Genomic DNA, 43621 nt, shown 5'->3' on the forward strand with positions numbered 1-43621 from the left:
CGCCGAACTCGTCACCGACGCCGACGGCTGGACACTCCGCAGCGCCACAGGCTGCCGCACGGCACACAGCGAGCACACGATCGCGATCACGGACGACGGCGCCGAAATCCTCACACTGACCAAGTAGGCGCTGCTGTGGGGCCGAAGCCCAGGAACGCTCGGCCAGCTCCCGGCGAAGAACCGGAGAGCTCGCCGCGCAGCTGGACGAGTCCTTCGCTCAGGGCGGCCACGTCGTTCTTGCCGGCGGCCTGGCCACCCTTGCGGCAGATGACCAGGAGCGTTCCGCTGGGCTGGAGTGTCCTCGGATGGCTCCGGGTCGCACAGGTGACGGGGCTGAGGTTGACACCGCTCCTCGGGCCGGGCAGAGCGGAGTGGAACCGCCTCGCCTCGATGCGACCTGCGGGGTCAGCTGGCGAGCAGAGTGTCGAGCCAGTCGAAGGTGCGCTGGGAGAACAGGAGCAGCGCGCCTCTGGCGCAGGCGCTCCACGCCGCAGTGACCGCACCGCGGCGGGCGGCGGCCCGCGTGACGCTGCAGGGCGGGATCGACCGCGGCGAACTCTCACCTGCGACGATGGTTACGTCAGCGCGGCATCCAGCACCGCATCGCGAGGAAGGGAGTCGAGTCCTCACAGCGACTGGGCCGCCACCGCTGGACCGTCGAACGCACCATGGCCTGGCTCGCCGACTGCCGTCGGCTCCACCGACGCTACGAGCGCAAAGCCGAGCACTTCCTCGCCTTCACGAGCATCGCCTGCACCCTCATTTGCTACCGCAGGCTCACCAATTGAGATGACTTCTTAAGCGCGAGATTACTCAATTCCACGTCGCATTGTTGGGAAACTCGTAGATCAGTGACGCTGGCGCTTGGGAGCGCGGCTAGAATTGCCAGACGTGCAAGCGCCGTGGCGAGATCGTCCTGCGCTAGTTCGTGACCATCCTCCTGCTGTAGTGACAGGAGCTGTAGAGATTCCCCCTCAATTTTCATGTCCGCGCGCGCAACGAATCTTTCCCCGATCAACAGCGGCATGGCATAATAACCGTACTTGCGCTTGGCTGCCGGTTTGTACGCCTCCAGTGAATGATCCATTGAAAAAAGGCGCCGTAGACGCGGTCGATACCAGATGAGATTGTCGAATGGGCCGATGAATTGCGGACCGGTAGGAGCACAAGGAGAGCTCGGCGCGTCCGGGTAGACCCACGCGGGCTCGCTCCACTCCTCAACCTCCACGGCCTCCAAAGGGGTATCCTGCAATGCCATCATGACGCGGGCTTTGCTGATGCGTAGGTAGTCGGCCAGGTCATCTGCAGTCGCGACTCCCAAGACCGCTCCCGCTTTCGTCAGCAGCTGAGCAACCCCGGCCTGGTCTTCAATGTCGTCAGTGAAGTGCTGAGCTGGCACTACCCTCTCTGCAAGATCGAAGCGCCGCTGCCAGCCCTGCCTTCGCACGCAGATGAGGTCGCCGGTCCATAGGAGGTATTCGATGGCGGTCTTGGTAGGGCTCCAGTCCCAACCTTGGCCTGCTTGCTCATTGCCGCGTAGCTCCCGCATGCTGAGTGGGCCGTGCTTCTCGATGGTGTTCAGCAGGCGCTCTTGCAGTGTCTTTTCAGGCCGCCATTCCAGGTTGGCAGATCGGGTGTGGCGACGACGGAAGGACCAAAGAGGCCAATCGGTGAGCGGCAGGAGTGAGGCGGCGTGGGCCATGTATTCGAATGCGATGGGGTTTTCCTGCCCCCAAAGCTCACTGTCGATGTCATTACGGTTCGCCACCGAGATGCGCGCTCCCAGAGTGAGCTGATGAGCCCGGCTGACCACGTTGATCGCGTCAAGCTGGACGACCGCGAGGCGCTCTAGTGTCTGTACGACGTCTCGATAGCCACAGCAGATGCCAGCGCCGTGGATAGCAATCTGCCGCGCCTCAGCCAGGGAAAGGTGCTGCGGCGGCCGCCCCGTCCGATGCGTCATAGGTTCTCCCGTGGTGGAACTGCTGCGAGTTCGAAGTGAGTCCAGGCGGGCATGTAACCAGCGGCGGTCCAGAAGCCGGCTGGCCCGTCTCCTCCATTGAGATGGTGAGTATAGAGAGATAAGGCAAGTCCTAACTGATGGTTTCAGAATGAGGTTCGGAGTCGTCTCAAGCAGATGACGCGGTACCCGGACGGGACGGCGGACGGGTCGAGGGTGCTGAGTCCGGCGGTGGTCAGGCGGGTGTTGCCCGCGATGCGGTCGAGCAGGTGGTCGACGCGCTGCCGCAGCTCCGACAGCTGCGGGGCGGTGTTCAGGGTGTCCATGCGGCCGGTCTCGGAGAGCTGCGTTGCCGAGATGCGCACCTGGGTTCTTCCCCACAGCCAGCTCGGCCGCTACGTCGACCGCACCCTCGCCGCCCTTGACCAGCCACAGCAGCCTGCACCCGAGGACCGGGCAAAGCTCCGCGAGCAGTACGGGCAAGTACTACGCCGCTGGGGCCTGCTCGACGAGGTGAACGACCCGCAGGCCGCCGAGCGGTTCGCCGTCACGGACCTGCTGGCCGTCCCGACCTGCCGCCCCGGACCGAGCAGCAGCCTGGCTCTTTACACGAGAACCGTGAATAAGGCCAGCGCGGTGACGCCTGGAGCTGACCATGCCACGGATTGTCAAACAGTTGGTCTCCCAGCGTCAAAGCCCGTCCTGTGCTGCGCTGCCATGGTCGGAATGTCGGGTCGTCAGGACCGGACACTGGAGTAACAGGAGGAACCATGTCAGCACTCCGCGCCCGTCGACTCGTAACGGGAGCAACAGGCCTGATCCTTGCCCTCGGTGGCGTCGTCGCCGCCACCGGCACCGCGCAGGCTGCGGCGAACGGAACACAATCGGGCGACGGCTGGGAAGAAATCACGTATTACGCGAGCGCGGGTGGTCGCTGCGAGGGAGTAATCGAGTACGCGAATAGTTACGCGTATGGTTTGTATACTAATGCCGGTGTCGCCGTCGGCTGCACTTTCTGGATTGAGCGCTCCGCCGACGGCGGTTACACATGGCCCAGCGTTTACTACTCTCACTCCGTTAGCTCTCACAACGTCTACTCAACCGGAAGCGTCCTGGACAGTTCGGCCTACGTGGCTCGGGTCTGTTTTCACTTCAATGTCAGTGGAGCAGCGCGCCATTGCAGCCTGTTGATCTGAACGGGTAGGGGAATTGGGCCTTCTCGGCAGTCCAGGCCAACATCTGTGGGCAAGGATGTCGGCCTGCCACCGGACGCTGGTGCCCGGTGGTGGCATCGGCTTCGAGGTGAGACCACCACCGGGCACGTCCAGCGTGCCACGGGGCGCTGACATCTCGGAGCCTTGCCGGACCAGCCGGTGAGGAGCCGCCCGTGCACGGCGAGACGATTGGCTCCTACCTGAACCGGCTCGCCGACGCCAACCACGTCACCATCGGGCAGCTCTCGACCCTGATCAGCCCCACGCGACAGCACCGCCGTGACGACAACCGAGTCGGCTACTGGACCCCTGCGGGACTGCGGCGGCTTGCCGCCCTGACCAGCCGGAGCCCGTCCTTCCTGATCCACGCAATGCCCCCGCCAGGCACGATCGGCGATCCCGTCCGGTGGCTGCCGCTGTCAGCCACCGAGGACGTCATCGAGCCGCGGCGCCGCCCAGCCTGCCCGTCTCTGCATGGCCCGCCGCCACATCCGCGGGCTCGTCATCCGCAGCACCCACACCATGAAGGCGTCTGCCCTTGGCGCCACCGCTTGCTCCTCGGGGACGAACAGCATGCCCTCACGCAGCTGCCCGAGGTGCTCCGCGCCAACCGCCAGCACCAGCGGATCGTCCGCCGCGGCATCCATCCCTCCACCGCGCCGGCCTACGCCGATGCGCGAGACCGCCTGCGCAAGTACTTCACCACCGAGGCCAGCGACCCGCCGCTTCGGCGGAGGTGGAGCCATCGGCTCGACATACTGGGCGAAGACCTCTTCGGCGATCCCCACCGTCCGTCCCACGCGCGGATCGAGACTGGCCACCTATCTCGAAGCTGTCGTTCTCACCGGCCCGTTCGCCTCGCCGCACTGGCGAGACCACCCCCAACTGCCCACCGAAGCGGCACGGCGACTCGGCATCGCATCGCACCAGCCACAGCACCCTGGAACAATGAAGGTCTTGCACTCGCCAACAGGGGGAATTTGTCTGTGAAGGTCGGACTGGCACGTTCCGCCGCAGCCCGTTGGGTCGCCCAGCATGCCCAATCTGATGCAGGGTATCGGGGCGCGTACTTCAGCGGCTCGACCGTCGGCCTGCCGGACGATGCCGAACTGCCACCATCCTCCGACGTCGACATCTTCGTCGTCACCGCCGCCGACAGCCCGCAGGCCAAGCCAGGGAAACTCCGCTACCAGGGCGCCCTGTTGGAAGTCAGCTACCTGCCCTGGGCCGAGCTCGCCTCCGCCGACGAGGTCCTCGCGTCCTACCACCTGGCCGGCAGCTTCCGCACCGACACGATCATCGATGACCCCACCGGCCATCTGCACAAGCTGCACGCAGACATCTCGCCCCGGTTCGCTGGCCTGCCCTGGGTTCGCCGCCGATGCCAGGATGCCCGCCACCGAGTCGAAGCCCGCCTCGCGGCGATCGACACCTCGGCACCGTTCCACGAGCAGGTGACCGCTTGGCTGTTCCCTACCGGCGTGACCTGCCACGTGCTTCTCGCCGCCGCCCTGCGCAACCCCGCCATCCGCTTGCGCTACCCGGCCGCACGCAAGGTCCTCACCGACTACGGACACCTCAGCCTCTACCCCGAACTCCTCCGTCTCCTCGGCTGTTCACACCTGACCGCACAACGCGTCCAGCACCATCTGCGCGAACTCGCCGCGACGTTCGACGCCACCACCCAGGTGGCGAAGACCCCGTTCTTCTTCAGCAGCGACATCACCCCCACCGCACGGCCGATCGCCATCGACGGAAGCCAGACCCTCATCGATGCCGGCGACTACCGCGAGGCGGTCTTCTGGATCATCGCGACCTTCGCCCGCTGCCACACCATCCTGGCCACCGACGCTCCCCAACTGCACAACTCCCACGCTCCGGCGTTCCAGGCAGCGGTCGCCGACCTCGGCATCAGCTCCAGCAGCGACCTCCTCCACCGCGCCGAAGAAGTCACCCGGTTCCTGCCCCGGCTCTGGCAGACCACCGAGGACATCCTGACCAGCAACCCCAAGATCACCGAATAGCGAACGAAGAACATCGCCTCTCCCGTGACCGACGCAACGCCAGCCCCTACCTGTACGGCCAGGAGGCTGCGGCAGTCGCCCAGGTCCTGGAGTCTGGCCAGTACGGGCACACCGGCGTCACCGAGGAGTTCGAGCGCGGGATCGCCGCGTTCCTCGGCGTCGACGACGCCGTGGCGGTCACCTCCGGCACCGCGGCTCTGCACACCGCGCTGCTCGCCGCCAAGGTCGGTCCCGGAGACGAGGTGATCGTCCTTTCGTCCCCTCGATGACGTTCTGCGCGACGGTCCAGGCGATCCTCGCCGTCGGCGCCTCCCCGCGGTTTATCGAGATCAACCCCGTCACCCTGTGCGTGGACCACCAGCTCGTCATGGAGGCGGTCACCGCAGCCACAGCCGCCGTCATCCCGGTCCTGTTCGGCGGCCGCGCCGTAGACCTCGGCCCCATCCACTGCGAACTGGACGAACGCGGGATCGCCGTCATCGAAGACGCAGCCCACGCTTCGGGTCCTACAACGGCACCCGCCATGTCGGCACCACCGGAGCCCTGACCTGCTTCTCGTTCGGGCCGATCAAAAACCTCACCTGCGGCCAGGGCGGCATGATCATCCCGCGTACCCCGGAGAAAGCCGACACGGCCCGCCGGCTCCGGCTCCTCGGCGTCACCCAGTCCCAGACCGAACGCGCGAACGCCACCAACTACCAGGTCGAGGGCTTCGGGCTGCGCTACCAGCTCTCCGGGATCAACGCAGCCATCGGCCTGGCCCAGCTCACCACTTCGACAAGACCGTGGAGACCCGGCGACGCCTGTGGTGCACCTACCGGGACGCCCTGGGCCCCCTGGAGGGCGTGACGCTCGTCGACGTCGGCCCACAGACGGCCGTACCGCACCTGTGCCAGGTCCCCGCGTTCCTCAACGTGACCAGGTGTTCCAGGAGATGCGATCCCGGGAGGTCGGCGTCGGCGTCCACTACCTGCTCAACCACCTGCAGCGCGCGTTCGTGCCCTGGCGGCGGGCACTGCCCGTCACTGAGCAGGCCGGGCAGGAAATCCTGAGCCTGCCCTTCCACCAGCACCTGACCGAAGACGACATCGCCTACGTGGTGGATGTCCTCGGCCAGGCCGTCGAGACCGCGAGGGCGCTTCACATCGGCCGCCTCGCGTATCGCCCCGCCCCGGTCAGCCGGAGGCGGCGGACAGGATCACGTCCACGAGCCTGTCCGCCGCGTCCGGCCGCCCGTGCGCCCGGGCCCTCTCCGCCATCGCAACCCGCCGATGGGGGTCTTTGAGGAGCGGGCCCACCGCGTCGCGCAGGCCGGCCCTGGTGACCTCGCCGATCAGAGCCACCGCGGCACCGGCACTCTCCAAGTGGCGGGCGTTGTGCACCTGCTCGTTCCCGGCCGAGGAGGCGAGCGGAATGAACACCGCGGGCTTGCCAAGGGCAGTGAGCTCGGCGAGCGTGCCCGCGCCACTGCGAGAGATCACGACATCGGCCAGGGCCAGGACGTCGGGGAGCTCCGGGCCGACGAACCCCGTGAGGTAGTACCGGCCGGCCAACTCCGGGGCCAGGTGCGCAGCGTGCTGCTGCAGAGCCTCGGTGTTCGCCGGTCCACACTGGTGGATCACGTTCGCGTGGTTCAGCAGCCAGGGCAGCGCGTCCCGTACGATGTCGTTGATCTGCTGGGCACCCTGCGCCCCACCCGTGACGTACACGGTCGGGAGACGCCGGTCGAAACCGTGCAACCCCAGCGCCTCAAGGGCCTTGTCCGCGTGGCCGCTCAGCACCTCCGGCCGGATCGGATTGCCCGTGACGACCGCAGCACCACGTACCGCGTCCGGCAGAAGCGGCAGCGACGACTCCGAAGACACCGCGATCCTCGTCGCCGAGCCCGCCAGCTTCCGATTCGCCAGCCCCAGGCGCACGGTCTGCTCGTGCAGGACCAGCGGACGTCGACACATGCGGGCAGCCAGGCCGGCAGGGACAGCCACATACCCACCCGTAGCCAGCACGACATCCGGCCGGAACTCAGCCACGATCTTTCGAGCCTGCGCCACCCCGAGCGGCACGCGCGCCATGTCCCGCACATTCGCAGGCGACACCATCTTGATCGGGTTACTGGACCGGCGGATCTTCCCGGTGGCGACCGTCTTGAACGCGATGCCCTCAGCCGGCGCAACGCGGGCTTCCAGGCCGTCAGCCGTCCCGATCCACAGGACATCGAGCATCCGGCCCTCGGCGGTCAAGCGCCTCTGCAGCGCACGAATCGCGGTCAAGGCCGGATACGTGTGGCCCCCGGTGCCTCCTCCCGTGACGATCAGGCGGAAGGTGCGAGGAAGAGCAGGAGCACTGTTCATCCGGCGCACGCTACCGCCAGGGATCAGGCCGCGTCCCGGATACGTGCACGGACATCCCGCCATTCCACCCTGCCGAGGTCATCGGCTAACGTCCCCGCCCGGGTGGGGCCTCACTCATGCCTCCATGCTCGGTGCGGATCTCATCCAGTCGCTGTGAGATGGCAGCGCGGACCGCCGTGTGCCGCTGCTTGCCCGCCCGAATGGATTGCGTCATCTGCCTGTACGCATATAGAGCAGGAACCACTGTGATGGCTCCGAAACCAATCAGAGTAGATATTGGGCAGAACCACGCTATACCAGGATTAGGGCCGCCATTGATGCCCAACCAGCACAACGACAACGCCTCAGCGCCTAGCAGCGTGCCGACGCAGATCGTCCAGAAGTACGCCAGCGGCAAAGGCGGAAAGGCTCGCAACTCCTCGTATCCCCTGTCCGTCTGAGCTGACATCTGGATACTTACGCTGGTCAGCACTTCGAGGGAGGGGTGGCCCCCAACCTCCGCCAGGAGTTGCTCACCAAGCCTCGATGCATCCTCAAGTTGGCGGGCGCTCGACGCCGCTATCTTCACGAACTGCTGGACTTTCACCGCCCCCACCAACCAAATCACTGGCACCACTGCCGCGATCGTTGCCGCGTATGACTCGCTCATCTGCATGCGCGCATTCTGCCGCCGCGCCCGCACGTTCGGATGTCGCAGATCCGTCACTCTGCCCTCACGGATTCTCCACAAATGGCAGGCTGCCCTCCATCCGTCACAGAGCCGAGGGGGACCAACATGTTCAAGCGTGACCCGGAGGAGGCTGCACAGCGTGAAGCGCAGCGCGCGGTGAGGCGTCAGGAGCGCGACGCAGCGAACGTGCGCCGCCAGGAAGAAAAGCAAGCCCTCAAGGACTGGCGCAGTTCCCACCCCGCGGAACCCACGCTCAATTCGGCCGCCATGCTCCGCATCTGGCCCTCGTCCAAGTTCGGAGAGACCTCCGCGGGCCCGATCCTTGGCGGGCATGCCGAGTTCGTTGACGCGGGGGCGCACAAGGCATGGACGGCCACTCGTCTCGTGGGCGGTGTCGCGACCGGCGGAGCGTCACTCCTGGCCGGCCGGAAGAACAAGGGCGCGTCGGTCATCAACGTGACGTTCGGGAATGGGGCAGCTCAGACGTACAGCGTCACCCCGGAGTCCACCACGCTCCGCATGGCCAACCAGTACGTGAACGCCTTCAACGCACTGGCGGCTCAGCTGGCGAGGGAGGCTGGGCAGTAGTAGGGCCGACACGCACCCGCGGGAGTCCGTGCACTCCGTCGCCCCTGGGGGCGGCGGGGAAGGTCAGGCCGCGTCCCACTGATGGGCGCGGCCTCCTCGCCACTCCACCCGCGACGGGTCATCGATCAGCAGGTCCGGATCTTGAAGCCCGGCCGCTCGAGGAAGACCACCAGGTCGAGGTCGGAGTGGGCAAGGCCGAGGATCTGGCCACGTGCGGTCACCCGCCGTCCGCCGGTCTGGGACAGCCGGTGCACGACAATCGGCGCCCCCGCCACGGGTTCAGCCTGCAACGGTTCGGCGGTCACAGCACGCCGAGCTCGGTGTCGGGCCGGCAGTTCTGGCATGCGAGGCGGCCGTCCTCGGCGAGCAGGGTCAGCGCCTGCTCGCGCGAGATGGTCTTGACCCGCGAGCCGGTCGGCCGGCAGAAGCCCTGATGCACGGCGACAGGGCGACGCCCGACACCGATGCCCTGCTCGACCACCCAGTCCGGGGGCGGGGGGAGGCTGGCGTGCGGCAATCTCGACCAGGCGCCGCTCTTCGGCCTGGCGCCAGCTGCGGGCGCGGGCCAGATCCTGCTCACGGACGCGCTCGAGAAAGCGGAGCTGCTCAAGCCTCGACACCGACGAATCGTCGGACATGTGTTCGAGTGTAGACCCCGTGGGGAGACCTCAACATGTGGCCAACCCCATGACAGCTAAGGCCTGCCCCCACAACGATCGTCTGGGGCCCGAGCACCGTCGACCCGGATGTCCGTTCGTCCGTCTACTCGGCGGGGACAAGGTTGTGCAGCCGGACGATGCCTCTCATGGCGTGGCGTGACCGTCGCCCGTCAAGCGGCGACCAGGCAGGATCCGGGACAACCTTTAGGCGCACCAGCCGGTCGGGGTGAGCGTCACACTGATGGGGCCGATGGTGGCCGACCACCTCTCACCGCGCGACGTCGCACTGTCTGCTTCGTCGAGCATCCGGGCGCGCATGAGCCGCGCGCTCTCGTTGAGCTGCTCGCACTGATATGCGGCCATGGGCCGTCGCTCCTGGATCCGCGTCACTGACCTGTCCAGCCACAGCACAGCTTCTTGTGCGTCGCGCACGGACTGCCCTGCCGACGCAAAAATGGGGGCGTCAACCGACCACTGCATGCGTAGCGCCATAACCCGACCCTAACGGCCGTCCGCATCTCCTGGCGTATCTGCGCGCGGCGTCGGATGCGGTGCATCGCAAGGCGGAGGGGCACCCCCGATACGCGGCGTATCTGACGACAGGAGCAATTCGGGGCCCGCCCGTATCGCTCGCCTATCAGCGTTGCGCGAAGCCCTCACCCACCGACCGTGAACGGGACCAGAGACGCCTAGAACGGCGGGAAGCCCTCTCCAGAGATCGGCACGACCGTGAACTCACTCTCGTGAGCATGACTGGCTGGCTCCAAGCGGACTCCACGCTCTTGGCCGTCCGGCATACACAGCCGGAGTTCGCCGCTGTCTAGCAGGTCAAAAATCCGGCTCGTCGGGACACCGCGCAGACTGCCGCGCCAAGCGTCAGATCCAGCCACCAGCTCGGCCTGAACGGGGATCTGCAGATGCCCAGCGACCAGCAACGCATCGCCTTGATACCGACTCGCCATACGCCCAACAGTCCCGCCACCGCTGCCGCACGGCAACCGGACACGCAGCGCAAAGCCCCCGCCACTGACAGCAGAACGGGGGCTCGGCGAGCCGACGCTACTCGGTGTCCGCATCCGTCTTCTTCGCCGGCCTCTTTGACCCCCGCAGCCCCTTCGCGATCTGCTGAGCACGGGTCGGGTGAACACCCCCGAGAGTGACCGCGATCTCGGCCCAGGTCTTGCCCCCGCTCCCCAAGCGGCCCGAGCCCGTGGCCGACACGCCAGCCACGGTTCAGGTCGCAACCCACCGCCGCTGACCGGCCACTCCCACACTTCGATCTGAACGTCGCGGGCATGGCAGCGCACCGTGATCTTGCCAGGACCATCGGGCCAGACTCATGGTGGTATCCCAGCGGCCACCTGCGCTGGGCGGATGATCCAGCAGCCCAGGCGAAGCTCCTGAAAACAGCCGCACTGCTGGCTAGCTGGGACTACCAAGTCGAGGTACGCACGGGAGCCGAGGTGCGCCGCCGCCTCGAACCTGCTCTCACCATGCCCGGCGACGTTCCAGTCGTGTTCTACCCCGACGAAGCGTGGGTGCACGGACGTCATCTCGTCGGCCGCTTGGTCAGCCAGGCCGTTACATCCGGCGCCGAGCACCGGTCCGGCACCACGGTCTGTGACATCGGCACCCGTGCCGACGGGAGCATCCGGACAGTTGCTCTATCCGATGGGAGCAGTCTCGACGTCAACACCGTCGTGAACGCAGCAGGCCCCAGCGCCTCCCGCGTCGCCAAGCTCATCGCACGGCACCTGCCGATGCGCCGGGAACCCGGCGTCGTCACCCGGATCGGCTGTGCTCAGGTCCCGGTTCACAGGGCCATGCACGCGCCTCACATCGAGACCCGTCCTGACGGAGACACCGGGAAGAAAGACGAGGTGCTCGCGGACTTCCGCCCGGAGCGGTTCTCCCCGTGACAGCCCGGGCAAGTGCCACCAGCACCGCGACCAGGCGGGTGCGTATCCGTGCGTCCGAAACAGGCCCGTAAAGCCGCGCTGCTGCGTCACGCGAGCCAGAAAGACCGGACGGTCCTCCACCTCTGACACTCCACCTCGCGCACGAGTTACCCGCGTCTCGGTGAGCACCACACCAAGAGACGTGTTGCAAACGGCACCAGCCGCTCCAGCCTTCGTTGAGCCAGAGCACATGTCCCGGGCACCTCGTGAACTGCGGAGGGCACTGTATTCATGGGCTTTCAACAAAAAGAGCCTGGAGGGAGGATCCGTCCGAGGAGTGGCAAGCAGCACTGGATTGGCCGCAGCGCCATTCATTGCCCGTGAGCGAGTTGGCGGAGCCCGATGTGCTGCGCCTGGGACTCGACGCTCTGTGCCGCAAGGTCGATGGGGCAGCCGCTGCAGCGAAGACCGTGAAGCACAAGAAAGCTGCTGTCAACGAGGTGTTCGGGGTCGCAGTGGAACGTGGGTACTTCACCGAGAACCCGCTGAGCGGCTTGCGGTGGTCTGCGCCGGAAGTTGCCGACGAAGTCGATCCCGACTGCGTGCCCAATCCGGCGCGGGTGGGCCGCCTGCTTGCTGCGGTCAGGGCGCTGCCCGGTCGAGGCCCGCACCTGTACGCCTTTTTCGGGTGTACGACACGAGAAGATTCTTCGTCTGCTGGTGGTACAGAGGCAGCGCATCGCTGACCAGCGCAAACAGCGCCCGTCGCGGCTTTGGCAGGATCGCTGGCCCGGGAATGGCCCGGATCTTGACCGATGCGGTCCCTCGGGCTGGGTGGTCGCCCGGCGCCACACAGCAGTCGGAGCCGAAAATACAGGGGGAGCCACCTGATCACCGTCCGCCTGATACTTCGCGAGGCCTCGAACGGGGCGGCAAGACCCCAATGATCGTGTTCGACTACGCGGACTTGGACACCGCAGTACCCGCCCTGGTGACGGCGCTGGTCGTATTCAACGGCCAGTTCTGTATGACCGGCAGCCGCGTTCTGGTCCAGCGCGGGATCGCCGACGAACTGCGACGCCGGCTTACCGACCGGCTCGAACACCTGCGGGTCGGGCCGGCCGCAGATCCCGCCAGTGAACTGGGACCGGTCATCGACCGACGCAGTGTCGAGCGAATCGACGCAATCGTGGAAGCGGCCATCGCCGCCGGCGCTACGCCGCTGGTGCGCGGCGGGCCGATTCGGCAGGGCCCGCTGGCCAACGGCGCCTTCTATCGGGCCACCGCTGACGAGTGGGCACGCCACTGCCCAGACTGTGGCACTCAGGCGCGGCGGTCGAAGGGCTAGCGGGTGACCCGGCCGCGTGACCTGCCGGTCGGTGGCTGCCCACCGCGGCTGGTGTGGGCCAAGCGCCGCTGGCGCTGCGACGAGCCGGTGTGCCGGCGTCGCTCGTTCACCGAGTCGGTTCCGGCAGTACCGCCGCGCAAGCGGCTAACCACACGGTTACGGGCTGCGGCCGGGGCGGCGGTGGCCGATCAGGGCCGCACGGTCGTCCAGGCCGGCTCGGGACCATGCGCTGTCCTGGCCGGTCGTCGCGGCGCCGTTCACCAGTCACGCTCAGGCGGTGCTGCCGGCCCAGCCCGAGCCGGTGCAGGTGCTCGGTATCGACGAGATCCGCCGAGGCCGGGCGAGATGGATCCCCGACGAGGTACTTGCCGGGCTGAACAACCCGGACCTCCTCCGTACCTGTGCACGGTTCGCTGACGACAGCAAGAACGACGAGGGCGAGGAGGAGACGGTGCTGCAGGCCACCCGCACCACCCTGCGCTTGTTGGCCCAAGGCCGCGAAGTTAAGGATCAGCTGGCGAGGGTGTAGATCGCCGGGCCGATCTTCTTGATCAGTCCGAGGTGCGACCACTGGGACATCTGGACTCGGAAGCTGTTGAGGTTCGTGATGCCGATCAGGCGGGCGATCTCGCGGGCATGCCAGGGAGTGTCGGGGTGGCTGTTTGAGTTGATGGCGCACCTTTGATGTCATGTGGATCTCAGGAGCAGTCGCTCTCGTCACGGGTGCCAATCGTGGTCTCGGTGCCAGTTTCACCCAGGCCTTGCTCGCTCGCGGCGCGGCAACCGTGTACGCGGCCGCGCGGGACGCGAGCATGGTTTCGGTCACCGATCCTCGGGTCAAGCCGATCGATCTCGACATCACCGACCGAGCTGCGGTCACGGCAGTCGCGCAACGGTGTGGCGATGTCGACCTGCTGGTCAACAACGCAGGCGCGATGCTGTTGGGTCCGCTGATCACCGCACCGGATACCGGGGCCGCCCGTACCGAGATGGAAGTCAACTACTTCGGCACCCTCGAGATGTGCCGGGCTTTCGCACCGGTGCTGGCCCGCAACGGCGGCGGTGCACTGGTCAACATGCTGTCGGTGGTCAGTTGGTACACGGTGCCGTTCAACGCCTCCTACTGCGCGTCGAAGTCCGCCGAATGGGCGCTGACCAACGCGGCCCGGGTGGAACTACACGGTCAGGGCACGCACGTGGTCGGCGTGCACGCGGGGTTCATCGACACGGAAATGGCCGCTGACGTGTCCGAAGCGAAGATCGCCCCCGAGGACGTTGTCGCGCAGGCGCTCGACGCCGTCGAGAACAACGTGACAGAGGTGATCACGGACGAGTGGACTCGACACGTGAAGTCCACCCTGCCGGTGGACCAGGAAGAGCTTTACCCGGACCTGCGCCGCGCCTGGGCAGCCGGAGCGTCCCCGTGGGGGCGGGACTGATCAGGAGAGCGCGTCCGCGGAGCTTCTTGCCCTGGAGCATGTCCCAAGGCCGCGAAGTTGGCTGATCATCGGAGGCGGTGAGACGGGTTTCTTCGCAGGTGGGGGCAGTGAAAGAGCGACGGGGCCCCTCGTGGACGATGGCGATCCGCCAAGATCAAGCCTGCCCACTGACGGGATCCCGTTGCGCCTCCAGTCTGCCATCACAACGATCACGCGTTCCCTCACGGTCGCCTTCGGACTGTTCGCCCCTGGGCGCATCGGTGAATTGACACCGTACGTCCCGTTTGAGTTGGTCGACTCCGTGCTGGAGGAGACCGGCCGCGTCCAGCGGCGGCTGCGGGCACTGCACGTCTTCGCGCTCGTGCTGTTCCCCGAACTCTCCTACGCCGCCGTCTGGCGCCAGCTCACCGCCTCCCTGGACCCCACGAAGCCACCGAGAGTCTCGGAGACAGCCCTGCGGCACCTGCGTCGTCGCCTGTCCCCGGCCCCGTTCAAGGTCCTGTTCCAGACCCTGGCGGTCCCCCTCGCCCCGCCGGCCACGCCCGGCGTGTCCTACCGACGCTGGCGCACGGTCGCCTTCGACGGCTGCTCCTCGATCAAGACACCCGACAGCGACCGCGCCCGAACCTGGTTGGGGAAGGTCCGCTACCGCCTGGCCTGGGCCGGCTAACCCACCATCATGCTGATGACGCTCATGGAGACCGGCACCCGCGGCCTGTTCGGAGCCTGCTTCGGCCCCACCACCGCGGGCGAGACCGCCTACGCCACCCGTCCGCTGCCCCTGCTGGACAAGCGGCGCCTGGTGCTCATTGACCGCGGCTTCGACGCCAATGCCTTCCTCGCCGACCTGGCTGCGACCGGCGCCCAGTTCCTGGTCAGGCTCAAGTCCACCCGCCGTCCCGCCCTCCTGCGCATCCTGACGGATGGCGCCTATCTCGCCCGCCTGGGCCGGCTCACCGTCCGCATCATCGAGGCCGACCTCGCCGTGCGCCTGGCAGACGGCACCACCGTGAGCGGCCGCTACCGCCTGGCCACCACCCTCCTCGACCCCGCGACCGACCCCGCCGAGCGCCTGACCAGGCTCTACGCGGAACGATGGGAGATCGAATCCGGCTATTTCGCGCTCCGCTCGACGCTCATGACAGGCCGCGTCCTGCGCTCGGGCAACCGCTTCGGCACCGAACAGGAGCTGTGGGCCGCCCTCACCGTCTACCAACTGCTGCGGATGGCCATGACCGACGCCGCCCACGCCGCCGGAGCCGACCCCGACCGCGCCTCCTTCACCCACGCCCTCGCAACGGCCCGCACCCAGGTCACCCTCGCCGAGGGCGTCACCGACACCGGCCCGGGCGCCATCGACGCCGCCGTACGCACCAACCTGCTGCCCGCCCGCCGTCCCCGCATCAGCACCCGCAAGGTCAAATCCCCGATCTCGCGCTACCACTCCTGGCACGGCCAGGCCCGCCCCACCACGCCCACTGCCATCGAACGCATCGAGATCACCCTGCACGAGCGCACCGATACCACCCCCGGGCCCACCAATCGGATCACGCTGGGACTCCTGGCATCCCGGGTTGGCCAGCTCTCTGAGCAGATCCGGGATGTGGATGCCCGCCTGGCCCGGCTCGTGGAATCCCATGCCCCGCAGCTGCTCGATGTGGTGGGGATCGGTCCGGACACGGCGGTCACTCTGTTGATCACAGTGGGGGACAACCCGGAACGGCTGGACAGCGAGGCTTCGTTCGCCGCTTTGTGTGGGGTCAGTCCTGTCGAGCGTTCCTCGGGGCGTCGGCAGGACCGTCGTCTCAACCGCGGCGGCGACCGGCAGGCCAACGCCGCGCTCCATCGCATCGTGTTCACCCGCCTACGGGTCGACCCGCGTACCCAGCTTTACTACGAGCGCCGAATCAAGGAGGGCAAGACCCGACGCGAAATCGTCCGATGCCTCAAGCGCTACGCGGCCCGGGAGGTCTTCCACCTGGTCAAACAGTTGCAGCCAGACCCCCGCCATAGGGGCTGTGTGAGAGAAACACCCCCGCTGGCTGGTGTCCGCGGGGGTTCCCCGCGTGCGGGGGCGCGCTGAAATGCCGCCACTCCGTCACGCTGCGCAGTTGCGGCGAGGCGGAGACACTCAGGAACTCCAGGCACGCGCTGCCGAGTGCAATGTGCCGTTGCTGATCCCGGTCAAGGAAGCTCTGGGTCTGCACCACCGCGATGGCAGCGTCTGCCTGGAGGCGCCCGGCGAGGAGCGCGGCAGACGTTGCGCCTTCTGGACGAGTACGAAGTCCGCCGCTACCCGGGCTCGTACCGCCACATCACCCTCTTCATGCTCGCCCACGCCTTCCTCGCCGCGATGGCCGCCGGGGCCATCGAAAGGGGGGCCGAAGAAACGATCACTGCATCCTCGCGCCCCTCACCGTGGCAGAAGTCCGGAAGCTGTTGGCAACTTGCCATCCCCCACCCAACACCCCATCAGCAGTGGGCTGTTCACGCGCTGAGATGGTCGCACTGGCGACGCCATCACCAAGCCGTCGCCCGCCTCTGTCACTACCGGAGCCGAACCCAAACACCACACGGATCCACCGATCCCGCACCCGGCCGAACGCCACCCCACTACACTCAAAATCACCTCCCTGACCAGCATGAATGGCGATGTGCTGCTGGAGTACCAAGGCACCGGGAACGGCACCATCATGACGGACCGGCAGGGCGATTGGGCACTGGCGCTATGGACCGGCGACGTGTCGTATGAGCCTTTGGCCATCAGTTCCGGACTCTGTTGCCGAGCGGTATGGTGCGGCCAGTGGCCGCCTTATCGGCCCAATCCCGAGGACCGAACGGCGCTCGGAATCACGCGACGCAAGAGCTGCGATCTGTTCGCCTGTGTCCGCAAGCGCCACCAAGAGGGCGTCGAAGGGCGGCAGGGAGCCTTCGGCATGAGTGATGGCGTCTACTGGGGTGTGACCGCCGCCGTCTTGAGGTGAGGAGACGCTTATGGCTCCCCGCCATTCTCGACTGGCAGGCAGAGCCACAAGTCTCCGGCTCTGTTTCGCCTCGCGTTCCAGGCCGATGGCGGTCGAAGGGCGAATGCCAGGTCGAGCTGGCCGATCTGAGTCCGGCTCTGCCTGGTCACTTCCCCTGCGATGCCAATTCCACCCGAGAGTATGAGTACGTGGCCGTAACGGGAAAATGGGTGGGATTGTTGACCTCGGGGCCCCTCGCAACCGCGAGGAGCCCCGGACCGACTTTCACGACGTCAGGTCATTGCCTCATGGGTAGGCGACCACATTGCTGGGAGTGGTGTTCGAGGCGGTGACCGCCCCCGTGTCGTTGATGACGTGGGTGATGGTGCCCATACCGCCGAGTGAGACGGTCAGAGCGTCGTGGAACTTCACGCCCGGGGTATTGGGCACCTCGAAGGCGTGGTAGCTGTTCACCGCCGGATTGACGTTGAAGTAGCAGTAGCTGCCGAGCCCCCACGCCTCGTGGGTGGTGACGCCCGCGCCCACCTTGTAGGCGGCGTACCCGTTGACCCCTGCCGCGCTCATCCACGCGCCCTGGTTGGGCACGTCGTACGGCATCTCGTTCTGAAAGAAGATCGTCTTGCCGTTCTGACCGTTCCAGACGACCTCGTGCTTCTGGTAGTGCTCGACGAAGAGACCGGTCGCCAGGACGCTGCTGCCGTTGACGATCATGCCGGTGTCCGCCGTGTTGGTCGTCCAGCCGACGGTGCCCGCGTTGCCGTGGTCGGCTCGCCAGGCCCAGATATGGTCGATGATCGTGTTGTTGCTGTTGACGATCAGGCTGGTCGTCGCCTTGCCGGCGATCTGGCCGCCGATCCGGAAGAACACGTCCTGGATGGTCGTCGGGTTGCCCGCGTGGGTGGCGGACGATCCGGCCGGGCCGACGGTCAGCAGCGCCGCCGAGTTGGTGGTGCCGGCGTCGATCAGCAGGCCCTTGAGACGGACTCCGTCCACGTCGGCGACCTGGATCGCGTTGACGCCGTTGTCCGGGACGAAGGTCGGGTAGCCGATGCCGAGGACGACGGTGTTGGCCCGGGTGATGTTCAGCGTCTGGTTCAGGTGGTAGACGCCCGGGGTGACGAACAGGTTGCAGCCCTGGGAGAGCGCGTTGTTGATGGTCGCGGCGGTGTCGCCGGCCTTGACCACGTAGAACTGGCTCATCGGCTGCGAAGTGCCGGGAGTGCTGCCGTTCGCCCAGCTCGCGCCGGAGGCGTTGGTCCGCAGCGACGGAAGGAACACACGGTATTTTCCGGCGCCGTCGACATACAGGTACGGCACGTCGCGGGAGACGGGGGTGGTGGCCAGGGTGGTCTCGGGCGGGTTGGGGAAGGTGTTCGCGGGAGCACCGGTGGTGCCGGAGAAGACCATGTTCCACACGCCGCCGGCCCAGCTGCCCAGGTTGCTGTCCCGGGTGTACCACTGCTGCTGCGAGATGGACGCCGCCTGGCCGCTGACCTTGGTGTCGGCGACGTAGCCGCCACTGGCCCAGCCGTAGCTGGCCGGGTAGAGCTGCAGATCGCCGTGAACGTCGATCCGGCGGAACGGGGCGGCCTGGGCCACGGCCCAACGGTTCCCACCGACCGGGTTGATGGCCAGGTTCTCGGCCGAGCGCCAGAAGTTCTGCGTCGCGTTGCCCGCGTCGGAGGCGTTGAAGGCGTCCACGGTGACGTGTCCGTTGATCGTCACGTCGTCCGGGTTCTGCCCGAGACCGGCCACCGAGGTGTAGAAGCCGACGTTGTCGTCGACGGCGTACGTACCCGGCTTGAAGAGCTGTGCCACCCGGTTCTCGCTGAACTGCGCGGTGGTGGTGTCCTTCATCTGGGCGAACTGTGCGTCGAGTTGGGCCTGGATGGTGGCACTGGACATGGTCGGGTCGTAGATGTGAACGTTCGGGCCGAAGTTCGGTATGTCCGACTGGGTGGGGCAGCCGGCCGATGTGCCGATCGTGTAGGTCGCGCTGGCGACGGCGGAGTCGGTGAGGCCGGATTTGATGGCGATGGCCTTGACGGTGGTGGTGGCCGTGACGCTGATCGGTGCGCTGTAAAGGGTGGACGTGGCGGAGGGGGTGGAGCCGTCACGGGTGTAGCGGATGGTCGCGCCCGCGGTCGTGTCGGCGAGCGTCACGCTCTGGGCCGATGTGTAGGTGCCCGCCGCCGGAGTGAAGGTCGGTGTGGCGACAGTGCCGGTGCCGCTACTGCCCTGGGTGTACGTGTAGTGGGGCGTGTCGTACTGCGGCCCGCTCTTCTCGTAGGTGAACCAGTACTCCAGGACAGTGCCGTTGGTGAGCGAGCCGACGGTCTGTGTCCAAGTGCCCGCGTTGTTGGTCATGCGGACGTTCTGTTGGTCGGCGCTGTTGACGAGGTAGTGCACATCGACGTAGATCGCAGCTGTGGTCGGTGTGAACGATATCTGCGCCTGCGTCGCGCTCAGTTGCGTGACGCTCTGGGTGTAGTCGGGGGCGGCTGCCGAGGCGGGAGCGGCGGTCTGGTTGAGGCCGAGCAGTCCGACGAGCGCGAGTACGAGTGCACTCAATAAGGCGATGATGCGTTGGTTCGGACGTGGCGGGGGTCTCATGCGGCCGGGAAGGATGGTCGTGCGCATGGGCGGGAGTCCTTTCGCCTGGTTTCGTGAAGTGAACACCGGGTCAGCGCGGAAGGGTGAAGACGGTCTCGAAACTGCGATTTGATCGTCTTCCCAGCTCTACAGACCTTTGAATCAGCCTATTGAAAACGCTCTCAATCTGCGGATCAGCGAGGCATTGGATCTGTTAAGGCAGTGTTGAGTGGCAACGGCGAGCCGTCAAGACGATGCGCATGCTTCAACTCTTGAACGCAAACTGGGCCGACTGTGCCACCTGCGCCAAGTCGCGCCCATGTTCGACCGCACGAGTGGTTGGTTCACGAATTGTTGAACCTGGCCTCTGGCTCACCGGATGAGGTCCACATCGCCGACTCCGGAGGAGCCGTGCAGGACGAGAGGGAGGGCGGCGACAGGATCACGCGCCTCATCCGGATCGGCGCGGGGCTCCCGGGGTGTGGGCACCGTTCTTGCCCCCGATCGCCGGCCTCGGCCTCGACTCATAACCTCCGGCTGCGGCAATGCGCCGTGATTTTCCGGGTGGCGGCGACAATTTTTGCATAGGGGAGCCCGGATGCGTCGAACATGACCGAGGTGGAACCGAGTTCCACCGCCGTGTGCGAGAGACCGACCGATTCCGCGTGGTCGAGATGGACGGCCGCCGGGACGCTCGCAGCCTGCGCGATGGCCGGTGAGGCGAGGGCGATCGGTGCGGGGGAGCCGTGGCAGTGGGTGGTGTTCTCGTTGATCTGCAGGATCATCGACGCCCGGCCGCCTCCGCGCCGGTGACGATGGCCTGCGCGTGCTCCCACGGGATGACGTTGAACGCTCCTACGCCCACGGTCCTTCCGGCCGCGTCGTCGGCGACCTCATGGGTTGCTGCGAGGGGCATGGAGTGTGGGTGCGCCGTGATTCGCCCGCGACCGCAACCAGTTCGTCGGCATGCCAGTCGCTCGCAGTTCATCGCGACAGCCGATGGCCGGGGCCGCCGGAGAAGTCGGTCACGACCGCGGGCCGGCCCAGGGCGGAGAGCACCCCGGGCGACGTTGATGCCCTTGCCGCCGGCGCGCTCGTGCACGGTGTCGACGCGGGATGTCTCCGGGTCTTTGCGTCGTGGGGTGGGGCGCCACATGCGTGCAGCGGTGTCGCGGAGCCCCACTCGTGCATGGCCCGTGGCCGACCCGGCAGTCACCCGACGGTGCGTAGTTCCCGTCAGGGGCCGGGCAGCGGCGTTTTTGGATGGCCCGGGCTCTGAGCCGGCGAAGCCCCGTTCATAGGCGTCGGCTTCCGTGCCGCTCGCGTCGGCGAGCCCGACCATGACGTGGAACAGCAGCCCGCAGGCTGCGCCGGTGTCCCGGCCCGCGGCGGTTCCTGCGCGAATGGCGTTCTTCATTGACATGCCCGGAACAGCGGAGGTATATACCAAGCACCCTCGTGAGAGCGCTCTCTGGAGGAATCCGGCGCTGAGCGAGGCATGCCAGGCACGTCAACGTCCGCAGGTTCCCCACCCTGTTCAGGAGACATCATGCCGAGCAAGCCCCTCGCGCCGGCGCACCTACGGCCCATGCGGTACCGGCACAAACCCCTCCCCGTTCTCGCGCTCCTGGTCGCCTTGCTGGCGGCCCTCGTTCTCGTGGTCGATCAGCCCTCCGCCCATGCTGCCGACGCACTGCTGTCGCAGGGCAAACCGGCCACCGCCTCCTCGGTCGAGGCGGCGGGAACTCCCGCCTCGGCGGCCGTGGACGGCTCCACGACCACCAGATGGTCCAGCGCGTTCAGTGATCCGCAGTGGCTTCAGGTCGACCTCGGCGCCACGGCTCAGATCAGCCGCGTGGTGCTGAACTGGGAGGCCGCGTACGGGACCGCGTTCCGGATCGAGACCTCCGCCGATGGCACCAGCTGGACCTCGGTCTACTCCACCGCTGCCGGCCCCGGCGGAGTCCAGACGCTCAACGTAACCGGCTCCGGCCGGTACGTCCGGCTGTACGGCACCGCCCGGGCCACCCCGTACGGCTTCTCGCTCTGGGAATTCCAGGTCTACGGCACCGGTGGCACCACCCCGCCGCCCACTGGCGGCTTCTGGGGTGACACCAGCAAGATCCCGCCGGCCAAGAACGCCGTGGAGGTCGCGATCCTCAACCGGACCAACGGTGCCTACCCGGACAGTCAGGTGTACTGGAGCTTCAACGGTCAGACGCACTCCATCGCGGAGCAGCCCTACCTGGACATGCCCGCCAACTCGGCCGGCCGGATGTACTTCTACGTCGGTTCACCGACCAGCCAGTACTACGACTTCATCGAATTCACCGTCGGCGGAGGTGTGTTCAACGGCAACACCACCCGCGTGGACGCCTACGGTCTGCCTCTTGCGATGCGTCTGCACTCCACGGACGGTTACGACGTCCAGGTCGGGGAGACCCAGGCTTTCTTCAGCAAGTCCCGCACCCAGGTCTTCCAGGACTTCATCAACGCCGTCCCGCAGGAGTTCAAGATTCTGGCGCAGAGTCAGGCCCCGTACCGGATCATCGCTCCGGGCAGTGACGCGAGCTTCCGGCCGGGCGGCGTGAACGCGAACTACTTCACCTCGTACGCCCAGTCGGTCGGAGTCAACGAGACCACCCAGTACATCTTCGGCTGCGCCGGGAGCATGGCCGGCAACCCCAACATGTGCGCGGCGCTCAACCGGCACGTCGCCACGCTGCCGTCCTCGGGCCAGTCGGACCCGAGCCGCTTCTACCAGTCCGCCCCCGCCAATTACTACGCCAAGTTCTGGCACGACAACGGCATCAACAACCTCGCCTACGGCTTCCCGTACGACGACGTGGCGGGCCAGTCCTCCTTCATCTCACATGCCAGCCCTCAGTGGCTGTCCGTGGCTGTCGGCTTCTGACCTTTGGGATGCACGATGCTGGATTGAGTCTCCCGTGCTTGGATGGTGCTGGGATAACCCCTGCGAAACCCGTGTTTCCGCAGGTGGGAGCTCTGCGCCACGGATTCCGCTTCAATGTGTAGCGGGTGACATATCGCCACGTCGCTGATTGAGCAGTTGAGGCGAGACTCAGTGCCTGCGTGTTCGGCCCTCGGCGGTCCGTCGAAAGGGGCCTGCCCGGAGTCACGTCGGGCAGGCCCCTTTCGAATTTTCGGTGGAGAATGCAGGTTTGTGCTTGAACGCGTCCTTCGCCTTTTCCTTGGCCTCGCGGGCATCACCCGTGCTCTTCTCACCTGCCCCTCAGCAGCCATACGGTCGTTTCCGATGGCGCTTCCCACGGCTTCCTTGGCCTTGCCCTCGGCCTGCTCGCTCTTTGCCTTGGCCTTCTCGCCGACGGTCATGGAAGAGTACCTCCTGATAGCTCGTGTGCCGCTGTCGCGGTAACCGCTTGTGCCCCGGCGTTCCTTTCACAAACAAAGCGTATTCGGTGAATGGCGATGGAATTGCAGGGCAGACGGGCGTGCAGGAGGTTGATAAACATGGTTCCCCTGCTGCTTGTTCTGCTTCTTGCACTGCTCCTCTTTGGTGCCGGCTTCGCCATCAAGATCCTCTGGTGGGTCGCCGTCGCCGTCCTGGTGCTGTGGCTTCTCGGCTTCGTCATGCGCTCCACCACTGCCGGTGGTGGCCGAGGTCGTTGGTACCGATGGTGATCTGACCCGCAGCGCGCCTTCATCACGGGGTCCGGCCGATATGACGGCCGGACCCCGTGCGCATGCCGGACGTGAGGCGACCTGGTGCGTAAGAGGCCATACAGTCCATAGGCGTCCCAAACGGCAGCAGAGTAGGCGTGTTGTAGTCGGGGGCGGGACAGGCACGCGCGATGGAACCCGCGCGACCTCCTGCCGTGTCCCCGCCCCGGCCTTACCGGCGGCCGTGAGCCTAGCCGGGCTGCGGAGGTGCCGTGGGGCGACTCCCGGACGCGGTGGCCGGCGACCGGGACGCGGCTACCGACGTGGCCTGGTAGGAAGCGACCACGGCCGAGCTGATCCGTCGCAGCCCCGACCACGCCCGTACGGACCTCCCGTTGCCTTTCAGCGTCGGCTTCCGTTCGAAGCCTGACCCTGGGGAGTCGTAACAGTGCTTCTATACCTGGATGCGGAGAGCGGCTCAGAGCCGGGCAGGGGCGGGGCCTTCTCCTCCCGGACTCCTGTACCACGAGGCCGGCTTCTTGTACGCGCCCCGTCCTCAACGCCGCTTGTGCGGGCCGGCTTGACCTGACAGGCCGCGGTGAACAAGGTCGCGGACGACCATGCGGCGGGCCGTCGCGGCAGCGTGTCCACCGGTGACCGAAGCCGTTTCCGGTTCTCAGCGGCCAGATGCGGCAACTCGCAGTGCGCTACGTCTCGTTCTGCGGCAGGGTCGCCAGGGGGCGCCTACCTGTGGCCGACCGGCCCCGCCGACCGGCCCTGGAACCGCCCCGGTGGGTGGCTTTCGTGCGCCGCCGGGAGGACGTTCGGTCTGTGGGGCCGCGGGTACGGCGTGCCTTCGCTTCACGCGCGCGGCGCCGGCTGGCTCGCGCGGCGCCTGCGGTTCGCCATTGTGCCAGGGCGCCGGTCGGCTCACAGGAAGCGCCGGATCGGGGTGACGGCGGCTTCCTTGGCGCGTTGCAGCACTGCCCGTCGTCTCCATCGAGTGAGCTCGATGCCCACGCTGTGGCGCAGGTCCGCCTCGTAGTCGCGGTCGAGGGAGGCAGTGAACTCCTCGTCCAGGACGGCGAGCATCACTTCTTCGTCGTGGTCCATGGACCGGCGGTTGAAATTGGTGGATCCGATGAGGGAGGCGACCGAGTCCACGGTGATGATCTTGGCGTGCATCATGGTCGGCTGGTACTGGCGGATGTGCACGCCGGCCTGCAGCAGACGCGTGTAGTGGTGTTGACCGGCGAGCTGGCAGGCGCGCTGGTCGGTGTGGGGGCCGGGCAGCAGGATCTCGACATGCACGCCGCGACGTGCGGTCTGGCACAGCAGGTCGATGAAGTAGGTGTCAGGGGCGAAGTAGGCGGTGGCCAGCCGGAAGCGTTCCTCGGCGGAGGTGAGCATGACCCGGATAAGGGTTTGCATGTCCTGCCAGCCGATGCTTGCGGAGCCGCGCACGACCTGCACCACCGACGAGCCGGCCTGCGGGTGTTCCGTGAAACGGTCGCGGTCATCGAAGAGTTCGTCGTGACACTCGGCCCAGTTCTGCGCGAACGCGGCAGCGATGCCGTCCACGGCCGGGCCGCGCACCTGGACGTGGGTGTCGCGCCACTCGGCAGGGTTGCGGGCATTGCCGCTCCATTCCTCCGCGATGCCGACGCCGCCGGTGAAGGCGGTGTGTTCGTCGACGATGAGGGCCTTGCGGTGGCAACGGTGGTTCTGTTTGAACGGTGACAGCCACACGGGTTTGCGGAACCAGGCCACCTGCACGCCCGCGGCGCTCATGAGGTCCAGCAGCCGCCGCTCGATCTCCTTGGATCCGAAGCCGTCGAGCAGCAGTCGCACGCGCACCCCCGCGCGGGCGCGGTCGGCCAAAGTGACGGCGAAGTCGTGGGCGATCTGACCCCGCCAGTACACGAACGTCATCATGTCGACGGTGTGCCGAGCTGAACGGATCGCCCCGAGCATCGCGGGGAAGATCTCATCACCGTTGCGCAGGGGCACCAGGTCATTGCCTTCGGTGGCGGCCACGCCGATCAGCCGCTCCAGGCGACGGCGTAGGCGCTGCTTGCGCGCCGCTGCGTCAGGCGCGGTGTCGCGCGCAGGGGGTGCCGGTATGCCGTCGAGTATCACGCCGAATCTCCCACTGGACCATGAAGACAGAACGTCACGGGCCGCTGGACGAGCCCGAACATCCACATTCCCGGCCGGCGCCGCGGCACTCCAGCAGTCTGCCTGGACCGAGCCCACCGACACCGCGACGCCAGCCGCACAGTCTCTGCTGAGGATGCCACTCAGGCGATCATCGTCGTGTCGTCACGACGCTCGTTTGACGCTCCAGACGTCCGCAAGAGTGATCAGTGCAAATCATGTGCAGGCAGCGACGACGCGCCACCGGTCACACCGGCCACGGCTGCGGATCAACGGAGTCTGCAAGGGCTACGGCGGCAGGCAGGTCCTGTACGGCGTGGACCAGCTGGCGCTGAGCTCAGCCCTTACCCCCCACATCCCCTGGTCCCACGGCCTGCTCTCCCTCGCCTGGTCCGCAGCGACCGGCGCCCTGGCGCTGCTCGTCCTCCACACGCACCGCCCTTCCCGCCCCCCGTGGTCGCGCAGACCGAGAGTCCAGACAGGGCGATCACGGTGTGGACGGTCTTCCTCCCGGGCCCTCGTTGCCGGCCAAAAGGCTGTCCCGTCATCGGTGTGCGTAAGGTGGTTGAGGCGAATGTCGTGCTGTGCCGAGTCCGCCGTCGAAGGTGATGGCCATACGCCGGAGCCGAGCTGGACACCATGACGCCGATACCCGCGAGCACCGCAGGGACCTGCCGTACGCCTTCACCAAACAGCTCCTCCTGGCCGCCCTCGACCTACATGCCCACGGTGCCCGTCCTCCGCGGCGAACCGGCACGCGGACACCGCGTTCTGGCCCCGTTCACCGGCGGGGCAGTGCGGGGCGGTGCGGGGCCCGCACAGCGCGAAGTTCTCGCGCGGCGGAGAGAGGCGTTCGAAGCCTCAGCCCACCGGCTCAGGAGCCTCGACAGTCTCCTGTTCCGCCCACTCGATCTGCCTCACGCGCGGGTCAGGCGGGTCCTACGGGAGGGGGTGTGCGCAGCGCGATCATGGCGACGTCGTCATCGTTGTCGTTGGGGCGGACCTGATCCAGCAGCAAGTCGCAGAAGGAGTCGAGGGGGCGGTGGGCGAGGGAGGCCGCGTGTCGGCGCAGCCGGTCAAGCCCGTGATCGATGGAGTGGTGCGGGGATTCGACCAGTCCGTCGGTGTAGAGCAGGAGCGTGGCCTGGGGTGGCAGGACGGTGACGGCATCGGGGCGAGGTCTGGTGACTCCGGTTCCGAGGAGCATGCCGTGAGCCTCGTCGAGGTAGCGGGCCTGACCGTCGTGGGTGATGAGCAGGGGCGGCGGGTGGCCGGCGTTCGTCCAGCGTAGGCGCCACAGTGTGTCATTCCCGAGGGTGAGCCTGGCGAGGATCATGGTGGCCATGGGTACCTCGGCAATGTGCATCACGGCATCATCGAGCCGTGTGACGACGGCGCTGGGTGCGGCCTCGGGGTGGGACCAGGCGAAGGCACGCAGCATGTTGCGGACCTGAGCCATGCCGGCTGCGGCGTCGAGATCGTGTCCGACGATGTCGCCAATGGCCAGTGCGTGGGCGTGGGCGGCCAGAGCGAAGGCGTCGTACCAGTCACCGCCCACGGATGAGGCGTCCGGAGCGGGTACGTAGCGCGCGGTCATCCCCAGCCCGGGCAGGACGGGCAGCTGGGGCAGCAGGTGGCGTTGCATGGTCTCGGCAACTTTGCGCTGGCGCTGGTACAGGCGCGCGTTGTCCAGCGCCAGGCCCGCCCGGCGGGTGAGGTCCTCCAGCAGCGGCAGGTCGGCAGGGGTGAAGGCGTCACGACGCTGGGCGCGGCCCAGGGTCAGGGCGCCGAGTACGTCCCGCAGTCCGCGAATGGGTGCGATGACGGCGGAGTGCATACCTGTCGCGGTGAACAGGCGCTGCTGCTCGACCGCTATGCCGGAGTCGGGCGGACCTTGGTAGGTGGCGGGGCCGGCGAGGGAGGAGGCGGCGCCGCGCAGGGCCCGTGACAGGGGCATCGGTGACTCTGCCGGCACGGGAGGCATCGGGCCCTGCAAGTCGTCCCGCTCGACGAGAATGCCGTCCTTGTGCTCCATCACGAGAACGCGTCGTACTTCGTCACGTTCGGTGAGCAGGTCGAACACGGCCCAGTCCGCGAGTCGGGGCACGGTCAGGGCCGCCAGTCGGTGCAGCGCCTCGTCCGCGTCCAGGGTGGATGTGAGCTGCGTGGTCGTCTCCGCCAGCAGGGACAGGCGGTCCAGTTCCGTCAGCGGCGCGGAGTGCCCACCGTCGGTGTGGCGCACGTCCTCTGGCTTCGGCTCGTACAGCATCGCCAGCGTACCTGTCCCGCCCGGACCGAGTGAGTAGGGCGTGACCAGCCAGGACAACTGGACGAGAGTGCCGTCCCCGCAGGCGAACCACTCGGCGTCGCCATGTCTGGTGTCCCCCGTGAGGATCGCCTTCCTCATCCGGCAGCGCGTGCGCGGCACCGAGTGCCCGTATCTGTCCCGGTGCAGCAGGTCGTGGAAGTCCTGACCGACGAGTTCTGAGGCTTCCCTGCCCAGCAGGCTTTGGGCCGCGCTGTTGACCGCGACGATGAGGCCATCGTCACCGACCGCGATGGCGGACGCCTGCAGATTTTCCAGCGTTCCGTCGAGCAGGACGCCAGAGCGCGCCTGATGCCCGGGCAGGGGAACAATTTCCCTGCCGGGAGCGGCGACGTCGTCCATGTCCCTCCTCTGTTCAAGCCCGAGTCCTGTCGAGTACCCCAATCGGATTCTGGCATGCATGGAAGGCTCGTCTTCCCTGCTGCGACTGCTCGAGCACATCCTGGTGGTTCAGGAAGAAGGTGTCCTTGAAGTCCCGAATGCCGGTCGCGAGTGATGAGGAGGAACGGACTGTTGATCTTGACGCTCTCGGCGCACGCACGCGGAGCAATGAGCCGGAAAACGGGCGACGCGACGGAATTCCTGACTGCCCGGGCCGAACGCAAGTCGGGCTGGTCAGCGTGATGTTGGTGTGGGTCGCGCAGATGCCGCCCGTGGGGGCAGCGGCCGCGTGAGTGGGCGTGGTGAGTTCATTCGGAGAGGCAGGCCACGGCTGCCAGCCACTGACCAGCAACAAAATCCCACAACCGCGACCCGGACGACTGAATCTCACCAAACCGAGAGATCGCAATCAGCAACACGAAGACCGACGCCACAACGGCACACCCAAGAACTCGGCGTCAAATGGGCAGCAGCGTGACGACCTGCGTCGGCTGCAATGGGTCAGGGCTCGGCTCAGGGGCGCTCTACGTCTCGCTCTCCAGCTCTTCCCGCACCTTCTTCTCCTCTCGCAGCTTCTGCCATCGCTGGCGCTGACGCTCGCCGTACGCCGCGTTGCGGACGGTGCCGTCGTCTTCGAGTCCGGATCCGAACGCACCCCCGACCATGCCCATCGAGCTGACGAACCAGGCGAGCACGGCGTAGTCGTGGACCGTTGCGTCTTGCCCGATAACCGTGCCGAAGGCCGACGGGGTCAGGATGAGCTTGGAGACGCCGAAGAGGGTGAAGAACAGGATCACGTACAGGGAGAGCACGCCGGAGGTGATCGTCACGCACGTGATTGTGTTGTAGAGGCGGGAGAAGGAGCGGGAGAGCGAACCGTGAGGGCGTTCCCAGAGCTCGTGATCGATGATGATTCACGCCGTGAGGGCGAGAAGGGACACCACAGAAGCCCCGATCAGGCGCCCCACGTCCATGCCCGAAGAGATTTTCCAGGTCGAGTTGTTGATCAGGCCGAAGGCGGCGGTGGCGAAGACACCGGCCAGTGCGCGGGAGAGGGTGGCGAAGAGCCGCCAGGGCCGGTTGGCTCGCACCATACCGGTGACGAGACTCAGATGTCCGCGCAGGCCGGGCACGATGAAGCGTTCCAGACCATCCTCGCCGGCCCCCGAAGCTTCGAGCCGGCCGGCTTCTTCCAGGGACGGAGCGAGATCGGCACGTTCCCGGGTGAGCATGCCGACGACATCCGCGACGACGCGCCGGGCGCGCCGTCGCATCCGCCAGGAGCCGAGCGCGGGCAGGGACACCAGCGCGATGCGGTCCGCCGGGCTCACCTCGACGCTGACCGGGCGCAGGCCGGCTCGTCGAGGCAGATCGGTGAGGAGGACTCCGGCCTCCCAGTCGCCCTCGGGGAGCAAGGGGCGTACGACGTCGGCCGCGGAGGAGACGTCCAGTTGCTCGTCCGCGACCAGGGGCACCGTGCGCGCCGTCACCCGCCAGTCGACGTCCGCGCGGACCCGCCGCCTCAGATCCTGCGGCAGCTTGTCGGCCAATTCCTGGGCGATCTCCGACGCCACTCCGGGGTCGGCGACCAGCACGATCCGCACCACGTGCGCCGCATCGGCGGGCAGGAAATCTGTCACGGTCTCAATCCGGTCGGGGGCGGGCACGCGCCACGGTTTTTCGCCCGAGGTCCCGTTGTAACGCCCCTCTATGTGGCAGTCGAGCGCGACAGGCGCAATGGCGCCCCCCGTCCCCCGATCAGGCCGGGACGGGGGGACCGGTGGCCGACGGACGGACGAGTGGCGCGGAGGAAGACGAGGAGACGCACTGAGTCACCTACAGCGAGCCGATGCTGACGGACCAAAAGGACAATCCTCCCGCAGTCGACGCGAGGTACGACCCTCCGACGAGACGCTCAGTCCCGCCATCCGCGCGTGCGAGCCCTTGCGCACGGGGGGTGTGGGCCCGCGTCTGTCAGCTCGAGCCGTTGGGGTGGAGGACGACCTTGGTCCAGCCGTCGTCACGGGCGTCGAAGTGCTGGTAGCCGGCGGGGGCCTGGTCCAGCGGCAGCTCGTGGGAGACGATCCATGAGGGCTTGGCCTTGCCCTGCTCTATCAGGGCACACAGCTGTCGGTTGTATGCCTTGACGTTGGCCTGGCCGGTTCCCATCGACTGGCCCTTGAACCAGTACAGGCCGTAGTCGAAGGCGACCTCGCCGTCCTCCTTGTACAGCTTGTCCGGGCTCCCCGGATCGTGCGGCACGAAGACACCCACGACCCCGATCTTCCCGGTGAACTTCACCGAGTGCACCAAGTTGTTGAGCGTCAGGTTCGGGTGCTCGACACCCTGAGGATCGTGCGCCTGGTAGCCCACGCACTCGCACCCGCGGTCGGCTCCCAGACCGTTGGTGAGCTCGTTTATCTGGTCGATCGGCGAGGCCTTGGAGTCATCGATGGGAATCGCACCGATCTGCTCTGCGAGTGCGAGCCGGTCCGGGTGACGGTCGACGACCATCACCTGCGCCGCGCTCTTGAGATTTGCCGACAGCGCCGCCATCAGACCGACCGGCCCCGCGCCATAGATGACAACGGTCTCACCCGGCTGCACGCCGGCCAGCTCCGTGCAGTGCCAACCGGTCGGGAAGATGTCGGACAGCATCACGTAGTCGGTCTGCTTCTCCCGCGCGTCCTCCGGCAGCACCAGGCAGTTGGAGTCGCCGTACGGAACCCGCAGGAACTCTGCTTGACCGCCGTTGTAGGGGCCCATTCCCGCGAAGCCGTATGCGGCACCGGCCATCGTCGGATCCACCGGTGTGGTCAGGCAGAAGGCGGTCAGCCCGTTGTCACAGTTGCGGCAGAACCCGCAGCTGATGTTGAACGGCAAACAGACGAGGTCCCCCACCCGCACACGGTCCACGCCGTCGCCGACCTCGATGACCTCCCCCATGTTCTCGTGGCCGAGGACACGCCCCGTCTCCATGTCCGTGCGCCCCTCATACATATGCAGGTCCGACCCGCAAATGTTGGTGGAAGTGATCTTCACGAGCACATCCGTCGGCCGCTCGATCCTCGCGTCCGGCACGTCCTGCACGTTCACCGACCGCGGCCCGTCATACACCAGAGCCCTCATGGGGATTCCCTCCTGTCCGATATGGATTCGCGAATGAATCAATCGCGATTGCTATGTATGCGCCGCGGGAAACGCGCACGGATACCAGCGCCGGTACACAACTGACCGACACGTGGTGAAGAGGTTTCGCAAAATGCTCACTCATTTACCGAGGAGCCGCACGGCAAAGTCCGGGCCACTGCTTCCCGGTGGCTCTGCGGCCGCAGCAGCAAACGCAACCGATGCGCCGTCCAGAGCACTCAACTAAAGCCTCCCACCGGGACACTGCATGTCAACCGGAGATCGGCGAAGAATATTTGGTCATCCCTACTGCAGGGCCGACCAACCGTGACGGAACTACGGGAATTCCATGTCACAGCACTGCGGGTGACGGTCGCGGAAGCCGGGAACGAAGAAGGACTGGACGACTCCAGGGCGCAGTGGTCCACGCCTGCCGTCACCGAGATCGCTGTGGCCGCCGTACCGTCTTCGCCCGGAGGCGTGTACACCTTCCTGCCGCTCGGCGACGACCTGCCCCCTCCGCTGGCCGGCCATCTCAACGCGCCCTTCTACACCAAGAGCGACCGCACGGGATACGACAGGGAACACCCGCTCAACACCATGCGCCGCGACGCTGCGGGTCAGCGCGGAACCGGACGCCTTCCATAATGGGGCAGCCCGACCAACTGCCGCTGGCACCGCTCGCACGACAGTTCTGGCGGGGCATTAGCCGGGTCGGCCCAGCACGATCGTCCACACTCGGGTCGCCACCTGGAGGTTGAGGCGGTCCTCGACGTTCGCGAGGTCGTTGCCGCTGATGTCGCGGATGCGCTGGAGCCGATAGCGCAGCGTGCTGCGGTGGATCGCGAGGGATTCGGCGGTCTCGTCGTAGTTGCCGCCGCAGTCGAAGTACCGGGACAGGGTCTCCACCATGGCCGCGTGGTGCCGGGAGTCGTAGTCGATGAGCTGCCCTAGCCACTCGTGGACGAACGTCTCCAGTTCCCGGTAATCGTTGCCAGGTCCCAGGATGCGGTAGAGGCCGAGCTCGTCGAAGAACGTCGTGCCGTAGCGCTCACGGGAGCGGCGGCGCACTTCCAGGGCGCGCTGCGCCTCCTGGTAGCGGTGGGGGATGTCGTCCAGGGAGTCGCAAGGGGCGCTCACTCCGATCGTCCCGGACCGTGTCCCGGTCTCCCGGGCGAGCGCCTCGTACAGCGCGCGGGCGTGCGGCCTGTCGTCGGCGACCAGGACCACGTGGTCGGAACGTCGGGTCAGCAGCGAGCGCATGCCCACGGCAGAGGCTGCCCGGCCCACGGTATGCGCGAAGGAATCGTCCGCAGTCCGGTTCAACCACTGCACCACGACGATGTAGTGGCTGCGGTGCAGGTCGTGTCCGACTGCCTCGGACCGGGCGTAGGCGCTCGCCTTGTTCGTCCCTGCCAGGAGGTCGTCGACCAGCTCGCGGTGCAGCCTCAGCTCCAATTCGGCCAGGTTACGCAGGTGCGCCAGCTCCAGGGCGAGCGACGTGGCGGCGTCTTCCAGCGCGAGCACGGTGTGCTCATCGGCCTCGCCCTGGGCATCGACCAAAGCCAGCACACCCAGCATCTCGCCGTGCGGGCGGACCAGGGTGATCAGTCGGTCCTTTATCCGCACCGGCCCGACCTCCCGGGCAACGGCGTGCAGCATTTCGTCCTGGCGCAGGGGGTCCGGTTCCGGATAGGGGTCGGGGCGGCTGGGGCCGGTCCAGGACCTCAGCCGACCGAAGCGGTCCTCGACCAGCGCGGGGAGTCCAGTGAGCTCGTGCAGTGTGCGGGTGATGGCTTCCTCGCCGCCGCCCGACGCAGCGACATCGGCCATGAGCGCGTGAACAGCCCGCTGGTACCCCAACTCAGCCACGACGGAGATCAGCTGCCGCTGGAGGGCTGTTCGTTCCTTCCTCAGCCGGTGCAGCTCCAACGCGTCCTCGCGTCGGCGGCGGTCTGTGAAGGCGACTGACAGAGCAGCAGCGGTGTGCCGGACGAGCGTGGCGAGCAGGGATCGCTCGGCCTCGGTGGGCCGGGAGCGGGACGTCACTACGAGGTAGCCGTGGAGTCCCTCAAGTCCGCGCAGCCCCAGGGCCCGGCCCCAGGGCTGGCCGGGTACGGCCACAGGGCCGTCTCGCCCAGCCAGCTCCCGCACCCTCCGGTCCACGGCCAAGGCATGGATCTGCCCGCCCCTCGGGCCGGGGACCAGGTCGCCGTCCACCCTGAGGTATCCGGCCTCGGCGCTGTATGGCCCCGCGGCGGCTATGTGGTCCATGGCCAGGCGCAGGATCTCGCCTTCGTCCCGGGTGTCGAACTGGGCGCTGGAGAGCACCATCAGTTCGTGGAGGGCATGGTCGGCTGGGGTCGGAACGGGTGGGCTGGGCTCTCTCCGCGCGGCCGTGGACTGCCGCCCGGCGCTGCCCCGCGGAAGGCTGCCCTCCCGGTCGGAGCGGTGGCGGTACAGGTTGTGCGCCCGGCTGCTGGTCATGGGATTGCTCCCTTCCCCCAACAGGCCCTCAGAAAGGTGAATGCGACCGTTCCTGTACGCCCCTCCGACCAACATACCCGAGATGTTCGGAGTCTTCGTCTCGTGCTCGCGGGGCAACGGGCTCCGTTGTTTTTTGACCTGCCGGGCGCAGGCGTAGAGACGCTTGGTAAGCGAGTCTGGGGCGTGCGGGTGGCGCCATGCGCACCGGCAAGAAGAGCTGGGCGATGGTCGAGAAGCCTCGCAGGCCCGTTGACACGTACGAGGCGGGTCCTGCGGCTTCGGATCGAGGTTTCGCCCCCCGTCCGCTCGATGCAGCCCAGCCGGTACGTCGTCGCCGGCGCTGGTGGTCCGCAGCCCGCCGAGCAGCCGTACGGCCTCGTCGACGACCGCTTCGTCCGGACGTCCCGCCCATACCTCAACGATCGGTTCCGCAGCGTCGGCGCAGGCCGCCGCATCGGGAGGAGTTCCTCATGGCCAAGGCAGTGGGCATCGACCTGGGCACCACCAACTCGGTGATCGCCGTGTGGGAGGGCGGCGAGCCGTCCGTCGTGCCCAACAGCGAGGGCAACCGCACGACACCGTCCGTGGTGGCCTTCACCGACACCGGGGAACGTCTGGTGGGCCAGCTGGCCCGGCGCCAGGCGATACTCAATCCCAAGGGCACCATCTACTCGGCCAAGCGGTTCATCGGCCGGCACTTCGACGAGATCTCCGACGAGGTCAGGGCGGTGGCGTACGACGTCGTCGAAGGCGACGGCGGGGCGGCCCGCTTCAAGGTGCGCGACAAGCTCTATGCGCCTGAGGAGATCAGCGCACAGGTGCTGCGCAAACTCGCCGACGACGCCTCCAAGCAGCTCGGGGAGCGAGTCACGGAGGCGGTCATCACGGTGCCCGCCTACTTCAACGACGCTCAGCGCACCGCCACCAAGGACGCCGGACGGATCGCGGGTCTGGAGGTGCTGCGGATCGTCAACGAGCCCACGGCGGCTGCCCTCGCGTACGGCATGGACAAGAAGCAGCACGAGACCGTCCTCGTCTTCGACCTGGGCGGCGGCACCTTCGATGTGAGCATCCTCGACGTCGGCGACGGCGTGGTGGAGGTGCGTTCCACGGCGGGCGACAGTCACCTGGGCGGTGACGACTTTGACCGGCGTCTGGTGGATTACCTCGCGGACGACTTCCAGAAGGAGAACGGCATCGATCTGCGCAAGGATCCGCAGGCGCTACAACGCCTGTTCGAGGCTTCGGAGAAGGCCAAGACCGAGCTCAGTTCGGTGACGCAGACTCAGGTCAGTCTGCCATTCATCACCGCCGACGCCTCGGGACCCAAGCACCTCACCGACTCGATCATGCGTTCCACGTTCGAGCAGATCACCGGCGACCTGGTGGAGCGGTGCCTTGGACCGGTCCAGCAGGCAATGGCCGACGCCAAGGTCGGCGAGAGCGACATTGACGAGGTCATCCTCGTAGGCGGCTCCACACGTATCCCGGCGGTCCAGGCCCTTGTGCGCCGGCTGACCGGCGGCAAGGAACCCAACATGAGCGTCAACCCCGATGAGGTCGTGGCCCTGGGCGCCGCGATCCAGGCCGGGGTGCTCAAGGGCGAGGTCAAGGACGTCCTGCTGCTCGACGTCACACCCTTGTCGCTGGGCCTCGAGACGCGCGGCGGAGTGATGACGAAGATCATCGAGCGGAACACCACCATCCCGGTGCGCCGCAGCGAGACCTTCTCCACCGCCGAGGACAACCAGCCGGCCGTCGATGTGGTGGTCCTCCAGGGCGAGCGCGAGAGGGCCGCCGACAACCGGGTGCTCGGCCGGTTCCAGCTCACCGACATCCGGCCGGCGCCGCGGGGCGAACCACAGATCGAGGTCACCTTCGACATCGACGCCAACGGCATCCTCAACGTCAGGGCCCGCGACCGGGACACCGGCAAGGAACAGGGCATCACCATCAGTGAGAGCTCCAACCTGGACCGCAGTGACGTCGAACGCATGGTCCAGGAGGCCGAGCACAACCGAGGCCAGGACCAGGCACTCCGCGAGGCCGTCGACGCCCGCAACGAACTCGACGCCGTCGCCTACCAGGTCGAGAAGCGCCTCGCCGAACTGGGCGACGCAGCGCCCGCGCACGAGAAGGCACGCGCCGAGATGCTCGTGTCCGACGCCCGGGCGGCGGTCAAGGAAGAGGCGGACGTGGAGCGCGTACGGACCCTGACCTCCGAACTCCAGCAGGTGCTCGCCGGGCTGGTGGCCCATCAGGGCGCCGCCGCCACGGGCGGTCCCGGCCAGGACGCCGCCGATGGTCCCACCAGTGGCGTTGGCGGTGGCGACGATGTCATCGACGCCGAGTTCGACAAGGACTGAGGCGCGCCATGCACAGCCACCCCCAGGAACCCGACCGGGCCGCGTCGGATCCGGTCGAACCGGTCCCGGAAGGCGCCGTACGCCCTCCTCGCGGGGACTTGCCGCAACCGGGCCCGCCGCCCCGGCCGGAAGCGGCGAACGACGAACCGGGGCCCGACGCCGCCGGCCCCGCGCCTGCCGAGGACGAGTATGCGACCGCGATCCAGGAACTGGAGGACCGCTGGCGGCGCGCGCTCGCCGACCTCGACAACCTTCGCAAGCGTCACGCCAGGGAACTGGAGCGGGAGCGGACGGTCGAGCGTTCCCGTACGGCAGCCGCCTTCCTGCCCGTCGTGGACAACCTCGAACTCGCCCTGACCCATGCCGGAGCCGATCCTGGCGCGATCGTGGAGGGCGTCCGGGCGGTCCGTGACCAGGCGGTGAACGTCCTTGAACTGCTCGGCTACCCGCGGCACGCGGAGACCGGCGTCGTCTTCGACCCGGCCCGGCACGAGGTGGTCGGCGTCGTCCAGGACCCCGACGCGACACCGGGCACGGTCGTCGAGGTGCTGCGCCCGGGATACGGCGACGGCGAGCGGCAGCTCAGACCGGCCGCGGTCACTGTCGCGAAGCGGGAGTGACCGGTCATGGCACGGGATTTCTACGAGGTGCTGGGCGTGTCGCGGAGCGCGAGCCAGGACGAGATCCAGCAGGCATATCGCAAGCTTGCCCGCAGGTACCACCCCGACGTCAACAAGGACCCGGGGGCGGAGGAGCATTTCAAGGACCTCAACGAGGCATACAGCGTCCTGTCGGACCCGAAGACCCGGGCCCGTTACGACCGCTTCGGCGAGGACTTCCGCAAGATCCCCGAGGACTTCGACGAACGGGTCGCGGCGGGTGGCGGCTTCCGCGGCGGGAGGACCGCGGGCGCGGGAGGCCCCCGTGTCCGGTACGCCACCGGCTTCGGCGACGACTTCGGCGCGGAGAGCATCGACATCGAGGACCTGCTCGGCTCCATGTTCGGAGCCGGCGCCGCCCGAGGTGGCGTCCCCGGAGCGGACCAGGAGGCCGAGCTGCCGCTCACCGTCGAGGAGGCGTACAGGGGCGGCCGTCGCACCGTCACGCTCGCCGGCCCCACCGGGCAGCCGCGGCGGTACGAGGTCGACGTGCCGCCGGGCGTGACCGATGGGCAGCGCATCCGGCTGGCGGGCGAGGGCGGCCGGGGTGGTGGTGACGCCCCCGCGGGCGACCTGTACCTGCGGGTGCGTATCCAGCCCGACCCCCGGTTCCGGCTGAACGGCCGCGACGTACACGTCCAGGTCCCGGTCGCCCCCTGGGAGGCGGCCCTGGGTGCGACCGTGCCGGTGCCCACGCCCGGCGGTGGCACGGCCAAGGTCACGGTGCCCGCGGGCTCGTCCAGCGGCCGACGGCTGCGACTGCGCGGCGAGGGAATGCCGAACCCGCGCGGCGCGAACGGCGACCTGTACGCCGAACTCCGCATCGTGGTGCCGCCCACCGTCGGCGGCCGGGAGCGCGAACTATTCGAGGAGCTCGCCGCCACCTCCTCGTTCGACCCCAGGAGGACGCGATGAATGACCGACCCGCGGGAGCGGCAGGCATCGGCCGGGCCGGCGTGGGCGATCGCCCGGCACGGACGGGCACCGACATCACCGCCTCGACGGCTGTCCGGTACGCGCTCGTGCCCACCCCCAGGCTCTCCCTGGACGCCGTGGCCCGTCGCTCGGGCCTCCACCCCGACCTGATCCGCCGGTTCGTCGCCCTCGGCCTGGTCGACGCCGAACGCGACGGCGCGGGGCGCCTGGTGTTCGACCCCACGGCCCCGGCGGACCTCGCTCGCATCCAGCGGCTGCGCTCCGGACTCTGCCTCAACTACGCATCCATCGGCCTGGTGCTCGACCTGCTCGATCGCATCAGCCTGCTCGAATCCGCCCTGCGCGGCCGCGGCCCGAGGAGTGAAACACCCCCATGGACATGAACCGTCTCACCCAGAAGTCCCAGGAAGCCCTCCAGGAGGCCCAGACCGCGGCCGTCAGCATGGGGCACACAGAGGTCGACGGTGAACACCTGCTGCTCGCACTTCTCGATCAGGAGGACGGTCTGATCCCACGGTTGCTGCAACAGGCCGGCACCTTGCCGAAGGAACTGCGCGCGGCCGTGCAAGAGGAACTCTCCCGCCGTCCGAAGGTCACCGGTCCCGGCGCGGCACCCGGCCAGGTCTTCGTCACCCAGCGCCTCGCCCGCCTGCTCGACGCCGCCGAACGGGAGGCCAAACGTCTCAAGGACGAGTACGTCTCCGTGGAGCACCTCCTGCTGGCCCTGGCTGAGGAGAGCTCTTCAACAGCCGCCGGGCGACTGCTCAAACAGGCCGGCATCACCAGGGACTCGTTCCTGAGCGCGCTCACCCAGGTCCGCGGCAACCAGCGCGTCACCTCCGCCAACCCCGAAGTGGCCTACGAGGCTCTGGAGAAGTACGGCCGCGATCTCGTCACCGAGGCCAGGGCCGGCAGGCTCGACCCGGTCATCGGCCGGGACGCCGAGATCCGCCGCGTCACCCAGATCCTCAGCCGCAAGTCCAAGAACAACCCTGTCCTCATCGGCGATCCCGGCGTCGGCAAGACCGCAATCGTCGAGGGCCTCGCCCAGCGCATCGTCCGCGGCGACGTGCCCGAAGGGCTCCGCGACAAGATCGTGTTCGCCCTCGACATGGGCTCCCTGGTCGCCGGCGCCAAGTACCGCGGCGAGTTCGAGGAACGCCTCAAGGCCGTGCTCAGCGAGGTCAAGGCCGCTCAGGGGCGCATCTTGCTCTTCGTCGATGAACTGCACACCGTCGTCGGCGCGGGCGCCGCCGAAGGGGCCATGGACGCGGGCAACATGCTCAAGCCGATGCTCGCCCGCGGCGAACTCCACATGATCGGCGCCACCACCCTCGACGAGTACCGCAAGCACATCGAGAAGGATGCCGCCCTCGAACGCCGCTTCCAGCAGGTCGTGGTCGACGAGCCGAGCGTGGAGGACACCATCTCCATCCTGCGCGGACTGCGCGAACGCCTGGAGATCTTCCACGGCGTGAAGATCCAGGACACCGCGCTGGTCTCCGCGGCCACCCTCAGTCACCGCTACATCACCGACCGGTTCCTGCCCGACAAGGCCATCGACCTCGTCGATGAGGCGTGCGCCCGGCTGCGTACCGAGATCGACTCGATGCCCGCCGAACTCGACGAGATCACCCGCCGCGTCACCCGCCTGGAGATCGAGGACGCGGCTCTGTCCAAGGAGACCGACGCAGCCAGTAAGACCCGCCTGGAGGAGCTGCGCAGGGAACTGGCCGACCTGCGCGGCGAGGCCGACGCCAAACACGCCCAGTGGGAGGCCGAACGGCAGGCGATCCGCCGCGTGCAGGAACTGCGCCAGGAACTGGAGCAGGTCCGCCACGACGCGGAGGAGGCCGAACGCGCCTACGACCTCAACCGCGCCGCCGAACTCCGCTACGGCCGACTCCAGGACCTGGAGCGCCGACTTGCCGCGGAGGAGGAGCAACTGGCTGCCAAACAAGGGCAGAACCGGCTGCTGCGCGAGGTCGTCACCGAGGAGGAGATCGCCGAGATCGTCGCCGCCTGGACCGGCATCCCCGTCGCCCGCCTCCAGGAGGGCGAACGCGAGAAACTGCTGCGCCTCGACGAGATCCTGCGCGAGCGCGTCATCGGCCAGGACGAGGCCGTCAAGCTCGTCGCCGACGCCATCATCCGCGCCCGCTCCGGCATCCGCGACCCTCGCCGCCCCATCGGCTCGTTCATCTTCCTCGGCCCCACCGGCGTCGGGAAGACCGAGCTGGCCAAGACCCTCGCCCGGACCCTGTTCGACTCCGAGGAGAACATGGTCCGCCTCGACATGAGCGAGTACCAGGAGCGGCACACCGTCAGCCGACTGATGGGGGCACCGCCCGGATACGTCGGCTACGAGGAAGGCGGCCAGCTCACCGAGGCCGTACGCCGCAAGCCCTACTCCGTTGTGCTGTTCGACGAGATCGAGAAGGCGCACACCGATGTCTTCAACACCCTGCTGCAGATCCTCGATGACGGCCGCATCACAGATGCTCAGGGCCGCACCGTCGACTTCCGCAACACCGTGATCATCATGACGTCCAACATCGGTTCCGAGCACCTCCTCGACGGTGCCACCGCCGAGGGCGAGATCAAGCCGGACGCCCGCGCCCTGGTGATGAGCGAGCTGCGCGGGCACTTCCGCCCGGAGTTCCTCAACCGCGTCGACGACATCGTGCTGTTCAAGCCGCTCGGTGAGCGGCAGATCGAGCAGATCGTCGAGCTGCAGTTCGACGAACTGCGGCAGCGGCTCGCCGAACGCCGCATCGCGGTCGAACTCACCGACCCGGCCCGTGAGGTGATCGCCCACCAGGGCTACGACCCGGTGTACGGGGCTCGGCCCCTGCGCCGCTACATCTCCCACGAGGTCGAGACGCTGGTCGGACGCGCCCTGCTGCGCGGCGACGTCCAGGACGGCGCCACGGTCCGCGTCGACGCCGAACACGGAGAGCTGGTGGTCACCTACGACCAGCCGGAGGGGGCCCGGGAAGCGAGGGCGGCGTGAGCACCACCCGGACGACGACCGTGACCTGCCCGAACTGCGGGCGTGACAACCGGATTCCGGTGGCCGCCGAGGGACGCCCCAAATGCGGCCACTGCAAGCAGCCCCTGCCCTGGATCGTCGACGCGGGCGACGACGACTTCGCCGAGGTCGCCGACAACGCCACCCAGCCCGTCGTCGTCGACCTCTGGGCCACCTGGTGCGGCCCCTGCCGCATGGTGAGTCCCGCCCTCGAACAGGTCGCCCGGGACCTCGCCGGACAGATCAAGCTCGTCAAGGTCGACGTCGACAAGAACCCACGGCTCAGCCGGCGGTTCGAGGTGCAGGCGGTGCCGACCCTGCTCGTCCTGGACCAGGGCGAGACGGTCGCCCAGCGGGCCGGCGCAGCACCCGCGCACGTCCTGCGCTCGTGGGTCGAGCAGGCGATGGCGGGCCGGCAAACCACTGCAGGAGAGTGAACACGATGGGCCGGCCACGCGGAATCCCCGCGAACCGCAGTCCCCGAGACTCCGGATTTGCACGGAATATATCCCCGGTTGATGGACGAACAAATCGGGTCGACGGCAGCATCGAACGAGTCGTGCACACCGTGCTGGAGGCTCTGAACGGGAGCGGCGATGCCCCGCCCGGGCTGGTGCCACCGCCCCGGAGCTGCGCCGCTGAGTGAAGGAGAGCATCGCGGGCCGCGGCTGAGCAGTCCCACCCAGGAAGGAGAACCCTGATGGCTACGATTCCCGACCCGCACCTGGCGATGGTGCGCCCAGTGACGCCGCGTACCCCGGAAGGCTGCGAGGAGTGCCTCATGGAGCGTTCCCCGTGGGTGCACCTGCGGCTCTGCCTCACCTGCGGGCACGTCGGCTGCTGTGACTCCTCGCCCCTCAAGCACGCCAGGCGGCACGCGGGCAGCGCCGGTCACCCCATCGTGCAGTCCTTCCAGCCGGGAGAGGACTGGCGCTGGTGCTACGTCCACGAGGCCATGGTCTGATGAGCGCGGCCGAGCACAAACAGAGTGCGGTCCGCGAGACACCGGACCGATACGGGGCGTTCCCGCGCCTGACACCGGAGCAGTTCGAGGACCTGACCGCGCACGGTGTGCGCCGAAGGACCGCCGAGGGCGAGGTGCTGTACCGCGAAGGCGAGCCGTTCCGGGAGTTCCTCGCGATCCTCAGCGGGACCGTCGAGATACTCCACGACCTCGGCGGGCCCGACGAGCGCACGGTGGCGGTGCACGGACCCGGCAGATTCCTGGGTGAACTCGGGCTGCTGGAGGGCCAGGCGGCGTTCGACACCGCCGTGGTGCGCGAGGAGGGCGAGGTCCTGGCCGTGCCGGTGGAGCGGCAACGCGCCCTGGTTGGCCGCGACCCCGTCCTCGGCGACCTGATCCTCCGCGCTTACCTGGGCCGCCGGTATCTGCTCATCGGCCTCGGCGCCGGCTTCCGGATCCTGGGGTCGTGTTATTCACCGGACACGCTGCGGCTGCGTGAGTTCGCCGCCCGCAACCGGCTGCCCCACCGCTGGGTGGATCTGGAGAAGGACAAGGAGGCGGAGGCGCTGCTGCGCCGGTTCTCCATCCGTCCTGAGGACACTCCGGTGGTCATCTGGAAGGGCGAGCGGGTGCTACGCAATCCGAGCAACGCCGAACTCGCCCGGCTCATCGGGCTGCCCGCCCCCTCGCCGGAGGCCGGGCGGTGCGACGTGATGGTGGTCGGTGCAGGCCCCGCGGGACTCGCCGCCGCCGTGTACGGGGCCTCCGACGGCCTCACCACGGTCGCCGTCGACGCCGTGGCCACCGGGGGCCAGGCCGGTACCTCGTCTCGCATCGAGAACTACCTTGGCTTCCCGTCGGGCATCTCCGGGGGCGAGCTCATCGAACGCGCGGTGCTCCAGGCCCACAAGTTCGGTGCCCGCCTCATGGTGCCGGCCCAGGTCAGCGGGCTCACCCCGCAGGACGACGAATACGTCGTCACCTTCACAGACGGGTCCCAGGCCCGGGCGGGCGCCGTGGTGCTCGCCTCGGGCGTGTGGTACCGCAGGCTCGAGGTGCCCGGCCTCGACCGCCTGGAGGGCGTCAGCGTCTACTACGCGGCGACGGTCCACGAGGCCAGTCTCTGCCAGGCGGATCCGGTCGCCGTGGTCGGCGGCGGGAACTCCGCCGGGCAGGCGGCGCTGTTCCTCGCGAACCACGCGTCCAGGGTCCACCTCCTCGTCCGGGGCAGTGACCTCAACGCGGACATGTCGCGCTACCTGGTTGACCAGGTGGAACGGCACCCGAAGATCGAGGTCCTGCTCCACACCGAAGTCCAGGGCGTCTCCGGGGAGGAAAAGCTGGAGTCGCTGACGGTGGAGGACAACGCAAGTAGTGAGCGCCGGGAACTGCGGGCCGCGGCGCTGTTCGTGTTCATCGGGGCCCGGCCGCGCACGGAATGGCTCAGGGGCGTGCTGGCCCTGGACGAGAAGGGCTTCGTCCTCACCGGCGCCGAGGCCCAGGCGGCGGCCGACGCGACCCGGTGGGCCTCGCTCGGCCGTGGTCCGTTGCTGCTGGAGACCACCCTTCCCGGGGTCTTCGCCGCCGGCGACGTCAGGAGCGGCTCGGTCAAACGGGTGGCCTCGGCCACCGGTGAGGGTGCCATGGCGATCCGCCTCGTGCACGAGCACCGGGGAAAGACGGGAAATCTGGTCCGCTCCGCCGGCCCGTAGGGCGCATCCGCGACATCAGCGGCAGCAACCTCGCGAACGTCGAGGACCGCCTCAACCTCCTGTTTTATACAAGAGTGTGGACGATCGTGCTTGTCTGGTGGTTA

Annotated in this window: 40 protein-coding genes and 5 pseudogenes (1 of these 45 only partly in view); 28 read left to right on the forward strand and 17 right to left on the reverse strand. The window is 67.7% G+C overall.

From position 1 onward, the window contains the following. Together map and ACFVXE_RS11795 are read left to right on the forward strand one after the other, a co-directional pair. Nucleotides 1–127, forward strand: partial view of a type I methionyl aminopeptidase gene (gene map / locus ACFVXE_RS11790; protein WP_389670886.1) — the 3' portion only. The gene continues 644 nt to the left of window position 1, outside the view; 127 of the gene's 771 nt are visible here — the last part of the coding sequence; its start codon lies off the left edge, out of view; it ends in the stop codon at nucleotides 125–127. 439 nt (nucleotides 128–566) lie between these two features. Next, a pseudogene (locus ACFVXE_RS11795) lies at nucleotides 567–788 on the forward strand (transposase); the annotation flags it as partial. Here ACFVXE_RS11795 and ACFVXE_RS11800 read toward each other — a convergent pair. Both ACFVXE_RS11800 and ACFVXE_RS11805 read right to left on the reverse strand, forming a co-directional pair. Continuing rightward, nucleotides 767–1963: a winged helix-turn-helix domain-containing protein gene (locus tag ACFVXE_RS11800; protein WP_389670887.1), complete on the reverse strand. Its 1197-nt coding sequence runs from the start codon at nucleotides 1961–1963 to the stop codon at nucleotides 767–769. The pseudogene ACFVXE_RS11795 and the gene ACFVXE_RS11800 sit on opposite strands and share 22 nt — an antisense overlap. A 143-nt stretch (nucleotides 1964–2106) precedes the next feature. After that, nucleotides 2107–2325, reverse strand: coding sequence for a hypothetical protein (locus tag ACFVXE_RS11805; protein WP_389670889.1), 219 nt, complete (start codon nucleotides 2323–2325; stop codon nucleotides 2107–2109). On the opposite strand from ACFVXE_RS11805, the gene ACFVXE_RS11810 reads away from it, so the two are divergent. Then, nucleotides 2318–2719, forward strand: a complete 402-nt coding sequence (locus ACFVXE_RS11810; protein WP_389670890.1) for a hypothetical protein — start codon at nucleotides 2318–2320, stop codon at nucleotides 2717–2719. The two genes, ACFVXE_RS11805 and ACFVXE_RS11810, sit on opposite strands and share 8 nt — an antisense overlap. Nucleotides 2720–2730: 11 nt before the next feature. Beyond that, on the forward strand, nucleotides 2731–3156 hold the full coding sequence (locus ACFVXE_RS11815; protein ID WP_389670891.1) for a hypothetical protein: 426 nt from the start codon (nucleotides 2731–2733) through the stop codon (nucleotides 3154–3156). Between the two features lie 437 nt (nucleotides 3157–3593). Here ACFVXE_RS11815 and ACFVXE_RS11820 read toward each other — a convergent pair whose 3' ends face one another. Further along, on the reverse strand, nucleotides 3594–3995 hold the full coding sequence (locus ACFVXE_RS11820) for a hypothetical protein (RefSeq protein ID WP_389670892.1): 402 nt from the start codon (nucleotides 3993–3995) through the stop codon (nucleotides 3594–3596). Nucleotides 3996–4160: 165 nt separating this feature from the next. Between ACFVXE_RS11820 and ACFVXE_RS11825 the strand changes: the two genes are divergently transcribed. The 4 genes and pseudogenes from ACFVXE_RS11825 (at nucleotide 4161) to ACFVXE_RS11840 (ending at nucleotide 6483) form a co-directional block, all read left to right on the forward strand. Beyond that, nucleotides 4161–5198, forward strand: a complete 1038-nt coding sequence (locus ACFVXE_RS11825) for a hypothetical protein (RefSeq protein ID WP_389670893.1) — start codon at nucleotides 4161–4163, stop codon at nucleotides 5196–5198. Nucleotides 5199–5284: 86 nt separating this feature from the next. Further along, nucleotides 5285–5467 carry an aminotransferase class I/II-fold pyridoxal phosphate-dependent enzyme gene (locus ACFVXE_RS11830; RefSeq protein WP_389670933.1) on the forward strand — a complete coding sequence of 61 codons (183 nt, stop codon included), beginning with the start codon at nucleotides 5285–5287 and terminating at the stop codon, nucleotides 5465–5467. Beyond that, nucleotides 5464–6047, forward strand: a pseudogene (locus ACFVXE_RS11835) (DegT/DnrJ/EryC1/StrS family aminotransferase). The gene ACFVXE_RS11830 and the pseudogene ACFVXE_RS11835 overlap by 4 nt, the downstream one beginning before the upstream one ends. 85 nt (nucleotides 6048–6132) lie before the next feature. After that, nucleotides 6133–6483 (forward strand): DegT/DnrJ/EryC1/StrS family aminotransferase, encoded by a 351-nt coding sequence (locus ACFVXE_RS11840; protein WP_389670934.1) that lies wholly within the window; start codon nucleotides 6133–6135, stop codon nucleotides 6481–6483. Here the strand turns inward: ACFVXE_RS11840 and ACFVXE_RS11845 are convergent. Together ACFVXE_RS11845 and ACFVXE_RS11850 are read right to left on the reverse strand one after the other, a co-directional pair. Continuing rightward, nucleotides 6374–7549, reverse strand: coding sequence for a glycosyltransferase (locus tag ACFVXE_RS11845; RefSeq protein WP_389670895.1), 1176 nt, complete (start codon nucleotides 7547–7549; stop codon nucleotides 6374–6376). The two genes, ACFVXE_RS11840 and ACFVXE_RS11845, sit on opposite strands and share 110 nt — an antisense overlap. 85 nt (nucleotides 7550–7634) lie before the next feature. Next, the gene (locus ACFVXE_RS11850) at nucleotides 7635–8204 is read right to left on the reverse strand and encodes a hypothetical protein (protein ID WP_389670897.1); all 570 of its coding nucleotides are present in this window, start codon (nucleotides 8202–8204) and stop codon (nucleotides 7635–7637) included. Nucleotides 8205–8324: 120 nt separating this feature from the next. Between ACFVXE_RS11850 and ACFVXE_RS11855 the strand changes: the two genes are divergently transcribed. Beyond that, on the forward strand, nucleotides 8325–8807 hold the full coding sequence (locus ACFVXE_RS11855; RefSeq protein WP_389670899.1) for a hypothetical protein: 483 nt from the start codon (nucleotides 8325–8327) through the stop codon (nucleotides 8805–8807). 63 nt (nucleotides 8808–8870) lie between these two features. On the opposite strand, the pseudogene ACFVXE_RS11860 reads toward ACFVXE_RS11855, so the two are convergent. The 3 genes and pseudogenes from ACFVXE_RS11860 to ACFVXE_RS11870 all read right to left on the reverse strand — a co-directional run bounded on the left by ACFVXE_RS11860 (nucleotide 8871) and on the right by ACFVXE_RS11870 (nucleotide 9829). Continuing rightward, a pseudogene (locus ACFVXE_RS11860) lies at nucleotides 8871–9082 on the reverse strand (hypothetical protein). A gap of 26 nt (nucleotides 9083–9108) precedes the next feature. Then, nucleotides 9109–9387 (reverse strand): DUF6233 domain-containing protein, encoded by a 279-nt coding sequence (locus tag ACFVXE_RS11865; RefSeq protein ID WP_389670901.1) that lies wholly within the window; start codon nucleotides 9385–9387, stop codon nucleotides 9109–9111. A gap of 283 nt (nucleotides 9388–9670) precedes the next feature. Further along, the gene (locus ACFVXE_RS11870; protein ID WP_389670902.1) at nucleotides 9671–9829 is read right to left on the reverse strand and encodes a hypothetical protein; all 159 of its coding nucleotides are present in this window, start codon (nucleotides 9827–9829) and stop codon (nucleotides 9671–9673) included. 917 nt (nucleotides 9830–10746) lie between these two features. On the opposite strand from ACFVXE_RS11870, the gene ACFVXE_RS11875 reads away from it, so the two are divergent. From ACFVXE_RS11875 to ACFVXE_RS11910, 8 genes are all read left to right on the forward strand, one after another. Further along, a complete protein-coding gene (locus tag ACFVXE_RS11875) occupies nucleotides 10747–11385 on the forward strand; it encodes an NAD(P)/FAD-dependent oxidoreductase (protein ID WP_389670935.1) in 639 nt (212 codons plus the stop codon). A gap of 359 nt (nucleotides 11386–11744) precedes the next feature. After that, complete coding sequence (locus ACFVXE_RS11880) at nucleotides 11745–12110, forward strand: hypothetical protein (RefSeq protein WP_389670904.1); 366 nt, start codon at nucleotides 11745–11747, stop codon at nucleotides 12108–12110. Between the two features lie 50 nt (nucleotides 12111–12160). Beyond that, the gene (locus tag ACFVXE_RS11885; protein ID WP_389670905.1) at nucleotides 12161–12712 is read left to right on the forward strand and encodes an aldehyde dehydrogenase family protein; all 552 of its coding nucleotides are present in this window, start codon (nucleotides 12161–12163) and stop codon (nucleotides 12710–12712) included. 277 nt (nucleotides 12713–12989) lie between these two features. Then, entirely contained in the window at nucleotides 12990–13241 is a 252-nt protein-coding gene (locus ACFVXE_RS11890; RefSeq protein WP_389670907.1) for a hypothetical protein, read from the forward strand. A gap of 160 nt (nucleotides 13242–13401) precedes the next feature. Beyond that, nucleotides 13402–14151, forward strand: coding sequence for an SDR family oxidoreductase (locus ACFVXE_RS11895; RefSeq protein WP_389670908.1), 750 nt, complete (start codon nucleotides 13402–13404; stop codon nucleotides 14149–14151). Between the two features lie 130 nt (nucleotides 14152–14281). After that, nucleotides 14282–14821 (forward strand): transposase domain-containing protein, encoded by a 540-nt coding sequence (locus ACFVXE_RS11900; protein WP_389670909.1) that lies wholly within the window; start codon nucleotides 14282–14284, stop codon nucleotides 14819–14821. Between the two features lie 15 nt (nucleotides 14822–14836). Next, nucleotides 14837–16234, forward strand: a complete 1398-nt coding sequence (locus ACFVXE_RS11905) for a transposase (RefSeq protein ID WP_389670910.1) — start codon at nucleotides 14837–14839, stop codon at nucleotides 16232–16234. Between the two features lie 559 nt (nucleotides 16235–16793). After that, nucleotides 16794–17135: a hypothetical protein gene (locus ACFVXE_RS11910; protein WP_389670937.1), complete on the forward strand. Its 342-nt coding sequence runs from the start codon at nucleotides 16794–16796 to the stop codon at nucleotides 17133–17135. 285 nt (nucleotides 17136–17420) lie between these two features. Here ACFVXE_RS11910 and ACFVXE_RS11915 read toward each other — a convergent pair whose 3' ends face one another. Together ACFVXE_RS11915 and ACFVXE_RS11920 are read right to left on the reverse strand one after the other, a co-directional pair. Further along, entirely contained in the window at nucleotides 17421–19775 is a 2355-nt protein-coding gene (locus tag ACFVXE_RS11915) for a chitobiase/beta-hexosaminidase C-terminal domain-containing protein (protein WP_389670911.1), read from the reverse strand. A 330-nt stretch (nucleotides 19776–20105) separates the two neighbouring features. Next, nucleotides 20106–20643, reverse strand: a pseudogene (locus ACFVXE_RS11920) (class II fructose-bisphosphate aldolase); the annotation flags it as partial. Nucleotides 20644–21315: 672 nt separating this feature from the next. Here ACFVXE_RS11920 and ACFVXE_RS11925 point away from each other — a divergent pair. Further along, on the forward strand, nucleotides 21316–22641 hold the full coding sequence (locus ACFVXE_RS11925) for a beta-1,3-glucanase family protein (RefSeq protein ID WP_389670936.1): 1326 nt from the start codon (nucleotides 21316–21318) through the stop codon (nucleotides 22639–22641). Between the two features lie 270 nt (nucleotides 22642–22911). Here the strand turns inward: ACFVXE_RS11925 and ACFVXE_RS11930 are convergent. Next, nucleotides 22912–23081 (reverse strand): annotated as a pseudogene (locus tag ACFVXE_RS11930) (CsbD family protein); the annotation flags it as partial. A gap of 138 nt (nucleotides 23082–23219) precedes the next feature. Between ACFVXE_RS11930 and ACFVXE_RS11935 the strand changes: the two are divergent. Then, nucleotides 23220–23390, forward strand: a complete 171-nt coding sequence (locus tag ACFVXE_RS11935) for a hypothetical protein (RefSeq protein ID WP_037952753.1) — start codon at nucleotides 23220–23222, stop codon at nucleotides 23388–23390. A gap of 909 nt (nucleotides 23391–24299) precedes the next feature. On the opposite strand, the gene ACFVXE_RS11940 is transcribed toward ACFVXE_RS11935, so the two are convergent. The 5 genes from ACFVXE_RS11940 to ACFVXE_RS11960 form a co-directional block, all read right to left on the reverse strand. Then, nucleotides 24300–25508 (reverse strand): phosphatidylserine/phosphatidylglycerophosphate/cardiolipin synthase family protein, encoded by a 1209-nt coding sequence (locus ACFVXE_RS11940; protein WP_389670912.1) that lies wholly within the window; start codon nucleotides 25506–25508, stop codon nucleotides 24300–24302. A 946-nt stretch (nucleotides 25509–26454) separates the two neighbouring features. Continuing rightward, a complete protein-coding gene (locus ACFVXE_RS11945; protein ID WP_389670913.1) occupies nucleotides 26455–28194 on the reverse strand; it encodes a SpoIIE family protein phosphatase in 1740 nt (579 codons plus the stop codon). 563 nt (nucleotides 28195–28757) lie between these two features. Continuing rightward, on the reverse strand, nucleotides 28758–29063 hold the full coding sequence (locus ACFVXE_RS11950; RefSeq protein ID WP_389670914.1) for a hypothetical protein: 306 nt from the start codon (nucleotides 29061–29063) through the stop codon (nucleotides 28758–28760). 84 nt (nucleotides 29064–29147) lie between these two features. Next, nucleotides 29148–29873, reverse strand: coding sequence for a hypothetical protein (locus ACFVXE_RS11955; RefSeq protein ID WP_389670915.1), 726 nt, complete (start codon nucleotides 29871–29873; stop codon nucleotides 29148–29150). 334 nt (nucleotides 29874–30207) lie between these two features. Next, entirely contained in the window at nucleotides 30208–31362 is a 1155-nt protein-coding gene (locus ACFVXE_RS11960) for a glutathione-independent formaldehyde dehydrogenase (RefSeq protein WP_389670916.1), read from the reverse strand. Nucleotides 31363–31689: 327 nt separating this feature from the next. Here ACFVXE_RS11960 and ACFVXE_RS11965 point away from each other — a divergent pair, with 327 nt between their 5' ends. Then, nucleotides 31690–32010: a hypothetical protein gene (locus tag ACFVXE_RS11965; protein WP_389670918.1), complete on the forward strand. Its 321-nt coding sequence runs from the start codon at nucleotides 31690–31692 to the stop codon at nucleotides 32008–32010. Nucleotides 32011–32067: 57 nt separating this feature from the next. Here ACFVXE_RS11965 and ACFVXE_RS11970 read toward each other — a convergent pair whose 3' ends face one another. Beyond that, nucleotides 32068–33849, reverse strand: a complete 1782-nt coding sequence (locus tag ACFVXE_RS11970; RefSeq protein WP_389670919.1) for a PucR family transcriptional regulator — start codon at nucleotides 33847–33849, stop codon at nucleotides 32068–32070. 470 nt (nucleotides 33850–34319) lie between these two features. Between ACFVXE_RS11970 and dnaK the strand changes: the two genes are divergently transcribed. The 8 genes from dnaK to ACFVXE_RS12010 all read left to right on the forward strand — a co-directional run bounded on the left by dnaK (nucleotide 34320) and on the right by ACFVXE_RS12010 (nucleotide 43517). Then, nucleotides 34320–36215, forward strand: coding sequence for a molecular chaperone DnaK (dnaK, locus tag ACFVXE_RS11975; protein WP_389670920.1), 1896 nt, complete (start codon nucleotides 34320–34322; stop codon nucleotides 36213–36215). 8 nt (nucleotides 36216–36223) lie between these two features. After that, nucleotides 36224–36835 carry a nucleotide exchange factor GrpE gene (locus ACFVXE_RS11980; RefSeq protein ID WP_389670921.1) on the forward strand — a complete coding sequence of 204 codons (612 nt, stop codon included), beginning with the start codon at nucleotides 36224–36226 and terminating at the stop codon, nucleotides 36833–36835. Nucleotides 36836–36841: 6 nt separating this feature from the next. Further along, complete coding sequence (locus ACFVXE_RS11985; RefSeq protein ID WP_389670922.1) at nucleotides 36842–37789, forward strand: DnaJ C-terminal domain-containing protein; 948 nt, start codon at nucleotides 36842–36844, stop codon at nucleotides 37787–37789. Then, a complete protein-coding gene (locus tag ACFVXE_RS11990) occupies nucleotides 37786–38193 on the forward strand; it encodes a chaperone modulator CbpM (RefSeq protein ID WP_389670923.1) in 408 nt (135 codons plus the stop codon). The genes ACFVXE_RS11985 and ACFVXE_RS11990 overlap by 4 nt, the downstream gene beginning before the upstream one ends. Continuing rightward, the gene (gene clpB, locus ACFVXE_RS11995) at nucleotides 38184–40823 is read left to right on the forward strand and encodes an ATP-dependent chaperone ClpB (RefSeq protein ID WP_389670925.1); all 2640 of its coding nucleotides are present in this window, start codon (nucleotides 38184–38186) and stop codon (nucleotides 40821–40823) included. The genes ACFVXE_RS11990 and clpB overlap by 10 nt, the downstream gene beginning before the upstream one ends. Next, on the forward strand, nucleotides 40820–41278 hold the full coding sequence (trxA, locus tag ACFVXE_RS12000; RefSeq protein ID WP_389670926.1) for a thioredoxin: 459 nt from the start codon (nucleotides 40820–40822) through the stop codon (nucleotides 41276–41278). The genes clpB and trxA overlap by 4 nt, the downstream gene beginning before the upstream one ends. Before the next feature lie 263 nt (nucleotides 41279–41541). Beyond that, nucleotides 41542–41805, forward strand: a complete 264-nt coding sequence (locus ACFVXE_RS12005) for a UBP-type zinc finger domain-containing protein (protein WP_389670928.1) — start codon at nucleotides 41542–41544, stop codon at nucleotides 41803–41805. Then, a complete protein-coding gene (locus ACFVXE_RS12010) occupies nucleotides 41805–43517 on the forward strand; it encodes an FAD-dependent oxidoreductase (RefSeq protein WP_389670930.1) in 1713 nt (570 codons plus the stop codon). Before ACFVXE_RS12005 ends, ACFVXE_RS12010 begins: the two co-directional genes overlap by 1 nt. Nucleotides 43518–43621: the final 104 nt, after the last annotated feature.

Source organism: Streptomyces sp. NPDC058231, assembly GCF_042882275.1.
GTDB lineage: Bacteria > Actinomycetota > Actinomycetes > Streptomycetales > Streptomycetaceae > Streptomyces.

Bases quoted from the DNA above. Each gene is read 5' to 3' on its own strand.
- ACFVXE_RS11800 (WP_389670887.1), bottom strand. From the start codon at position 1,963: ATGACGCATCGGACGGGGCGGCCGCCGCAGCACCTTTCCCTGGCTGAG.
- ACFVXE_RS11810 (WP_389670890.1), top strand. From the start codon at position 2,318: ATGCGCACCTGGGTTCTTCCCCACAGCCAGCTCGGCCGCTACGTCGAC.
- ACFVXE_RS11815 (WP_389670891.1), top strand. From the start codon at position 2,731: ATGTCAGCACTCCGCGCCCGTCGACTCGTAACGGGAGCAACAGGCCTG.
- ACFVXE_RS11840 (WP_389670934.1), top strand. From the start codon at position 6,133: ATGCGATCCCGGGAGGTCGGCGTCGGCGTCCACTACCTGCTCAACCAC.
- ACFVXE_RS11845 (WP_389670895.1), bottom strand. From the start codon at position 7,549: ATGAACAGTGCTCCTGCTCTTCCTCGCACCTTCCGCCTGATCGTCACG.
- ACFVXE_RS11850 (WP_389670897.1), bottom strand. From the start codon at position 8,204: ATGCAGATGAGCGAGTCATACGCGGCAACGATCGCGGCAGTGGTGCCA.
- ACFVXE_RS11855 (WP_389670899.1), top strand. From the start codon at position 8,325: ATGTTCAAGCGTGACCCGGAGGAGGCTGCACAGCGTGAAGCGCAGCGC.
- ACFVXE_RS11870 (WP_389670902.1), bottom strand. From the start codon at position 9,829: ATGGCCGCATATCAGTGCGAGCAGCTCAACGAGAGCGCGCGGCTCATG.
- ACFVXE_RS11885 (WP_389670905.1), top strand. From the start codon at position 12,161: ATGGCCCGGATCTTGACCGATGCGGTCCCTCGGGCTGGGTGGTCGCCC.
- ACFVXE_RS11895 (WP_389670908.1), top strand. From the start codon at position 13,402: ATGTGGATCTCAGGAGCAGTCGCTCTCGTCACGGGTGCCAATCGTGGT.
- ACFVXE_RS11905 (WP_389670910.1), top strand. From the start codon at position 14,837: ATGACGCTCATGGAGACCGGCACCCGCGGCCTGTTCGGAGCCTGCTTC.
- ACFVXE_RS11910 (WP_389670937.1), top strand. From the start codon at position 16,794: ATGAATGGCGATGTGCTGCTGGAGTACCAAGGCACCGGGAACGGCACC.
- ACFVXE_RS11915 (WP_389670911.1), bottom strand. From the start codon at position 19,775: ATGCGCACGACCATCCTTCCCGGCCGCATGAGACCCCCGCCACGTCCG.
- ACFVXE_RS11925 (WP_389670936.1), top strand. From the start codon at position 21,316: ATGCGGTACCGGCACAAACCCCTCCCCGTTCTCGCGCTCCTGGTCGCC.
- ACFVXE_RS11935 (WP_037952753.1), top strand. From the start codon at position 23,220: ATGGTTCCCCTGCTGCTTGTTCTGCTTCTTGCACTGCTCCTCTTTGGT.
- ACFVXE_RS11945 (WP_389670913.1), bottom strand. From the start codon at position 28,194: ATGGACGACGTCGCCGCTCCCGGCAGGGAAATTGTTCCCCTGCCCGGG.
- ACFVXE_RS11960 (WP_389670916.1), bottom strand. From the start codon at position 31,362: ATGAGGGCTCTGGTGTATGACGGGCCGCGGTCGGTGAACGTGCAGGAC.
- ACFVXE_RS11970 (WP_389670919.1), bottom strand. From the start codon at position 33,849: ATGACCAGCAGCCGGGCGCACAACCTGTACCGCCACCGCTCCGACCGG.
- dnaK (WP_389670920.1), top strand. From the start codon at position 34,320: ATGGCCAAGGCAGTGGGCATCGACCTGGGCACCACCAACTCGGTGATC.
- ACFVXE_RS11980 (WP_389670921.1), top strand. From the start codon at position 36,224: ATGCACAGCCACCCCCAGGAACCCGACCGGGCCGCGTCGGATCCGGTC.
- ACFVXE_RS11985 (WP_389670922.1), top strand. From the start codon at position 36,842: ATGGCACGGGATTTCTACGAGGTGCTGGGCGTGTCGCGGAGCGCGAGC.
- ACFVXE_RS11990 (WP_389670923.1), top strand. From the start codon at position 37,786: ATGAATGACCGACCCGCGGGAGCGGCAGGCATCGGCCGGGCCGGCGTG.
- clpB (WP_389670925.1), top strand. From the start codon at position 38,184: ATGGACATGAACCGTCTCACCCAGAAGTCCCAGGAAGCCCTCCAGGAG.
- ACFVXE_RS12005 (WP_389670928.1), top strand. From the start codon at position 41,542: ATGGCTACGATTCCCGACCCGCACCTGGCGATGGTGCGCCCAGTGACG.
- ACFVXE_RS12010 (WP_389670930.1), top strand. From the start codon at position 41,805: ATGAGCGCGGCCGAGCACAAACAGAGTGCGGTCCGCGAGACACCGGAC.